This is a genomic window from Clostridium aceticum (genome assembly GCF_001042715.1).
Lineage (GTDB): Bacteria > Bacillota > Clostridia > Peptostreptococcales > Natronincolaceae > Andreesenella > Andreesenella acetica.
This window is the reverse complement of record NZ_CP009687.1, coordinates 3,400,790-3,458,460: the sequence shown is the minus strand read 5'-3', so window position 1 is coordinate 3,458,460 and position 57,671 is coordinate 3,400,790. Positions and strand designations below refer to the sequence as shown.

Below are 57,671 nucleotides of genomic sequence, written 5' to 3'. Positions count from 1 at the left end.
TACGAAGCAGCAGCCAAATATAGGGATCAGGTGGTGGCATTATCTAGTATCATAGAAAAACAAAAAATAGTCTCCACCAATGAACTTGATCAAGATATTATAGCGGTGGCTAAGAGTGAAGAAGAAAGCTATGTACAAATCTTCTTTATTCGAAAAGGAAAAGTTGTACAACGCCAGCACTATACTTTATCCACCAGTGAAGAAGAGGGGATTGGAGAAATTTTGTCCTCCTTTGTCAAACAGTTTTATAATAATATGGCCTTCATTCCCCAAGAAATACTTTTGGAGGAAGAACTAGAAGATCAGCAATTAATGGAGGACTGGCTCAGTACAAAACGGGGCAGCAAAGTTGCTATTAAATCCCCTAAAAAAGGTGAAAAAAGAAAATTGGTGGAAATGGTAAAAAAGAATGCCCTTTTAATGATGACGCAAACAAAAGAAGTAAATGATAGAAAGAGGGAAGAAAAAGAAAAGCTCTTACAACAATTACAGCAGCTGATGGACCTAGAAATACTGCCTTATCGTATTGAGGCCTTCGATATCTCCAATATTCAAGGGGTGGAATCTGTAGGCTCTATGGTGGTTTTTGAGGATGGCAAACCCAAAAACAAAGAATATAGAAGATTTAAAATAGCAACTGTAAAAGGTGCAAATGATTATGCCAGTATAGAGGAAATCATTTTGAGACGATTTAAGAGGGGCCTAGAAGAAACAAAAAATATAATCGAGGGAGTAGCTACCTTGAAAGAAGGAAAGTTCGCTGTATTTCCTGATCTAATTATGGTAGATGGGGGGTTAGGACAGGTTCATAGTGTTGAAAAATCCTTAAGGACCTTGGGACTTACTATACCTGTATGTGGTATGATTAAGGATCATAGGCATAGAACTAGAGGATTAATTTATAAAGAAAAGGAGTTAATTATTGATAAAACCTCAAGTTTATTTCGTTTTATAGCTAAGGTACAGGAAGAAGCCCATCGATTTGCCATTACGTATCACAAAAGTCTTCGGAAAGAAACCAGTTTGTATTCTATTTTGCAAGAAATCCCTGGAATAGGGGAAATGAGAAGAAAAAATCTGTTGAGGCACTTTAAAGATATGAATAAAATCAAAGAAGCAACGCTGGAGGAGCTAATGGAGGCGGAGGGTATAAACAAGACTGCGGCAGAAAATATCTATAACTTTTTTAGAAGGACCAACTAAAAATTTCTACTACAGAGGAGGAATTATGTGAAACATATTACAGTGAAAAAATTAATAGAGGATTTTAGGTTAACGGAGTTGAATTCTTCAAGGCAAGAAGATACTAAAATAACTACCAGTGACTTAAATAGACCTGGAATTCAATTGGCAGGCTATTTTGATCATTTTGCTTATGAAAGAATTCAAATTATAGGAAAAGTGGAACATAGATTTTTAAATACATTAGATGAAAAGACGAGAAAAGAAAGGTTTGACAAAATATTGTCTCATGATATTCCTTGTATCATACTCAGTAGAGATTTAGAAGCCCCAAAAGAACTAATGGAGGCTGCAGAGAAATATCAAAGAACAATATTAAGAAGTAGTTTAAATACAACGAGATTAATTAGCAAACTAGTCATCTATTTGGAAGAGAATCTGGCTGATATAATTACGTTGCACGGGGTATTAATGGATATATATGGTGTAGGTATACTTATTACTGGTAAGAGCGGCATAGGAAAAAGTGAAACTGCTGTAGAACTTATCAAAAGAGGACATCTTTTTGTAGCGGATGATGCTGTGGAGGTCAAGAAAATAGGACAAGATCACCTAGTGGGCTGTGCACCAGAGATCGTTAGACATATGATGGAGGTGCGGGGAATAGGGATCATGGATGTTAAAAGTTTATTTGGTGTAGGTGCTATTAAACTTAGAACAGATATTAATTTGGTGGTGAATTTAGAAGAGTGGGATGCTGATAAAAGCTATGACCGACTAGGATTAGACGAAAATTTTAGAGAAATATTGGGGATAAAGGTAGAGGAAATGGTAATACCAGTGAAGCCTGCTAGAAATATTGCTGTAATTATAGAAGTGGCGGCAAGAAATCATCGGTTAAAAATCATGGGTTATAACTCAGCCAAAGCTTTTAGTGAGAGATTATTAGATCATCTGAGCGACACAAAATAATAACGATAATCTCTACTAAATAATATTATGTGTTTATGAAAAGTGCATATACTACATCTTTTGTTAATGATTTTAAAAACCTTTAGGAAGTTTTAATGCTGTCTAAAGGTTTTTAAAACCGCTAAAATAGTACATTGTAAGGAATCATAAAAATAAAAAAGGTGGATAAGAATCAAATACTTTTCTTAAGGCATATGTTATAATATAAACAAAGTTCTTTAGTACTACTTAATAGTTAATAAGCGATACTAAATAATAATTGTTTATCATAATACTTTTTAAACATCACTTGCACTTTTCATAAATAGGTAGAAACAGGCATTGTTTTTATTGGGGTCTATTTAAAGAAGGGGGTATGATATTATGACAACGATTTCGGATTTGGAAAAAATTCGACAGGAAACCTTGGAGAAAGTTAAACTTAGAAGTGATAGAAAAGGTACTAGAATTGTAGTAGGTATGGCTACCTGTGGGATAGCTGCTGGGGCTACGCCGGTAATGATAGCATTGGTTGAAGAAGTAGGTAAAAGGAACCTTCAAGATGTAATCATAATACAAACAGGGTGCATAGGAGCTTGTAGACTGGAGCCAATTGTAGAGATTTATACAGAAGGGGAAGAAAAGGTGACCTATGTGGCCATGACGGCAGAAAAGGCGAGAATGATTATAACAGAACATATTGTGAATGGCAATGTTGTTCATGATTATACAATAGGTGCCTACACAAAATAGCCACTGAAGCAAAACCTAAGAATAGGTAGGGGGATAAACAATGGATTTTTGTAGATCACATGTGCTGGTATGCGCAGGAACAGGATGTACATCATCAGATTCACTGAAGATTATGGAAAAGCTAGAAGACCAATTACAAGAATATGGCCTTGAAAAAGAAGTAAAGGTTATAAAGACTGGATGTTTTGGTCTTTGTGAAGCTGGACCGATTGTTATTGTCTATCCAGAAAGAGCTTTTTATAGTCAAGTAAAGTTGAGGGATATTGAGAGAATTACAGAAGAACATTTATTAAAAGGCAGAGTTGTTAAGGAGTTATTGTACAAAGAATCAATAGAAGGAGATACGATAAAGTCTATTGATGAAATAAGCTTCTATAAAAAGCAAAAAAGAATTGTTCTAAAAAACTGTGGCTTGATTAATCCAGAGCTGATAGAAGAATACATTGCCTTTGATGGGTATCAAGCTTTAGCAAAGGTACTAACGGAAATGACGCCAGAAGAAGTCATTGATGTGGTGAAAAAATCTGAGTTAAGAGGCCGCGGAGGTGGGGGCTTTCCTACAGGATTAAAATGGGAATTAACAGCTAAGGAAGAGGCAGAAGAAAAGTATGTAGTTTGCAATGCAGACGAAGGAGATCCAGGGGCCTTTATGGATCGTTCCCTACTGGAGGGAGACCCACATGTGATCATAGAAGCTATGGCGATAGCTGCCTATGCAGTAGGGGCCAAGGAAGGTTATGTATACATTCGTGCTGAATACCCCATAGCGGTAAAACGTCTTCGGATTGCTATTGATCAGGCAAAAGAAATGGGTTTGCTGGGAGAAAATATTTTTGGCACAGATTTTAGTTTTGATTTACAAGTACGCCTAGGAGCAGGTGCCTTTGTCTGCGGAGAAGAAACAGCATTGATTCATTCTATTGAAGGAAAAAGAGGGATGCCGAGACCTCGGCCGCCATTTCCATCCCATAAGGGAATATGGGACCAACCAACCTTAATAAATAATGTGGAGGCCTATGCCAATATACCTCAGATTATCTTAAAGGGAGCGGAATGGTTTTGTAGTATAGGTACTAAAGAGTCTAAAGGAACAAAAGTATTTGCTTTAGGGGGTAAAATCAATAATACTGGGTTACTGGAAATTACTATGGGTACCACATTAAGGGAAGTTATTTATGAAATAGGCGGTGGTATATCTAATGGTAAGGCATTTAAGGCAGTACAGACTGGGGGACCTTCTGGAGGCTGCATACCGGCAGAACATATTGATACACCTATTGATTACGATAATTTACTTAAGCTTGGTTCGATGATGGGTTCTGGTGGGATGGTTGTTATGGACGAAGATAACTGTATGGTAGATATAGCTAGATTCTTCTTAGAATTTACTGTGGAGGAATCCTGTGGTAAATGTACACCATGTCGCGAAGGGACAAAGCGTATGTTGGATTTGTTGGAAAAAATTTCTCAAGGTAAAGGCACTATGAAGGACGTAGAAAAACTTGAAACTTTAGCAAAGACTGTCAAAGATGCATCCCTTTGTGGATTGGGTCAAACAGCTCCAAATCCTGTGTTATCAACATTAAAATATTTTAGAAGTGAATATGAAGCTCATGTGAAGGAAAAGCAATGTCCTGCAGGGGTATGTGAGGAACTATTGAAGTATAGTGTTCTAGAAAATCTTTGCAAAAAATGTGGAATTTGTGCTAAAAAATGTCCTGTAGGCTGTATAAGCGGTATCAAGGCTAAAGAAGCGTATGTCATTCATGCGGAGAATTGTACCAAGTGTGGTGCCTGTGTGTTAGTATGTCCTTTTAAGGCGATCACCAAAAACTAAACTAAGGTTAATATTTAGCGTGATGAAAGACGGAATCACTAACATTTATTCAATAACAATATTTATTAATTAACAATAAATATTTAATAAAATATATTTTAACTAACTAATGCTTTCAAATAAATTTATATTAAATCAGAAAAATCTTTGAAAAATAGCCATTTTTCAGAGATTTTTTTTATTTCAAGCTTCTATAAAAACAAAAAAAATTTCAAAAATACTAAAAAATACACAAAAAATACACAAAAAAATAGTTAAAAACTTAACATATTCATGAAATATGTGTTATAATAAACAGAAATATTACAATATTTAACATTAAATAATATTGATTATCCATTAATAAAAATAACTCATTAAAATAAAATATCGAACAATAAATTTTACAATTTACAATACTTATTAATCTATACTATAATTTATATACCGAGGGGTTGTTTTAAAAAAAGGAGGGACATTATGGCAAAGGAGATTTTGACTGAAGAAAATTTTCGAAATTTACAGACAGTGATTGACTTAAACAAAGGAAAAAAAGGTGCTTTGATGCCAGTGTTGCAGGAGGGGCAAAAAATCTTTGGATGTGTACCCTTAGAAGTACAGAAAAAAATATCAAAGGAAATGAATATACCACTAAGTGAAATTTATGGCGTGCTTACCTTTTACTCACAGTTTTCTCTTGAACCAAAAGGGGATTTTGTGATAGGGGTTTGCTTAGGAACTGCCTGTTATGTTAAGGGAGCACAGGAAATTATTGATAAAATTACTGAACTTACTGATGTAAAACCTGGACAGAATTCTTCTGATGGAAAGTTTACCCTTATAGCTACAAGGTGTATAGGAGCCTGCGGTTTAGCACCAGTGCTGACTGTTAACGAAGACGTATATGGAAGGTTGAAGGTAGATGATGTACCTGAGATCATAGAAAAATATCAAAGGGGGTTTATCCATGATGACAATTGCTGAACTACAAAAAATTCGACAAGAGACTTTAAAGAAAGTTAGCCTAAGGCAAGAGCAAAAAGGGACTAGAATTGTAGTGAGCATGGATACTTGTGGCATAGCAGCTGGAGCCAGACCGGTGATGATGGCACTCATTGAGGAAATAAACAAGAGGAACCCTAAAGATGTGACCGTAACACAAAAAGGATGCATAGGTGCCTGTAGATTGGAACCTATTGTAGAGGTATATAAAGAAGGAGAAGAAAAGGTGACCTATGTAGCCATGACAGAGGAGAAGGCTAAAAAGGTCATAGTAGATCACATAATAAATGGCAACGTTGTCCTTGATTATACAATTGAAGCTTACGAAAAATAGAAGCTGAAGGAAAACCTAACAATAAGTAAGGGGGTTAAACAATGGATTTATGTAGAGCACATGTGCTGGTGTGTGCAGGGACTGGATGTACTTCATCGGATTCGCTAAAAATTATGGAAAAGCTAGAAAGCCAACTGGAGGAATATAATCTTCAAGAGGAAGTAAAGGTTGTAAAAACGGGATGTTTTGGCCTTTGTGAAGCTGGGCCAATCATTATCGTTTATCCAGAAGGAGCCTTTTATAGTCAAGTGAGAATAGAAGATATTGAAAGAATTACAGAGGAGCATTTACTAAAGGGAAAAGTTGTTAAGGATCTGCTTTATAAGGAGTCACTAGAAGGAGATGAAATGAAGCCTATCAATGAAATAGGTTTCTATAAAAAACAACAAAGGGTGACTTTAAGAAATTGTGGGTTGATTAACCCTGAGATACTAGAAGAATACATTGCCTTTGACGGATATCAAGCCTTGGCACAGGTATTGACGGAAATGACACCTGAAGAAGTTATTGATGTGGTGAAGAGATCTGGGTTAAGAGGCCGCGGTGGTGGAGGTTTTTCTACGGGATTAAAATGGGAGTTTACAGCTAAAGCAGAGGCAGATCAAAAATATGTGGCTTGTAACGCTGATGAAGGTGACCCAGGAGCCTTTATGGATCGTTCGGTACTAGAGGGGGACCCTCATGTTATTGTAGAGGCTATGGCCATTGCTGGCTATGCAGTAGGGGCTAGCAAAGGTTACGTATATGTTCGTGCAGAATATCCAATAGCGGTAAAACGCCTTCAAATTGCCATTGTGCAAGCAAAGGAAAGAGGTTTGCTGGGAGAAAATATCTTCGATACAGGCTTTCAATTCGATTTGGAAATTCGTTTGGGGGCAGGTGCCTTCGTCTGTGGAGAAGAAACAGCTTTGATTAACTCTATCGAAGGCCAAAGAGGTATGCCGAGACCTCGACCACCATTTCCAGCCCATAAAGGGATTTGGGATAAGCCAACATTGTTAAATAACGTGGAGACTTATGCCAATATACCTCAAATCATCTTGAAGGGTGCAGACTGGTTTGCTGGAATAGGTACTGAGAAATCTAAGGGAACAAAAGTATTTGCTCTAGGTGGTAAAATCAACAACACTGGTTTATTGGAGATTCCTATGGGGACCACATTAAGAGAGGTAATCTATGAAACCGGCGGGGGTATACCCAATGGCAAAGCCTTTAAAGCAGTACAAACTGGAGGACCTTCGGGAGGCTGTATACCATCACAATACATTGATACGCCTATTGACTATGATAACTTGATCTCACTAGGCTCTATGATGGGCTCTGGTGGAATGATTGTTATGGATGAAGACAACTGCATGGTAGACATTGCTAGATTCTTCTTAGACTTTACTGTAGAGGAATCCTGTGGTAAATGCATACCATGTCGTGAAGGTACTAAAAGGATGCTAGAACTATTAGAAAATATTTCTGAAGGTAAAGGCACCATGGAGGACATAGAAAGACTTGAAACTTTGGCAAAGACCATTAAATCAGCGTCTCTTTGTGGTCTAGGACAAACAGCACCAAATCCTGTTTTATCAACACTTAAATACTTTAGAAATGAATATGAAGCCCATGTAAAGGAAAAAAGATGTCCTGCGGGGGTCTGTAAGGCATTGTTACAATATAGGGTTATAGAGGATCTTTGTAAGAAATGCGGAATTTGTGCTACAAAGTGCCCTGCCAACTGCATAAGTGGTGTGAAGGGTAAAGAAGTGTATGTGATTGATACAGACAAATGTATCAAATGTAGAGCTTGTTTATCAGCATGTCCATTTCATGCAATCGTCAAGGGGTAGGGTCAGTTTGTTTGACACAAAAAGCTAAAGGAGGATGAAGGATGATCACCTTAAAAATAAATGGCATTGAAGTACAGGTTGAAGAAGGTGCAACGATACTTCAAGCAGCGAAAAAGATTGGCATTGATGTACCAACCTTTTGTCATGATGAAAGGTTAAAGCCCCATGGGTCCTGCAGAATTTGTGTAGTAGAGGTGAGGGGAGCAAAAAACCTACCGACTGCTTGTTGTACACCAGCAGCTGCAGGAATGGAGGTAGAAACTGAGAGTGAAGCAGTGGTGAGAGCTAGAAAAGACATATTAGATCTATTACTAGCAAACCATCCATTGGATTGTTTAACCTGTCAAAAGGCAGGAAGATGTACATTGCAGGATTTATGTTATAAATATGATATTAAAGAATCTTCTTTTAAGGGTGAGAGAAAAACCTTTGAAGTAGATAGCAGTAATCCTTTTTACTATAGTGACCAAGAAAAATGTATTCTTTGCGGGAAATGTGTTTATGTCTGTAGTCAGTTACAAAATACTTATGCCATAGGTTTTGCTCAAAGAGGATTTGTGACCCATGTAGCTACTCCTTTTGACCAAGGACTAGAACACTCTACCTGTGTATCCTGTGGAAACTGTGTATCTGTATGTCCGGTAGGGGCTTTAATGCCTAAGAATAAAGAGAAGTTTAGATACTGGGAAACGAGAGAGGTTAGAACCACCTGCTCCTACTGTGGTGTAGGATGTCAAATGGATTTATTGATAAAGGATAATAAAGTAGTGGAGGTTTTACCAGCAGATGGACCTTCTAATAATGGACTGCTTTGTGTTAAAGGAAGATTTGCTTATAACTTTATCAACCATCCAGACCGTTTAAAGAAACCGTTAGTGAAAAAGAATGGCAAACTAGAGGAAACAACTTGGGAAGAAGCCTATGAAGTGATTGCAAGTAAAATTAATGAGGTAAAACAACAATACAGTCCAGATGCCATCGCAGGTTTTTCTTCGGCGAGGGGTCTTACGGAAGAAAATTACTTAATGATGAAACTCATGAGGGGTGTAATTGGTACCAACAATATTGATCACTGTGCACGCCTCTGACACAGCTCTACAGTTGCAGGTCTTGCAACTACATTAGGTAGTGGAGCTATGACAAATAGTGTTGCTGAAATCAAGGAAGCAGATGTCATCTTTATTACTGGATCAAATACAACAGAAAGTCATCCAGTAATTGGTGCACAGGTTAGACAGGGGCTTAAAAATAATGGTGCAAAACTCATTGTAGCAGATCCGAGAGAAATTGAGCTTGCTAAAGATGCAGATGTATTCTTGAAAATTAAACCAGGTACCACGATTGCCTTATCAAATGCTATGATTCATGTTATTTTAGAGGAAAAGCTAGAGAATAAAACATATATTGAAGAAAACACAGAAGGCTTTGAAGCACTAAAAGAAGTTGTTGCAAAGTATACACCAGAAAAGGCAGCGGAAATATGTGGTGTAGATGCCGAAGATATTCGTAAAGCAGCAAGACTTTATGCTGAAGCCAATAAGGGAACGATATTATATTGTATGGGGGTTACCCAACACCATAATGGTACAGAAAATGTAATGAGTTTATCTAACCTAGCTTTGGTTACTGGGAATCTAGGTAGAGAAGGTACGGGGGTAAATCCGTTAAGAGGACAGAACAATGTTCAGGGTGCCTGTGATATGGGGGCTCTGCCAAATGTTATGACAGGATATCAACCTGTCAACAACCCAGCGGTGATAGAAAAGTTTGAAACTGCTTGGGAAACAAAGCTTTCAGATAAAATAGGATTAACGATTCCAGAAGTAATGCATGGAGCGGAGGCAGGAGATGTGAAGGTCCTTTACATCTTTGGAGAAAACCCAATGGTTTCTGATCCAAATACGAAGCATGTGGAAAAGGCTTTAAAGAATACTTTTGTAGTGGTGCAGGATATCTTCTTAACAGAGACAGCTGCTTTAGCAGACGTAGTATTGCCAGCCGCTTCCTTTGCTGAGAAAGAGGGTACCTTTGTCAATACAGAAAGAAGAGTGCAAAGGGTAAGAAAAGCTGTTGAACCTTCTGGAGAAGCAAAACCCGATTGGGTGATCTTTATGGAGCTGATGAATAAACTTGGTTATGATAAAAAGTATAACAGCACGGAAGAGATCTTTGAAGAAATCAGAAGCGTTACACCACAATATGCAGGTATCACCTACCTCAGAATTGAGGAAGTAGGAATTCAATGGCCATGTCCTACAGAAGAACACCCAGGCACCAAGTTTTTACATGCTGGTAAGCCTGCCAGAGGTGCTGGTTTATTAAAGCCTGTTGAATTTGTTGAATCTGATGAATTGACCAGTGAAGAATACCCATTAGTACTAACAACAGGCCGTATTTTATACCAATATCATACCAAGACCATGACGGGTAAAACCGAAGGAATTCATAGACTTGCTCCAGAAGCTTATGTTGAAATCAATCCTAAGCTAGCTGAAGCCAAGGGTATAAAAAATGGAGAACTTATTAAAGTTGCATCGCGTCGTGGAGAAATTACTATAGCGGCGAAGGTAACTGATATTGTAGATGAAAATGTACTGTTTATTCCTTTTCACTGGGCAGATGGTGCCAATGTGTTGACAAATGATGAGGAATTAGATAAGTATTGTAAAATACCTGGATTAAAGGTAACTGGTGTGAGGGTTTCTAAAATTTAGTATAAAGTTCTTACTCCCTAATAAGTTAAAGGAGCTGCTATGCAGCTCCTTTAACTTTTATCCTCCCCAAGGTTGATTCATATACTCCTTCATATGGCGGTCATACTCTTCTTTAAATAGATTTTCATGACCTGTTTCCCATGCAGCCAAGGATTCAAAAAGCTTTTTAGCCTTTGGTTCATCAGTATCCTCAGCAGCCTTTCTGTAGAACTCAGCGTAGTCTCTTTCTATTAAGTAAGCAGTTCTTAAAATTGTCAAATCAGGTGTCATGGATTCTCCTATAGTCTGATCCAACATTTCTTTTTGGGCTCTTTCTTCAAATAAAGCTTTTTCTCCGTCTAAATCAAATGCTACATCTTTAATTTCGTTATTAATTTCAATATAATCTACTTGTTCTTTTATAAGATTATAGTGATCCATTTCCACATCCGCCAATTTTTGAAACATTTGTTTTGCACTGGCTAAAGTCATCTTTTCAGCATTGCTTTTAAAAAACTCATAGCCTTGTTTTTCCATCTCCATGGCATATTTTAAAATACTTAGGGTGTTTTTCATAACTCTCCTCCTAAAAATGTTAGAACTTAATATAGTAATCGCATATAAATTATACCCGAAAGCTTGTTATCAAAACAATTTACAAGAAAAGAATAGGTTTTTATGTTATACTAAGAATATAGAAAATTTGTTGATATACATGGGTATCATGGTTGCAAGAAGCAAAAGACTGAATATTTATAATGGTGAAAAAAATATTCCAATTTCTTTATAAACGTGGTATAATGATTATGAAACATAACAGACAAATGAATATTTCCGAGCTGTTATCTCTAAGGGCTTTTGCCTAAGGGAGGCAGCCTATGGGTATGAAGAGAAATTTTTATGCCTCCCGTAACTGGAAAGGAACTGTTGACAAAATTTAAAAGTTAGTCCTTTCTTGGACTAGCTTTTTTTAATAGGGGTGATAGGATGAAGGATCAGTACAATAGAAAGATTAATTATATGAGAATATCTATTACGGATTTATGTAATTTAAGATGTCTTTATTGTATGCCAGAAAAAGGAATAGATCATAAGAAAAAGCATGAAGACATGCTTTCCTTTGAAGAAATCACCGAAATTGCCAAGGTGGCAGCTACATTAGGGGTAGATAAAATAAGGGTTACAGGAGGGGAGCCCTTAGTAAAAAAAGGGATTGTTGATTTTATAGGTAACTTATCAAAAATTGATGGTATAAAGGATATTGCTGTAACCACCAATGGTATTTTGTTAAAAGATTATGCGAAAGATTTAAAAAAAGCAGGATTAAAAAGAGTAAATATCAGTATAGATTCTTTAAAACCTGAGAAGTACGCTGAAATAACTAGAGGTGGTAACGTTAACAAGGTGTTAGATGGTATACAGGAAGTGATTCGACTAGGTATGACCCCGGTAAAATTAAACGTTGTTGTAATAGGGGGACATAATGAAGACGAGGTAGAAGATTTTGTTAAGCTTACAATGGATGATGATATAGAAGTAAGATTTATTGAGTTAATGCCTATAGGGGAAGCTGGGAACTGGGCGAAACATCGTTTTATTTCTAATGAAAAAATAAAGAAAATGATAGGGAATCTAGTTCCTTTAGCCCATCATACCTCAAGCCCAGCAAAGTATTATAAGCTGCCAGGAGCCAAGGGAAAAGTAGGTTTTATCAATCCTATCAGCAGCCATTTCTGTGGAGAATGTAATAGAATCAGAATGACCAGTGATGGTAAGTTAAAACCTTGTCTTCACAGCGATGCGGAAATAGATATATTAAATATCGTAAGAAATGATAGTAGTCGGTTAAAGGAAGTTTTAGAAGAGGCTATGTTCGCTAAGCCCCAACAACATTATTTATTGGCAGAGGATTATCAACTAGGAAAAAGAAATATGTCGGAAATAGGAGGTTGATAACTATTGCCAAAGGTAACGGCTATTTTTAGTAAAGATCAAGAGGGTATTTGGAGACAGTGTAAGGAGCTGGTGTTGGAGCTTCTTAAGGGAGAAGACACAAGAAAAGACCTGAGCTTTATTACTGATACAGGGTATGAACAGTTACAAAAGGATAAGATAAGAGGCTTTTGTCATGAGAAGTTTATGGGAAACTTTGTTATAGAAGAATTGGATATGTCGGAACTTCTTCCAAACACTAAAATGGCTATAGGTAGTGTAACTATCGACATAACAGATGTAGGAAAAAAGTGTCATAAAGGGTGTCCTGCCTTGGCTAAGGAGCATATATGTACTTTGAGTAAGCATATATTTTTTGGAAGACCCCTTGAGGCAGGAAGGATCCAAGTTAATAATCTTGTTAAAATAGAGAGTGCAGAATAAAATGCATTCTTTTTTTTGCCTATTTATCCATATGAATATTGAATAATAGGTTGGAATAGACATAAGTAGGGGGGATTGATATGAAAAAGATAAAGAAAACATGGCTAAAAATCTTCATTTATATAGTATTAATTTTATTCATTGCTGGAGGTCCCTTTTATTTAAGTAAGTTTCATCCAAGAGATAGGGACTATAATGTGACGAAAAAAGAAGCGGAGTGGAGGGGCGTGATAAGTTTTTGGGATTATCCGCGATTGGATAGAAAAACCGGCACAAATTTTAGGTGGATCTATGAAAAAATACGGGCCTTTGAAAAAGAAAATCCTGGTGTTTATATAGATTTTAAACCTTTAGATTGGGAACGGGGAGGAATTAAACTAGATACTGCTATAAAAATGGGAAATCCTCCAGATGTCTTACCGATTGGCAGTGATTATAGTATTTTAAGCAAAGAGGTATTACAACCCTTGGACCCTTACCTAACAGCGGAGGAAGTAAGTAGCTTTAAGGAAGATGCGATTAAGGCAGTCAGCTATGATGGACATATATGGGGCCTTCCGTGGATGATGAGTACCTATACAATGGTATTAAACCTGGATTTGTTTAACGAGCGGGGGGTGGAGCCACCGGTTGACGGCAACTGGACTTATGAAGAATTTATAGAGAAACTACAACAACTAACCTACGATAGTAAGGGAAACGGGAAAATAGATCATTTTGGATTTAATAGTTTTATACAATCAGGTTATTATAATATATGGGGAATACTATTAAGTGATGGAGGAGAAGTTATAAATAATAATTTTCAATACGCTTTTTATGATGAAGGAGCCTTAACAGGATTAGAAAAGCTAATAGATCTAAAACATAAATATAAGGTAACACCACCTGACTTTGGTGAAAATACTTCAAATGCTGCATGGACCAACTTTTACAAGGATAAAAACATCGCTGTTTATCCTGTGGGAACATGGGCGTTAAATGTATTGGAAAACTTAAAAAATGAAGGTGTAGGATTTGATTACCAAGTGGCTAATTACCCAACAGGAAAGTTAGGAAACCCCTTAACAATGACCAGTGGTATAGGGGCATATGGGATTTATAAGCAAGAAGACAGAGAAAAGCTAGAAGTCTGTATAAAGTTTCTAAAATACTTGGCGGATGAAAAACATCAAGAAGAGCTAAATCGTCTCGGTGTATTTCCCGTAAAGAAGGAAGTCGGAAACATTTACCAAGATGATCCTATGATGACACAAATCTATGAAAATGCTGAAACTGCGAAAATAATCCCTCCTCACCCCTATTGGAAGGAAATTGATAGAATATTGCAGAATGAAATACGTATGGGGGTTTTAGAAAATAGGTCATCTCAGCAAGTTATAAAAGAAGCACAGGAAAAAGTAGAAGTTATGTTAAATGCTGCCGAAAAGTGATGAATTGACCAAGAATAGAAAAAAAGATATACTTTAATAAACTTTATGAGCTTAGGAGTGAATAATTTGGATAAAAATAAGTTATACCAACAATTTTTAGCTTTCATGATAAAGGAAAATGTTTTGTTAGATGAGCCGATGAAAAAACACACCTCCTTTAAAATCGGGGGGCCTGCCGATATATTATTGATGCCTCAAAAAGTAGAAGAAATTCAACAAGCTATAGCACTTTGCAAAGCCGAAGGGGCAGAGTACTTCGTTATGGGGAATGGTTCTAACCTCTTAGTAAGGGATAAGGGAATGAGAAAGGTTGTAATAAAGATAGCTGAAAAATTTAATGACGTAACTATCTCTGAAAAAGGGGTTGTAGCACAAGCTGGTATATTATTATCTACTTTGTCAAAAAGGGTTCTTCAAAAAAGTCTGAAGGGCTTTGAATTTGCCAGTGGGATTCCCGGCACTTTGGGTGGGGCAATCACCATGAATGCCGGTGCTTATGGCGGAGAAATGAAGGATGTTGTAGAACGTTGTAAAGTTTTAGACCAAGAGGGAGAAGTATTAGACTTATCTTTTGAGGAACTAGAACTAGGCTATAGAAGCAGTATCATACAGAAAAAAAATTATATTGTTTTGGAAGTCACAATGAAGTTTGAAGAGGGTAAGTATGAGGATATTAAAGCCATCACTGATGATTTAACACAAAAGAGAACGACAAAACAACCACTGCACCTTCCTAGTGCCGGGAGTACCTTTAAAAGGCCTCCAGGGTATTTTGCAGGAAAGTTGATTCAAGATGCTGGGTTGAAGGGGGCAAGGGTAGGGGATGCGCAGGTATCAGACCTACATTCAGGTTTTATTGTAAACATCGGTCAAGCAACAGCAGCGGATGTGTTAAACTTAATGGCCCTTATACAAAAAAAAGTGTTTGAGCAGTTTGCTGTAGAATTGCAGCCGGAGGTTCGTATCGTAGGAGAAGAGTAAGTAGCAAATACAAAAGAGGAGTTAGATAAAAATGAAATTTGTTATTATAACTGGTATGTCGGGGGCGGGAAAAAGTCAAGCGGTGAAATGCATGGAGGACTTAGGATTTTATTGTGTTGATAATTTACCCCCTGCACTGATTCCAAAGTTTGTGGAATTGTGTCTACAGTCTCATGGAGATATACAGAAGGTAGCATTAGTGATTGATATTCGTGGTGGAATGTTTTTTGATGACTTGTTTGAGAGTCTAGATGGGTTAAGGGATTTAGAATATCATTATGAAATTTTATTCCTAGATGCTAGTGATAGTGCTTTAATTAAAAGGTTTAAAGAAACCCGTCGTAATCATCCACTTTCCTTTAATGAAAGCATAGGAGAAGGTATTAATAAAGAAAGAGTAAGACTTAAAAAATTAAAAATGATGGCTACAAATATTATTGATACTACAAGAATGACTCCTGGACAATTGAAGGAAGAATTAAGAAATATTTACTTCGAAGGGAATAAAACTGATAATCTGATGATTTATATAACTTCCTTTGGCTTTAAGCATGGTATTCCTTTAGATTCGGATTTAGTTTTTGATGTCCGCTTTTTACCAAACCCTTACTATATAGAGGAACTTCGAGATTTTACCGGTAAGGATTTAAAAGTTAGAGAATACGTAATGAATTCACCAATAAGTGTTGAATTTTCTAATAAACTTTTTGAGTTAACCGACTTTCTTATACCGCATTACATAAAGGAAGGTAAAAATCAACTGGTTATTTCTATTGGGTGCACTGGTGGCAAGCATAGATCTGTAACCATAGCCTATGTGTTGTATCATAAACTAAAAGAAAAAGGATATCGAACGATTTTAACCCATAGGGATGATACATTAGGGGAAAGGAAATGAGCTTAAATGAAGGCTATTTATTGGTTGAAGCCAGGACTACAGATAAAAAGATGGGTCGTATTAGGTGTATTAGGCATCCTTTTACTGGCTTTTTCTCTTTCATATTTTTTTGAGATGATTCAGCTTCATGGGGGCTTACGATTTTTTATAGGACTACTAGGTATTTTTTTTATTTATCACGGATTTCACCGTGGACTGAAGTCAGTGGCACAAGACATTGCTACCGTAAATGGCAGTTTAAACAAAAAACTCTTATCTAAAGGGCCTAAGGTGGTGGTAATAGGAGGAGGTACAGGTTTATCTATCCTTCTTAGAGGATTAAAGTTGTATACTGCTAATATTACAGTAGTTGTATCGGTGGCAGATGATGGAGGAGGCTCCGGCAAGTTAAGGGAGGATTTAGGAATGTTGCCTCCGGGAGATATACGAAACTGTATTTTAGCCTTGGCGGAGATGGAACCAACCATGGAACAGCTTCTTCAATATCGGTTTCAGGAGGGAAGTTTAAAAGGTCAAAGCTTTGGGAATTTATTTATTGCATCAATGAATGGTATTAGCAATAATTTTGAAGAAGCTATTAAAAAAATTAGCGAAGTATTAGCAGTGACAGGAGAAGTTTATCCTGTCACATTGGAAAATATTATCTTATATGCTGCACTAAAAAACGGAAAAGTAGTTAAGGGAGAGTCCAATATCCCACAAAAAAGTGTAGAGGAAAATAGTGCTGTTGACAGGGTCTTTATAAAACCTAAGGAAGCGGAGGGGTTAAAGGAGGTAGTGGAAGCTATTTACGGGGCAGATATCATTGTGCTAGGCCCTGGCAGCCTTTATACCAGTATTTTACCTAATCTATTGGTGAAAAATATTACTGAGGCCATACGGCGATCTAATAATAAGACAGTATATATCTCTAACATCATGACACAACCGGGGGAGACGGATGGATACTCTGTAATGGATCATGTAAATGCTATTTTAGAGCATTGTCCTAAATTGGTCATAGATTATGTGATAGCAAATGATGGTGAAGTTTTCGATGGTGCCTATTATAAATATCAGCAAGAAGGAGCTAGTATAGTAAAGATAACAGAGAAGGATCGAGAAGATCTTAAAAATAAAGGGATAAAATTTATTGAAAGCAATCTCGTTGAGATCAAAAAAGATTATGTCAGGCATGATGCAGTACAGCTATCTAAAATAATTGTTGATTTAGCCAACGGGATGAAAAGGAAAAAATAAGAACAACTTACAAAAAATAGAACATATTTAAAAAATTTTAAATAGACATAATAAATTAGAAGGAATTGCAAGAGAAGTGTAGAAATTAATAATAGTTAAAATTTTTTAAAACATAAAATTTTTTAACCAAACCTTAATAGAGGAGGATCTTAAGTATTATGTCTATAAAGAAAGCTGAACCCTATAAAATTAAAATGGTAGAACCCATTAAATTAATACCTAAAGAAGAAAGAGAAAGAAAGATTCAAGAAGTAGGATACAATCAGTTTGCCCTGAGGGCAGAGGATATATATATTGATTTATTGACAGATAGTGGCACAGGTGCTATGAGTGATTGGCAGTGGGCGGGTTTAATGCTAGGAGATGAATCCTATGCTGGCAGCAGAAATTACTATCATTTAGAAAAAAGCGTCCAGGATATTATTGGCTACCAATACTTTGTACCTACTCATCAAGGACGAGGCGCAGAAAATGTTCTATTTCCCATCTTAATTGAGGAAAAGGGACAGTATGTGTTGAGTAATATGCACTTTGATACAACAAAGGCTCATGTTGAGCTAAAAGGCGGCAGAGCTGTTAATTTCGTTACAAAAGAAGCCTTTGACACGGAAAAAGAGCATTCTTTTAAGGGGAACTTTGACTTAGAAGAGCTTCAGGATTTTATTGAAGAAAAGGGAGTAAAAAACTGTGCCTTTATCATTATAACCGTGACCTGTAATAGTGTAGGTGGTCAGCCAGTATCTATGGAAAATATTAGAGGCGTAAAGAAAATTGCTGATCAATATGGACTCAAGGTAGTTTTTGATGCTGCTAGATTTGCAGAAAACGCATATTTTATCAAAAAAAGAGAAGTTGGCTATGAAAGTAAAGAGATTACAGAAATCATAAGAGAAATGTTCAGCTATGGTGACGCCCTTACTATGAGTGCTAAAAAAGATGGCATTGTGAATATGGGGGGAATGATTGCTGTTAAAGAAGATGAGGAATTATATACAAAGGTGCGTTCCATGGTGGTGCCTATAGAAGGCTTCCCTACCTACGGTGGATTATCAGGAAGAGACATGGAGGCTTTGGCCAGAGGATTAAGGGAAGTGGTGGAGGAAGACTATCTAGAAAGTAGAATCGGACAAATAGAATATCTAGGTCAGAGACTGGTGGAGGCGGGAATTCCTATTCAAAGACCAGTGGGAGGGCATGCTGTATTCGTTGATTGCAAAAAGTTTTGTCCTCAGATACCTTATCATCAATTCCCTGCACAAGCCGTTTGTGTAGAGTTATATAAAGAAGCTGGGGTAAGAGCGGTGGAAATCGGTTCATTTCTATTAGGTAGAGACCCAGAAACAGGAAAGCAGCTAGAATCTCCAATGGAACTATTAAGACTTACGATACCAAGAAGGGTATATACCTATAATCATATGGATGTTGTAGCAGATGCCTTAATAGAAATTTGGCGTAGGCGGGAAACCTTAAAGGGTTTTAAATTTACCTACGAACCAGAAGTGCTGAGACACTTTACTGCTAAACTAAAGCCTGTTGGAGAGTAAGTAAAGTTGTATGAATGAGTTTTAAGACAAATTTTCCTTGAAGGGGGTAATTTGTCTTTTTTCTTATTTGATGAGTTTCTCATTGAAATAAATAATTTAATATGGTAATTTATTATTATAATATTTCACAAAAAATTATTAAATAATAAATAGACATACTAGAGGACTTCATCGTGGATTAATGCGCATAAAGCTTAAAGGAGTTGAAGTTGTGAGAGAGGAAATCAGCGCTGGCGGGGTAGTGGTTTTTGGCAATGCAATACTATTGTTAAAAAAATATAATGGGGACTGGGTACTTCCAAAGGGAAAAGTAGAACATCCTGAGACAATCGAAGAAGCTGCTGTGCGGGAGGTACATGAAGAAGCAGCTGTAAAAGTTGAAGTATTGAAATATTTAGGAGAAATTCATTATACATTTAAAAATAGTTGGGAAGATAATGACCTTATTAATAAGACAGTTCATTGGTTTTTGATGCGAGCAAGGCAAATCCAGTGCATACCTCTTAAAGAAGAAGGATTTATTGATGCAAAGTTTATTCATATCAATCGTGCTGCAGGTTTAGCAAAATACGATGACGAGAAAGAAATTATCCAAAAAGCTATTCGAGAAATTAAGAAGACCTCACAAAGTAAGTGAGGTCTTATAGATAGATGAATTATTTAGATTGGAAAGTTGTACAAAGTGCTTCGTCAGAAGAATTAGCCATATCTGCATTGCCTTTTGCATTTACTTCTAATTTTGGAGCAAAACAGTAGTCGGTTTCATTAAACTTACAGTTGTGTACGTGACACATTACTTCCATTTTTGGATGTTGTTTCATTGATCAATACACCTCCATTAATAATATATATTACCCACTACTATTTTGTACAGTTCTTTTAAAATTATAATACTTAATTTTGGAAATACTAAATAATAAGATAAAAGGTTGTGATGTTATGTCTTTTTCAGCAAATACCAAGTCAGAGTTGGCAAGAATTTTTCCAGAACAACATTGTTGTAAACTAGCGGAATTAGCAGCTCTTATAAGGATGAGTGGAACTTTGCACTTGACAGGACTTAAAAAAATCAATTTAAGAATCAATACAGAAAATCCATCTACTGCTAGAAAGATATTTAAATATATTAAAAAGTTATTTGAAATTCACACGGAAGTAATGATTAGAAGAAATTCAAGGCTCAAGAAAAATAACTACTATATGATGATGATTAGTCACGGTATGGGGAGTGTAACAATTCTAAAACAAGTAGGAATCTTAAAAGAAGATAACAATTCTTTTGATATAACCTATGAACTTCCTAAGGAGCTTTTAACAAAGCATTGCTGCAAAAGAGCTTATTTAAGGGGAGCCTTTTTAGGTGGAGGTTCTATCAGTGCTCCAGAAAAAACTTACCACTTAGAATTCGTTACCAACAGCTTACAGCATAGTGAAGATCTCAAAAATTTAATTAATGAATTTAATCTAAACGCTAAAACTGTAGAACGTAAAGGAAGTTATGTCGTTTATATTAAAGAAGGAGATCAAGTGGTAGATATTTTAAATATTATAGGAGCCCATAAAGCATTATTAGATTTAGAGAATATCCGGGTCTATAAACAAATGAGAAATGATATAAATAGAATTGTCAATTGTGAAACTGCAAATTTAAGCAAAACTGTAAACGCTTCCATGAGACAAATTGAAAACATCGAGTATATAAGGGATACTGTAGGGATTAATGCTCTACCTGAAGGATTGAGAGAGATTGCTGACTTGCGTTTAAACTACCAAGAGGCTAGTTTAAAGGAATTGGGACAAATGATTACGCCTTCCATTGGAAAATCTGGTGTTAACCATAGATTAAGAAAAATCGAGGAAATTGCTAAAAGACTGCAGATGAAGAATCAGGAAAGTTTTGATTAGGAAAATAGTACTAAAAGAACCAAAATTTCTACAAATATTTTAATATTTAGTAGGAATTTTGGTTCTTTTGTAGAAAATATTGTTTAGTAGAGAACAACAGGGTAAACTTAACCAAAATGAGGGGGGAAGGCTGTGATCAAACTTTATACTTCTGCAGCAACACCTGGAATGATTTTAGCGAAGCCCATATATACAAAAGAAGGCAGACTGCTAATAGATCGGGAGATGGTTTTAAAGGAATTTTACATAGAAAAACTTAAAAGATACAGTATAAATCATATATATATATATTGGAGTAAAAGCAGCAAACCAGAAATACAAAAGATCATTACAGAAGAAACAAGAACAATAGCTTTAACAGCAATAAAGGATGCAGTGACAGGTATCCACATGAAAAAAGAAATGGATATACAAAAATTACAAACTGCTATCCTACGGCTTACTGAAGAGTTGATGGAGGATAGAGGTATTCTTTTAAATTTAACGGATATAAGGAGTATCGACGAGTATACTTTCGGACATTGTGTAAACGTATGTGTTTTGGCCTTAATTATGGGTATAGCCTTAGAGTATGAAAAAAAAGATCTGCAGATCTTAGGCCTAGGGGCTTTATTGCATGACATAGGAAAGGTAAATATCAGAAGTGAAATTTTAACGAAGCCAGGAGCTTTAACAGAGGAAGAATATAAAGAAATGAAGAAACACACGTTATATGGGTATCAAGTAGTAGGAAATCTAAAGGGACTCAAGGAGGAAGTTTCTTGGATTATTCGAGATCACCACGAACGTTTTGATGGAAAAGGATACCCCAGCGGACTTATAGGTAAACAAATACATGAATTTTCAAGAATTGTAGCTATATGTGATGTATACGATGCTCTAACCTCCCACAGGGTTTATCGACCAGGTATTCCTCCTCATGATGCCATCGAGTATTTAATAACGATGGGATATCATCAATTTGACTGTGATTTAGTAAAAATATTTCTAAAGCAGATTTCTATTTATCCAGTAGGAACTTTAGTAAAACTACGATCCGGTGAAGAAGGAATTGTGGTGAATTCTCATGAAGATTTTCCCACAAGACCAGTGGTAAGAGTTTTACGTGATGCTTTAGGCAATCCAATTGAAATAAGGAAAAATGTTGATTTAACAGAACAATTAAATAATGGTATTGTGGACATACTAAAAGCAGTATAAGCAAAAAAATCTGACAAATAGTCAGACTTTTTTTTGCAAAAAATATAAAAATTAGACGTTATGGTGACGGAAGATCAATATAATTTAACTTAAAGAGAAGTATATAAAGAATAGTTGAAAGGGGAGTTTTGACATGATCAGTAATACCAATATATTTCATGCAATGACCATCAAACTAGATAATGTTTTACCAGAATATCCTGAGTTTGTAGAGGGTATTCGCCGAGCACCTGATCGAGGTTTTAAGCTTACAAAAACCCAGACTGAAATAGCTTTGAAAAATGCCTTGCGTTATATTCCTGAAGAATTACATGAAGTTTTGGCACCGGAATTTTTAGAGGAACTGATGACACTAGGAAGAATCTATGGCTATCGTTATAGACCACAAGGAAATATAAAAGCAAAATCTATAGATGAATATAAAGGCAATTGTATTGAAGGAAAAGCCTTTCAAGTAATGATGGATAACAACTTAGACTTTGATATTGCTCTTTACCCTTATGAATTAGTAACCTATGGGGAAACAGGAAAGGTATGTCAGAACTGGATGCAATATCAGCTAATCAAAAAGTACCTTGAAGTTATGACCAATGAACAAACCCTAGTCATTGAGTCTGGTCATCCCCTAGGTTTATTTAAGTCAAAGGCAGATGCACCTAGAGTTATTATTACCAATGCCCTTATGGTGGGTATGTTTGATAACTTAAAGGATTGGGACATAGCAGAGCAAATGGGGGTTGCTAATTATGGACAAATGACAGCTGGAGGATGGATGTATATAGGACCACAGGGAATTGTCCACGGTACCTTCAATACTTTGTTAAATGCAGGAAGATTAAAACTAGGATTAAAACAAGATGAAGACCTAAGCGGTGTGTTGTTTGTAACATCGGGACTTGGAGGAATGAGTGGAGCCCAGCCTAAAGCTGTAGAAATCGCCAATGGTGTAGGAATTGTTGCTGAAGTAGATTCCTCTAGAATTCAAACTAGATACGATCAAGGTTGGGTAAGCAAGGTTTCCGCAGATCTAAAGGAAGTATTTGATACAGCCAAAGAATATATAGAAAAAAGGGAGACTGTTTCTATAGCTTATCACGGAAATATTGTTGATTTATTACAGTATGCTGTAGACAACCATATAAAAATTGATTTACTTTCTGATCAAACCTCTTGTCATGCTGTATATGAAGGTGGGTATTGTCCAAGAGAACTGAGTTTTGATGAGAGAACAGATATGCTAAAACGTGATAGAGAAAAGTTCAAACAGTTAGTAGACAAAACGCTAAAGGAACATTTTCAGTTGATCAAAACACTGGTAGAAAGAGGCACCTATTTCTTCGATTACGGCAATGCTTTTATGAAGTCTGTCTATGATGCTGGTGTAAAGGAAATTTCTAAGAATGGTCGAGATGAAAAAGAAGGTTTTATTTTTCCTTCTTATGTAGAAGATATTATGGGACCGGAGTTATTTGACTATGGCTATGGGCCTTTTAGATGGGTATGCTTAAGTGGAAAGCATGAAGACTTAATCAAAACTGATAAAGCAGCCATGGATCTGATCGACCCTAATAGAAGAGGACAAGATAGAGATAATTATGTATGGATTCGTGATGCAGAAAAAAACAAGATGGTGGTTGGAACGCAGGCGAGAATTCTATACCAAGATGCTATGGGGAGAACGAGAATCGCCCTGAAGTTTAATGAGATGGTTAGAAATGGTGAAGTAGGTCCTATTATGCTAGGACGGGATCATCATGATGTAAGTGGTACAGATTCCCCTTTTAGAGAAACTTCAAATATCAAGGACGGAAGTAATGTAATGGCAGATATGGCTACCCAATGTTTTGCAGGAAATGCAGCTAGAGGAATGAGTTTAATTGCTCTTCATAATGGAGGCGGCGTAGGAATAGGAAAATCGATTAATGGTGGATTTGGTATGGTACTAGATGGCAGTGAAAGGGTAGATAATATACTAAGAACTGCAATGCCTTGGGATGTAATGGGGGGAGTTGCTAGAAGAGCATGGGCTAGAAATGAAAACTCTATTTCAACTAGTATAGAATACAATCAAGAAAATACTACAACCGATCATATTACCTTACCTTTTATTCCTAAGGAAGATTTGATAAAGGATTTAGTAGACAAGGCTTTCAAAAAATAATAAGTATGTAGTGAAAGGTGGAAAATTTATTATGAGTCATAAGAAAAAAATTCTACAATGTGTACCTAATTTCAGTGAAGGCAAAGATTTACAAAAAATAGAAAAAATTGTAGATGCCTTTAGAGGAAAAGAAGGGGTAAAACTACTGGATTATAGCAGAGATGAAGATCATAATAGAGCAGTGGTAACGGTGGTAGGTGAGCCTCAGCCTCTAAAAAATGCAGTAATAGAGGCGATAGGAATCGCCATAGAAGTCATAGATATGACCAAACACGAAGGACAGCATCCTAGGATGGGCGCAGTAGATGTTGTTCCCTTTATTCCTATTACCAATGTAAGTATGACAGAAGCAGTAGAGCTGGCAAAGGAAGTAGCTGAAGAAGCATCTAAAAAATATAACCTACCTATTTATTTATACGAAAAGGCAGCTTCAACACCTGAAAGAGAGAACTTGGCTCAAGTGAGAAAAGGACAGTTTGAAGGTATGGCTGAAAAAGTAAAACAACCTGATTGGCATCCTGACTTTGGACCGAAGGAAATTCATCCTACCGCTGGTGTTACTGCTGTAGGTGCTAGGATGCCTTTAGTGGCCTACAATGTAAACTTAGATACAGATCGATTAGAAATAGCTGACAAGATTGCAAAAAACGTAAGACATATGAGTGGAGGCCTTAGATATTGTAAAGGAATAGGTGTAGAGTTAAAGGACCGAGGCATTGTTCAGGTTTCTATGAATATGACAGACTATACAAAAACCGCTTTATATAGAGTGTTTGAACTGATTAGAATAGAAGCCAAACGATATGGGGTAAACGTGATAGGAAGTGAAGTTATTGGTTCTGTTCCTATGGAAGCTCTTGTAGATACAGCAGCTTATTATCTTGGCTTAGAGGATTTTTCTATGGAGCAGGTGTTAGAAGCTAGATTGATGGAGTGATGATGATGAAAAAAGGAAATTTATTGATCAAAAATGCTGCGGAACTTGTGACCTGCAGTGGGTTTAGAGCAAAAAAAGGCAAGGAAATGTCAGACCTTCAAATTATTCTTGATGGGGCTGTCGTCATTGAAGAGGGCATTATCAAGGCGGTGGGAAAGACAGAAGAAATACTAAAACAATATTCTGAGGAAAACTACGAAGTGATTGATGCCAGCAATAAGGCAGTATTACCTGGCTTTGTTGATTCCCATACACATTTTCTCTTTGGTGGTTATAGAGCGGAAGAATTCTCTTGGAGACTTCGAGGAGATAGTTATATGGATATTATGGAACGGGGTGGAGGTATCCTTAGCAGTGTGAAGGCTACCAAGGAAGCTACTAAGGAAGAACTCTTCGAAAGTGCTATGAAAAGACTGGATTGCATGCTGTCCTTTGGCGTAACAACGGTTGAAGGTAAAAGCGGCTATGGTTTAGATTATGATACGGAAATGAAGCAGTTGGAGGTCATGAAGGAAGTAGACGCTGTGCATCCTATTGATGTTGTCAGCACCTTTTTAGGTGCCCATGCAGTACCTAAGGAATATAAAGGAAAAGAAGATATATTGATAGACTTTTTCATTGAAAAAGTGATGCCAGATGTAGCTGAAAGAAAACTGGCGGAGTTTTGTGATGTCTTTTGTGAGGATAAGGTATTTTCTATAGAACAATCCAGAAGGCTTCTAACAAAAGCAAAAGAAATGGGCTTTAAAATAAAACTTCATGCGGATGAAATTGTGCCACTAGGAGGAGCAGAATTAGCAGCAGAGTTGGGTGCTATATCTGCTGATCACTTGCTACAGGCTTCTGACCAGGGGATAAGAGATATGGAAAAGGCAGGAGTAGTAGCTACCCTTCTACCTGGAACCGCCTTTAGCTTGAAGGAGGAGTTTGCTAGAGGCAGGTATATGATTGATCAAAACTGTGCTGTGGCTTTAGCAACAGACTTGAATCCCGGCAGCTGTTTTACAGAGTCTATTCCACTGATTTTTGCTCTAGCTACACTGTATATGGGTATTACTACAGAAGAAGCCCTTACAGCACTAACCATTAATGGAGCAGCAGCTGTTGACAGAGCTGATAAAATTGGTAGTATAGATATAGGAAAACAAGGAGATATTGTTATCTTGGAGTTTCCCTCTTATAAGTACATACCTTATCATATTGGTGTAAGTACAGTAGAGAAGGTAGTGAAAGATGGTGTCGTTGTTTTTCCTAAAATAGAAAAGGTTTGAAAGGGGAGAGAAAGATGTTAACAGATTTAACCGTAAAGGATTTTTTACAAAAAACCGCCTCTAATGATCCAGTGCCAGGAGGAGGAAGTGTAGCAGCCCTAAGTGCTTCAGTAGCTGCTGCTCTAACAGAAATGGTGGCTAATTTAACTATAGGAAGAAAAAAGTATGTGGAAGTAGAAGAAGAGATGAAGGATGTAGTTAAAGACGTTCTTCAAGCTAGACAAGAGCTAATAGAAGACATCGATAAGGATTCAGATGCTTATAACGAAGTAATGGCTGCCTTTAAGCTGCCTAAAGAAACAGAAGAAGAAGTGGCTAAAAGAAAAGAGGCCATTGAAGAGGCAACAAAAAAAGCAGCTTTAGTGCCTCTAACAGTAGCACAAAAAGCATTTTCTATGATGCAGAGGATTGAAACTGTCGTTGTAAAGGGAAACCAAAATGCTATTACAGACGGAGCTGTAGCAGCGATGATGGCAAGAACTGCGGTGCTTTCAGCTTTATATAATGTAAAAATCAACCTTGGATCTATCCAAGATGCTGCGTTTGTAGAAGAAGTTTCTCAGAAGGTGAAGGAAATAGAAACAAAAATAGGCGCATTGGAAAAAGATATTCTAGCTAATGTAAAGTTGTAAAAGACATGGAAGATAGAAAAGGAGAAGCAAGGTTCATTTACATGTTTTTCCTAAATTGAAATTCATAGATCATCGTAAAATATGACAGAGGGCAGCCTTTGTCATATTTTTATTTATCCATTATAATAAAAATGTGAACTAAATAAAAATCAATATCAATTTTAAATGATTATAAAACAGATTTTTAAAGATTTTAGTAGAAAAAGGTGGATAAGTCATGGATTGTATTTATGTAAAGTTCTTTAATACACCTACTATTTTTAAAAATAGTAAAAAAGTGTTTCTGCCTTTTAAAAAGGCGGAGGCCTTGTTTTATTACCTGGTTGTGCATCAACAGGCTACACGGGATGAACTAGTACATCTTTTGTGGGGAGAGATGGAAGAGGAAACGGCTAAAAAAAATTTAAGAAATGCAATGTATAAGATTAGAAAAGCTTTTGATTTAAATATTATTATTTCTCCTAAAAAATCTATTGTCATGTTAAATCCTGATATCAAACTAGAAAGTGATTTAAAAGTATTTCTCTCAGATGAAGAAAATGCTATTGAGATCTATGATGGTGAATTTCTTCAAGGCTTTCATGTTAAGGAAGACGAAGTTTTTGAAGGATGGATGTCTGAAAACAGAGGATATTATAGAGATCTCTATATTATAAAACTCCAAGAAAAGCTACACCAGCTTTCTGCTGAAGAAGATCAGGAAATGTTAGAATATTATGCAAAATTACTGGTTCATACAGATTCCTATAATGAAAATGCCTATCGCATACTTATGAACTTGTACAGCCGCCAAGGGTCTTATAATAAAGCGATAGACCTTTATAATCGATTACAACAAGTACTGCAAGAGGAATTAGGAATCATGCCGGATGTAGCTACCAAAGATCTGCTTCAAGAGATTTTGAGCAATAGGCAACAAGAAGAAACAAGAAGTCAAGGAAAACAAGAAGACTTTTTTTACGGAAGAAAGGAAGAGGTAAAAAGACTATTAAATAACTATAGAAGTTTTATCAAAAAAGGTAGCAGTCATTCGTATCTGGTGGTAGGAGAAGCTGGTATCGGAAAAAGTAGATTGAAAAATCAGTTTTTAAAAAACATAGACAAGAAGGATGTATATCTGATGGAAACCAACTGTTACCAAGCAGAGGAGAGCTATTTTTTAAAGCCATGGAATACAATCTTTTCTTTGTTATCAGAAATGCTCCTACAAGAAGAAATAGACCTTCCACCCTTATGGAAGGATATACTCAGCTCTATATTCCCTGGATTTGCAGCAGAAAATACTACAGTTTCTATAAGCTTTGTTGAGGAGCTAAACCACTTTAACTATAGGCTTGTAGAGGATGCTGTACTAGGATTTTTTAAAAAAATCAGTAAGATAAAGAAAATCGTCATTGTTTTTGAGGATCTACAATGGGTAGACAGTATGAGTTTATCCCTTCTAAGTAGTGTTTTGCAACAGGATCAAGGGAAGAATATACTTTTTGTAGGAACATGTAGAGATGGCTATGATAAAAAAATAGATAAATTTATGACAAAGATAAAAAAACACTATCCTATTGAAGAAATGCTTATAAAAAGATTTACTTCTCAGGAGGTAGGAGATTTTGTACATAAGATGTTACCATACGTTTTACCTGAAGGGGATTTAGTAGAAAAAATATATAAAGAAACAGAAGGAAATACCTTCTTTATTTTGGAATATATTCATTCTATAAATAAAAAGAAGGACTTTGATAAAATCACTCCCAAAATGCAAGATATTTTAAAAAGCAGGTTTTTGGAAGTCTCTGAAGAAGGCAGAAAACTATTAAATATCATTTCTCTCTTTTTTGATAAAGCTTCATTAGATCTACTGACTGACTTGATGAACTGGGATGAACTACAGGTAATGCAGATCATAGAAGAATTACAAAACAAAAATATCGTGGGGGAATTAGGCAAAGGAAGTGAAATTGCATTTCAGTTTACGCATTTAAAATTGAGGGAGTTTATTTACTCGCAACAGTCTCCAGCCATGAGAAAAGTATTACACAACAAAGTAGGGAACATCATAGAAAATCGATTGAAACACGACAAGGTAGATACATTAAATTATTCCAGATTAATTTATCATTTCTCTCATGCTGGAAACCAATTTAAAGCTTTAATGTACAAGATAAAGAATATTAATAATTACTTGGATTTTAGCTATGAAGTATTTCCTCAAGCGAATCAGATAAATACAGAAAAAGAAGAGTTTTTTGGAGCTACAGCAAAGGAATTACTTCAATCTCTTAAGGAGCTGGAAGTGGAATTGCAGCAGGTGAAGGAGCATCATCCTTCTTTAAAGGAAGTCATGAAATTGCAAATGGAATTCTTATATATAAGAGGCAGACATGCCATAAGAGAAGGGCAATACAAAGAAGGTGTGACTTATATTCGGCAAATGATAGAGGTATCAAGAAAAGTCAGAGACTATGTATATAGTTTAAAGGGTTATAAGCAGATGATTTATTATTGCATACAGACCCATAAGACTGAAGAAATGACTTTGTATGTAGAAGAGGGTCTTGCATTGGCTCAAGTCTATGACAATGCAAAAGAAATAGGAATTTTGCTGCGGTTAAAAGGACTAAACAAAATGATGATGACAGAGTATACCAAAGCAGAAGAGATTTTAAGAACTTCCATAAAAATATTTGAGGAAATCACAGAGTTTGACAATAAATATGTGATAAATATTGCGGCGGCCTACAACTATATCGGAGAAATAAGAAGATATAATATGAAATTTTCTAAGGCTCTAAATTATTATGATCAGGCGATAGCTATATGCGAAGAAAATAAAGTGATCAAAGGGTTAACTCAATTCAATACCAATGCGGCACAAGCTGCTTTGGAAATGGGAGATTATCAGAGGGCAAAGGAATACTTAGAGAGAGCTATTGACTTATATTGTCAGCTAGAGGTGTTTTGGGGAAGGGCTGTAGCTGAAGGATACATGGCACTGTTATTAGTTCGAGAAGGAAGATATAAAAGAGCATTGGCGTACCTAAAGACAGCAGAAGGATATGCTAAAAAATTAAAAAGTCCTTATGAGCTGGGTATATTATACCGTGTGAAGGCAGAGATCAAAGTAAGAGCAATTAAAAATAAAGTCATAGGCGAGGTATTTAATGACTATTTAGACTTGGAGCTAGAGGTGTACTGTAAAAGAGGAATAGCGCTATTGGAAGAGATAAAGGACAGTTATGAAAAAGAAATTCTAAAAACCTTCTTAAAAGGTGATAGATAAATCTAAAATTTGCTATAGAAAAAAATATTTTGAAAATTATAAAAAACCTTTACAGATATATTGACAGGAGAAAAATGTCTGATATAATTATAAGTATATACAGATACAATACATGTATATACAGGAGACGAAGATATATTTTTAATAAAGGTGGGAATTTAAATGATTATTATTGGGGAAAAGATTAATGGAACAATTCCAAGTGTGAAAAAAGCTATTGAAAGCAAAGACGAAGAGTTTATTCGAAATCTTGCCTTAAAGCAAGTAGATACAGGTGCTGATTATATTGATGTATGTGCAAGTACTGCACCTGAGTTTGAAGTTGAAACCTTAAAGTGGTTAATGGACATTGTTCAAGATGCGGTAAACAAGCCATTAAGTATTGATAGTCCAAATGCAAAAACAATTGAAGCTGTATTAAAATATGCTAAAAAACCAGGGCTTATTAATTCTGTATCTGAAGAAGGTGGAAAGTGTGAAGTGATTTACCCATTGATTCAAGGAACAGAGTGGCAGGTAATTGGATTAACCTGTGATAATAAAGGAATTCCTTCAGATGTTCAAACAAGAGTAGATATAACAAAAATTTTGGTTGAAAAGGCTGCAAAGTATGATATTACACCAGATAGAATACATATCGATCCTTTAGTAATGGCACTTTCAACAGACAATACATCCTTAACGAACTTTGTAGAAACAACCAAAACAATTAAGGAAATGTATCCTACTATTAAAGTGACTTCAGGATTGAGTAATATCTCCTTCGGTATGCCTTTAAGAAAAGTAGTAAATCAAAGTTTCTTAACAATTGCTTCTTATGTAGGTATGGACTCTGCAATTATGGATCCTTGCAACAGAGATATGATGGCAGCATTGCTGGCAACAGAAGCACTACTTGGAAAAGATAAGCACTGTAGAAAATACTCCAATGCCTATAGAAAGAATAAAATTGGTCCTATCAAGGAGTAATCATATAGATAATAAAAATAGAAACCTTCTACAGAAAATTGAAAACGTATTCAATCACCTTATTTAATTATAAATGAAGTACTTAATTAATAATATACAGATAAGAGAGATGTTTTTTTAAACGATACAATCCAAATAAAAACAAGGGGGAATTAAAAATGGCAGAATTAACAATGGACTTAAACGTATTGACACAAGCGGTAGGAGAACTTGATGAGGACCAAGTATTAGAGATGCTAAATGAGTTTGTAGGAACAAACCCAAGTGAAGAAGATGCACAAAAGGTAGTAAACGCATGCCAACAAGGAATGGCAGTTGTAGGGGATTTATTTGACAAGGGAGAGTACTTTGTTGGTGATTTAATCTTTGCAGGAGAATTATTAACCAGTGCTATTGAAACATTAAAGCCAGTAATTGGTTCTGGATCTACAGAAAAAGTAGGCACCATTGTTCTTGGTACAGTAGAGGGAGACCTACATGATATTGGTAAAAACATCTTTAGAAGTATGTCAGAAGCAGCTGGTTTTGAAGTACATGATATCGGTATTGACCAATCAGCAGAAGCTTTTGTACAAAAGGTTAAAGAAACAAAACCACAGATTATAGGAATGAGTGGCGTGCTTACTTTAGCTATTGATTCTATGAAAAATATTATAGATGAAATGAAAAATCAAGGATTAAGAGATGATGTAAAAATCATCATCGGTGGTAACCCTGTAACCAAAGAAGCTTGCCAACATGTTGGGGCAGATGCTTTCACTACAAATGCTGCAGAAGGAGTAAAGATTTGTCAAGGGTGGGTGAGCTAATATGACTAGTGCTGTAACGGCACAAGACGTAAAGGCTTTACAGCAGGAAAGAACACAACTATTTAAAGACATATATGATGGCAAAATTCCTAAGAGAGTGCCAGTTAACTCCAACTTAACGCTTGAGTTTGCCATTCAATATGCAGGCAAAGATCTAGCAGAAGTACAGTGGGATTATAATTTGCTGGAGGAAGTATATGAAAAGGTTTGTCAGGATTTTGTTTCTGATACTAATCCTGCAGCAATGAATTTAAGAAATCCTTTGCATTATAAACTGTTAGGAGCTAGAAACTTTGTTATGGGCTCCAGTGGTTTTATGCAGCACCCTGAGATTCATGGGCTGGAAGCTGAAGAATATGATGAATTTATTGCTTCACCCTATGATTGTATTATGGAAAAAATTCTACCTCGAATCTATACAGAATTGGATACAAACCCTGGTCAAAGAGCTATAGCTTTTGGGAAAGCCTTCAAAGCCTATTATGATGAGTTGTTTGCTGCTTTGGGAGTAATTGGAAAACTAACTGAAAAGTATGGTTATTCTCCTTTAGGTGGAATCGAACTAATGACAGAGGCACCTTTTGACTTCGTTGCAGACCAATTAAGAGGATTCAAAGGTATTACTGGAGATCTTAGACGATGCCCTGATAAGGTAGAAGCTGCTTGTGAGGTAGCATTGCCTTTGATGCTTAAGCAAGGTACACCCCATCATCCACCTAGTAATTATGGAGCTACTTTTATCCCACTTCATATGGCACCATATATACGACCAAAGGATTTCGAAAAGTACTATTGGCCTACCTTTAAGAAACTAGTGGATGGATTAGCTGATAAAGGTCAACCATCATTGCTATTTGTTGAACATGATTGGATGAGATATATTGATTATTTATATGAACTTCCTGAGAATACAAGAATGTGGTTTGAATATGGCGATCCTAAGCTTGTGAAAGAAAAGCTAGGTAAGAAACATATTATTACTGGATTTTATCCAATTGGATTACTAAAAACAGGTACAAAGCAAGAATGTATTGATAAGGCAAAAGAAATGATTGATATTCTTGCACCAGGAGGGAAATATATCTTTGGTTTTGACAAAGGTATCATAACAGCAGATAGCGTAAACGTTGATAACCTAAAAGCGGTTCTAGAATATGTAGCAGAAAATGCTAATTATTAGAAGGGGGATGCTGCATGGATACGAAATATTATAAGGCATGGGAAGAATATAAGGCAGAACACCCAGAAATTGAAGATAGACTTGAGGGAGTAATGGCTCCTAAGATGCAAAGTTATGAAGAAATGGTATTTGGCTTTGTTATGATGTTATTGATGTAAAAACAATAGAAATAAAGTGTAAAGCAGGGTAGGTATCCTTCTATGTACAAATAGAAGGATACCTACCCTTTTGTTTGAGGCGAAGGAGTCTCTGGTGCTTTGATGCTGGCGTTTCCTCAATTGTAGAGACATTATAAAAATTTTTTTGAAAATTATAAAAAGCCTCTCTCTAAATATTGACAGGAAAAATATGTCTGATATAATTATAGATATATACAGTTAAACTACATGTATATACAAGTATAGTTATAAATGCATTTAACGTTAGAATACAACCTTCAGTGCAAGTGAATAAAGGCTAGAAATATAAAAACACATTGATTCTAGCGGTTTGTTTTTTCAAGGTGATTGAAAACATTTTGAAATTTGTGTTATCAAACTCTTAATTATTTTATGGATTGAGAGAAAATATATTAACTTATATAAATAAGGGGGAAGTCAAAATGGGAGAATTAGCAATGGATTTAAATGTACTGACACAAGCAGTGGGGGAGCTTGATGAGGATCAAGTATTAGAGATGCTAAATGAATTTGTAGGAACAAACCCAAGTGAAGAAGATGCACAAAAGGTAGTAAACGCATGCCAACAAGGAATGGCAGTTGTAGGGGATTTATTTGACAAGGGAGAGTACTTTGTTGGTGATTTAATCTTTGCAGGAGAATTACTAACCAGTGCTATTGAAACATTAAAGCCAGTAATTGGTTCTGGATCTACAGAAAAAGTAGGCACCATTGTTCTTGGTACAGTAGAGGGAGACCTACATGATATTGGTAAAAACATCTTTAGAAGTATGTCAGAAGCAGCTGGTTTTGAAGTACATGATATCGGTATCGACCAATCAGCAGAAGCTTTTGTACAAAAGGTTAAAGAAACAAAACCGCAGATTATAGGAATGAGTGGCGTGCTTACTTTAGCCATTGATTCTATGAAAAATATTATAGATGAAATGAAAAATCAAGGATTAAGAGATGATGTAAAAATCATCATCGGTGGTAATCCTGTAACCAAAGAAGCCTGCGAGCATGTTGGAGCAGATGCTTTTACTACAAATGCTGCAGAAGGTGTGAAGATTTGCCAAGGGTGGGTGAAGTAATATGAGTGATAGAGTAGCTTTAGATACCATAACGCTAGCTCAAGAAAGAACGCAATTATTTCGAAACCTAGTAGATGGAAAAATTCCCAAAAGAGTACCTATTGGTGCTGTAAGATTTTCATCTGAGTTTGCTATACAGTATGCAGGTAAAGACTTAGCAAAGGAACAGTGGGATACCACTATGTTAGAGGAAATTCTCGATAAGGTATGTCAGGACTTTGCTTCCGATACGTTACCACTAAGCTCTATAAGATTTCCTTCCTATTATAAAATATTAGGAGCAAAAACCTTTGTGATGGGCTCCAGTGGGTTTTTACAACATCCAGAGGTTCATGGATTGGAACCAGAAGAATATGATGAATTTATCGCTTCACCTTATGACTGTATTATGGAGAAGGTCATCCCAAGATTGTATACAGAACTAGATACGAATCCAGCACAAAAGTCCATAGTATTAGCAAAAGCATTTAAGGCATTCTATGATGAAACAGGTAACATGGGAAAAATATTTGGAAAACTGTCTGAAAAGCATGGCTATGCACCTCCGTTATTTACAGGAGCTACTGAAGCACCTTTTGATATGGTAGCTGACCTAATTAGAGGTTTCAAAGGTGTTACAAGCGATCTTAGACGATGTCCTGATAAGTTAGCAGCGGCTTGCGAAGCAATTACTCCTATGATGGTAAAGAAGGGAGTACCTAAAAATCCTTCAAAGTACGGTTCTACCTTTATTCCATTACATATGGCACCATATATACGTCCAAAGGACTTTGAAAAGTATTACTGGCCAACTTTTAAAAAGCTAGTGGAAGATATGGCAGCTGCTGGACAACCATCGACACTGTTTGTTGAGCATGATTGGATGAGATACATTGACTACTTATATGAATTACCAGAAAATACAAGAATGATGTTCGAATTTGGAGATCCAAAAATCGTAAAAGAAAAGCTAGGTAAAAAGCATATCATTACAGGTTTTTATCCGCTTACATTATTAAAGACAGGAACAAAAGAACAGTGTATTGATAAAGCGAAGGAACTTATTGATATTCTTGCACCTGGCGGGAAATATTATTTTGGTTTCGATAAGAGCATTATCACTGTAGATAGTGTTAATATTGAAAATCTACAGGCGGTAGTGGAATATGTAGCTGAGAATGCACACTACTAGAAGGAGGAGCTATATGGAAACAAAATATTACAAGACATGGGAAGAATATAAGACAGAACACCCAGAAGTCGAAGAGAGACTGGAAGGGGTAATGGCTCCTAAGTTGCAAAGCTATGAAGAGATGTTGTTCGGATTTATTATGTCACTATTAATGTAAAAAGTGTTTTATTGATTCAATAATATAACTAGAAGATGCAAAATAACTGAAATCAGTAAAGTTGAAGACATCTTAACAGAGTAACCAACAAGTGTCAAATTATATAAATAATGGGTAAATTTGTTGACCCTCCTAAGAAATTTGATATAATTACTATAAAGACTATTTGTAAGATAAAGGAACTAAACAGCAGATATGTTCTTGATGGTAAATTTCAGTGTTGTAAAGGAGGATGTTGTATGAATACAAAGTATTATAAGACATGGGAAGAATACAAGGCAGCACATCCAGAACTTGAAGAAAGACTTGAAGGTGTCATGGGTCCCAAGGTGCAAACCTATGAAGAAATGATGTTTAATTTTATTATGGCATTATTAATGTAAAAATTTGAAGAAAAACAAAAGGCAGTTGTAATTCTATATAAGATAAGAGTTGCAACTGCCATTTTAAATGGATGAAAGTTTTTTGAAAATTTTTAAAAACCACACAAGTATATTGACAGAAGATAAATGTCTGTTATAATTTAAAGTATATACAGATAGCATACATGTATATACAAGTGCTATTTATACAAAAACTTTTTACAAACAAGAATTGTTTCGGTAGAGGATAGTTAAAAATGTATTAGATGTTTATATAATAGGCTCATAATCACATTAGTGGTTTAGAGAATATAAATAGTAAAAGGGGGAGCCTGAAGTGTCAAATTTAGCTATGGATCTAAGTGCACTAACACATGCAGTGGGAGAACTTGACGAAGATGAAGTGTTGGAGATGCTAAATGATTTTGTAGAAACAAACCCAAGCGAAGCAGATGCTCAAAAGGTGGTAAATGCATGTCAACAAGGGATGGCAATCGTAGGTGATCTGTTTGACAAGGGAGAGTATTTTGTGGGGGATCTCATCTTTGCAGGGGAACTGTTAACCAGTGCTATTGAAACTTTAAAGCCTGTGATTGGTTCAGGTACAACAGAAAAAGTAGGCAGCATTGTTCTAGGTACAGTAGAAGGAGACCTACATGATATTGGCAAAAACATATTTAGAAGTATGTCAGAAGCAGCTGGTTTTGAAGTATATGATATCGGTATTGATCAATCACCAGATGCCTTTGTGGAAAAGATCAAAGAGGTAAAACCGAAGATCATAGGAATGAGTGGTGTACTTACTTTAGCAATTGACTCTATGAAAAATATCATAGATGAAATGAAGAAAGAAGGACTAAGAGATGATGTGAAAATCATCATTGGTGGGAATCCTGTAACAAAAGAGGCTTGTGAACATGTAGGAGCAGATGCTTTTACCACCAATGCTGCAGAAGGGGTAAAAATTTGCCAAGATTGGGTTCAGTAAAGGAGCGTATAGGTAGCGTTATCACCCTTGGTTGATATATAACTTGCAGTTATACTTCTAATTTACATGGTGTTGACAAAGGAATTACATCGGCATAATATAGTAGATAGAAGTCATATATGAATACTTGAATATGAACTGCAAAGGTAGGTATAGAAGGTTAATATAAAATAGATCAAGGGATAACGGAGGAGAAGATGGATAAATTAGAGGAATTAAAAGAGTTAATTATAAAAAATGTAGAGCAATTGAACGAGGACGTTGTCATTGAACTAGCACAGAAAGCTTTAGATGCAGGAATAGAGCCACTATCTTTGTTGGAAATAATCAATGAAGGAATGAATAAGGTAGGTCTTTTGTATGCGAAAAAAGACTATTATATTGCTGACTTGATTATGGCAGGAATTATTTTTAAAGAGGTTTTAACACTAGATAAAATGACAATGCACTTTCATAGTGAATATAATAGCAAGGTAGGGAAAGTAGTTTTAGGCACTGTACAGGGAGATATACACGATATTGGCAAGGATATATTTAAGGGTATGCTTGAAACAAACGGTTTCAAGGTAATTGATCTTGGGGTAGATGTTTCTAAAGAAGTATTTACACAAAAGGTTATAGAGAATAAGCCTGATATTGTGGGATTAAGTGGGGTATTAACTTATACAATCGAGCCCATGAAGGAAATAGTAGATGCATTGGTGGAAGCTGGTATAAGAGATCAAGTGAAGGTGATCATAGGGGCTAATCATATAAATATAGATACATGCAAATATATTGGGGCAGATGGTTTTGCCAATGATGCTTCTGCAGGAACAAAAATATGTTTAGAATGGATGAATAAGTAGGGAGTTATAGACGATGAAAAATCCGGTATACGCTAAAATAGTAGAAGATATTAGAAATAAAGTAAATAGTGGGGAATTGAAGGCGGGGGATGATCTGCCTTCTGAAACAACTTTATGTAAAGAGTATGATACCAGTAGGATGACAGTGAGAAAAGGTCTTTCTATTTTGTCTAACGAAGGATATATTTATTCTGTTCCAGGAAAAGGATATTTTGTTGAAAAGCCCCAGTATAACAAATATACCATTTACTATGATGAGATGCACAACTTGATTAATAATGTAGACAATACAAAACTGCTGGCAGTAGACATCACTAAGCCAAGTGAAAGACTAGTAAATAGCCTGCAAATTCATAAGAATAAGAAGGTTGTTATGATACGCAGATTGTTTTACACTGAGGGAGAACCGATGGCTTATGATATTAAGTATCTGCTTTATCAAAAAGGTATACCCATTGTAGAAGCAGAAATCAAGGAAGCAACACTTCCAGAAATGATCTCTAAGAATATATCTCTTTTTGCTATGAAAAAAGAAATAATGATTCATGCAAAAATTCCCCAAGAAAAAACCAAGAAGTTACTTAATATATCCGATGACCTTGCTTTATTGGTGGTAGAACAGAAACTATATGATAATAATAATAAGCCAATGGGTATAGGAATCACTTATTTTAGAGGAGATTATATTAAGTTGCAGGGAGTAAGCCAATAGCTTTGGAGGTGAAAACTGCACCTATAGGTTGAAAGGAGGGAACTGATTGAAGGAGTACAAAGTGGTTTTTCGGCCTGAAGGACAGATCATAAATGTTGTTGAAGGAAGTACCGTAATGAAAGCCATCAAAGAAGCTGGGGTGGACTTTGATTTTCTTTGCAGTGGAGGAAAGTGTGGAAAGTGTCGGGTAAGGATTTTAGAAGGAAGCTTCCAGTCCCATGCTGATGAAGAAAAATTTCTTGGAGAAAAAGAAACAAGCCAAGGAATCCACCTTGCTTGTTTTACGGAAATTCACAGTGATATGGTGGTTGAACTTCTTCAGACGAATACTGCACAGCATCAAATACTATCGACAGCAGAAGAAGGATCTATGGAGATTGCACCTCATTTATGTAAAAAGTATATTGAAGTCCAAAAGGCATCTCTTGAAAACTATCAGTCGGATTGGAAACGCTTTAGGGCTAGTTTGTTTCCAGAGGAAAGTCAATATATTACTATGGCGGAGACAGAAATCTCTGTTTTATATCAACTATCAAAAGCTTTGCGGACCAACCAGCATCAGTTGACAGCAATTACATATGGTCATGAAGTTTTGGGTATTGAACAGCAGGACACTACTGAGAGACTAACAGGAATGGCTTTTGATATAGGCACCACCAGCATTGTGGGATACCTTATGGACCTTCATTCAGGAAGGGAATTAAGTGTTGTTTCTACTGTAAACCCTCAGACTAAGTTTGGTGCAGACGTCATAACACGTATGAATTATGCCAATCAGGAGGAAAAAGGCTTAGAAAGGTTGCAGGAGGCAGTAACAGGAGCCATCAGTAAACTGGCTAAAGAGGCTACTGAAAAAGTGGGTCTAAGCAGTGACGACATTTATGCCATGGCTATTGCAGGAAACACTTGCATGCACCATCTTTTCTTAGGGCTAAGCCCCAAATATCTTTCGCAATCACCCTATATACCTACCACTACGGCCCCTTTAATACTAAGTGCTTCTAAATTTCCTATTGATATGAATAAAGCTGGAAAGATTTTTGTGTTACCTAATATTGCAGGCTTTGTAGGTGCTGATACTGTGGCGGTGCTTTTAGCCACTCAAATGGATCGAAGTGAAGAAGTAAAATTGATGATTGACATTGGAACAAATGGAGAAATTGCTCTAGGTTCAAAACATAAGTTATTCACCTGTTCCTCCGCTGCCGGACCAGCCTTTGAAGGGGCACAAATAAGCAGTGGGATGAGGGGAGCAATAGGAGCAATTGATCATGTTACTTTTGAAGGCGAATTAAGATACTCTGTTATAGGTGAGGGAAAACCAAAGGGAATTTGTGGATCGGGTCTCCTAGATGTGGTGGCAGGACTCTTAGAACTTGGAATCTTGGATAAAAGGGGAAGGTTTATATCTCCTGAGAAGATGACAAACCCAATGGTTCAGGGGTTTAAAGAAAATATTATTCAGTATGAAGGCAAGCCAGCCTTCTTATTAGTAGATGGGTCCTCTACCTTCCATGGAAGACCAATCCTGGTGACACAAAAAGATATTGGAGAACTTCAGTTGGCAAAGGGAGCAATGGCTGCTGGTATCAAAGTATTGATAGATAAGTATGGTATTGTAGTGGAGGATATCAAAGAAGTACTATTGGCAGGTGCCTTTGGAAACTATCTAAATCCCCATAGTGCCTGTGTGATTGGCTTAATTCCTAAAACGTTAGAAAACAAGATAAGAATGGTAGGAAATGCTGCTGGGACGGGGGCGAGATTGGCATTGCTTTCTTCTAAGGAATATCAACGGGGGGCTGCCATCGCTGAATTTGCTGAATATGTTGAGCTAGCTTCTTATCCCAAATTTTCTTCTATTTTTGCTGGGTCCATGTATTTTTAATATTTTAAGGCTATGACTTCGTCCTTGGTTATTTTTTAGCCAGGGACGAAGTTTATAGCTGATGATGCTATAACTAAGACGTAAAGGTGTGTAGCTATAAAAGAGAGGATAACTATCTCTTAAGAAATTCAGCTGGATCATTCTAAAATACATTCATAGTAATAGTTTCGACAGTTACAAAGAATTTCTACTATATCCTTTTTAGTGCTTAAAATTGGGGGAAATTTATAGAAAAGGATGGGTTTATAATTATGAAAAATGCAATGTTAAAAATAGCAGTATTATCCATATCGCTATTACCATTGACGGTGACATCAGCATCAGTGGCTCTTGGAGATATAAGTCTGGCATTTCCAAGTGCAGATCCTAATACAATTAAGTTGATTGTTTCTTTACCAGCACTGTTGGTGATACCTTTCACCTTGCTGTGCGGTAGATTATCCAGCTTTATAAGTAAGAGAAAGCTTTTATTTATGGGAATTTCGTTATTTCTAATTGGAGGAGTAGGTCCTAGTTTTGTCAACACCCTAACTTTGATACTGGTATTAAGAGGGGTTTTAGGTATTGGTATGGGCTTTATCCTACCTTTGGCTACAGGACTGATTGCAGACTTTTTTGATGGGGAAGAAAGGGCAGCTATGATGGGATTACAAAGTGCTGTTGTAAATACTGGCGCCATTGTAACCAGCCTGGCTGCTGGCTTTTTAAGTACTATAGACTGGCACTATGTATTTTTAGTCTATTTAATAGGAGCGGGAGTACTTGTAATAACATTTTTCAAACTGCCAAACCCAGAACAATCTCAGCACGTAAGTACTGAAAAAGTACCTTTAGGTGCTCCAATCCATGTTATTGCATTAGCTACATTTGTATATTCCTTATTGGTTTTTTCCTTTTTCACCAATACGGCTATGGTAATTACAGAAGAAGGTTTGGGAAATGCCGCTTCTTCAGGAGTAGCAATTACCCTTATGACAGTAGGGGGACTGGTGGCAGGTATAATCTTTGGAAAAGTCGCTGCGTGTTTAAAGGGATTTGTTATTCCCGTTAGTGTTGTGATGACAGGAATCGGTTTCTTGATAATAAGCTATCCTCAAGGTCTTAATCTAATTTTAATAGCTGCTCTTATCATAGGCACAGGGTTTGGAACCGCCATGCCTGCGTTAATGATTAAGATTGCGGAGATTACCCAAAAGTCTACAACGACATTGGCAATTGCTGTTGTAACCAGTGCCATGAGCTTAGGACAGTTCGTGTCTCCCTTTGTTTTATCTTTTATAGAAGGATTATTTGACATCAGTACAGGAAGATTTTCTTTTATTATTGCTGGGATTGGAATTTTAGCTGGTGGTGTAGTGCTATGTTTATTAACCTTGCGAAAAGAAAGAGCTATGACCAATGTAGGGGAAAGTAACTAAATTTTATTGAAGTATCACAGAAATAAGAAATTTTTAAAAGCCCTTATATTTTCCGAGATAAACAACGGAGGATATAGGGGCTTTCATTATCTATCAACTATTTACATAGGTTTGAACCTTTAGGTGAGAAAGTGAAACGGTTTCTCCAGGATGAATCGTAACAAATTCTTCATCCCATGGACCAGTTAAGAGTTTTTTCATATAGTGTAGACTGCCGGGGATGGTTTCGTGAACTAAGTTTAAGTCATCTGCTATAAGCTTCGTAGTATTCAAGAAATCCTCTAGATCATACGCACCAGTTTCTATAACGCCTAATCTTTTATAATGTTGAAGCATTGTTTTAAATATTCTATCAGCTCTCGCTTTGCCCATACGATTCACCGTTTCTTGATATTCCACCCAGATGTTTTTTTCAAAATTTAGCCAACCCTGTGTAAGAAAATAAGTACCCATTTCGTCGGAAATTTCCTTGCGTTTCTGACAGGAGCCTAAAAGTAATGTGATACAATCATCTACCCGCGGAAAGATGATGGGATAGGTGGGTGCAGTAATGCCTAGAAGAGAATTTCCACAAAAACCAAAAGCCATCAAAACTCGATCCACATTAGATATATGATTTAATTCTTCTTGCAATCGTTTTTTTAAAGAATCAGGAACTAGATGCAATCCAGATTCTATCCACAAGACTGGATATTTGCAATCGGTTTCTTCGATGGCCATATTTAGTTCATCAGAAATAGTTTTACAAGCAACAATTAAAGTACTCAACATTTTTCCCCCTTCGATCACTTCGCTGACTTTACATTGCGATTTTAAGATGCTATTAGTTAAACAAACTTGTATATAAAACAGTGAACTTACATCATCTGTAGCGCTATAGACGCACTTGTTAAAAAACTATCATAATTTTAGTGTAACATAAAATCGAAACTTTGCCAATTATCTTTATCTTTAGAGAAATGGCCAAATACTCTTATTAGAAGTTCATTAGGGTTAACTTAAGCCATGAGTTGTCATCCTGAGGGGAGCGAAGCGAAGTCGAAGGATCTTATAATTAAGAAAATTGTTCGCTACTTCAAGATCCTTCGCTATGCTCAGGATGACAAATTGAGAAGGGTTTTGGAAATAATTAACTTAAGTTAATGCCCTCGATTAGAAAATAAGATAAAAAACAGTAAAATTTATGTACATATGATAAAATTATAGAAGGAAAGTTGTAAATTTATATTATGAAAAGCATTGAGTATCTTCACATGAGGAAGGGAGGGAGGTCACTGTGGATTCAAGAAGCAATCATTCTATGCCAGCAGCCTTTGTTCATCTACACCTTCATACGGAATACAGTTTATTAGACGGTTTTACTACAATTCATAAGGTGATGGATCGGGCAAAGGAATTAGATATGGAGGCTATTGCTATCACTGATCATGGAACTATGTTTGGTGTAGTAGAGTTCTATAAAGCAGCTATGAAGAAGGGTATTAAGCCGATTATAGGCTGCGAAGTTTATACTGCTGCAAGAGGAATGCGGGATAAAGATCCCAATAAAGATAAGTATCAAGGACATCTGGTTTTATTAGCAAAAGATATGGAAGGATATCAAAACCTTATCAAATTAGTATCCCATTCTTATTTATATGGTTTCTATTATAAGCCGCGAGTGGATTATGAAGAGCTAGAAAAGTATAGCAAAGGCTTAATTGCTTTAAGTTCTTGTCTAGCAGGAGATATTCAACAATGTCTGCTAAATAGTCAATATGCTAAAGCAAAGGAAATAGCATTAAAGTTGCAAGGGATTTATGGGGAAAATAACTTTTATTTAGAGTTGCAGGATCATGGACTGCAGGAACAAAAGGAAGTAAATGTCCAGTTGGTAAAACTTAGCAAAGAGACGGGTATTCCCTTGGTAGCAAGCAATGATGTACATTACATTCATAAAGAAGATGCTGAAGCCCATGATATTTTGTTATGTATCCAGACGGGTAAGATTCAAGAAGATCAAGAAAGAATGAAGTTTCCAAATGATGAATTTTATTTAAAAACTCCTCAGGAGATGAGAGAATTATTTCCTTATGCACAGGAGGCTTTAGCAAATACAGTAAAAATTGCAGAAAGGTGTAACGTAGAATTTGACTTTAATGCCATCCATCTGCCGCAATATGATACACCAGAGGGATATAGTGTACAACAATATTTAAAGGAACTATGCTATGAAGGATTAAATAATCGCTACCATCATCCTGCGCAGGCATTGAAGGACCGATTAGAGTATGAACTTAAGGTAATAGAGAAAATGGGTTATGCCGAATATTTTCTTATTGTGTGGGACTTTATAAAGTATGCTAAAGACCATCATATTCCAGTAGGTCCAGGCCGTGGAAGTGCCGCCGGGAGTATTGTAGCCTACACTTTGGGTATCACCGATATCGATCCTATTCGTTACAATCTTATCTTCGAACGTTTCCTAAATCCAGAAAGAATAAGTATGCCAGATATTGATATAGATTTCTGTTATGAACGTCGTGAAGAAGTCATTGATTATGTAAAGAAAAAATATGGCAGCGAAAAGGTGGCGCAGATCATCACCTTTGGAACTATGGCGGCACGGGCTGCTATTAGAGATGTAGGTAGAGTGATTAATATGCCTTATAATAAGGTGGATCAAATCGCAAAGCAAATCCCTTTTGCTATAGGTATGACCATTGATAAAGCACTGGAGGTCAATCCTCAGTTGAAACAAATTTATCATGAGGATGAGGAAGCCAGATATTTAATTGAAATAGCTAAAAAACTAGAAGGATTACCTAGACATGCCTCTACCCATGCTGCTGGCGTGGTGATTTCTAAAAAAGCCTTAGATGAATATGTTCCTTTATATATGCATGATAAAAGTGTAACCACTCAGTTTACTATGGGTAATTTAGAAGAGTTGGGTTTGCTAAAAATGGACTTTCTTGGATTACGGACACTAACAGTGATTCGAGATGCCATTGACTTGATTGAAAAAAATCATGATAAAAAAATAGATTTTTCCTCCTGTGAATATAAAGACAAAAAAGTGTTTGAGATCATTAGTAGAGGAGAAACTTTAGGACTATTCCAACTGGAAAGTGCTGGTATGATTCAGTTTATGAAGGAACTTAAACCCGATTCTATAGAAGATATTATCGCTGGAATCTCTCTTTTTAGACCAGGGCCAATGGATTCCATTCCAAAGTATATCGCTTATAAAAACGATCCTTCAAAAATAGAGTATCTACATGAAAAGTTAAAGCCGATTATGGAGGTTACTTATGGATGTTTAGTGTATCAGGAGCAGGTCAGTGCGACACGTTTCGCAGAAAGGTAGTAATACCGAGGATGTGACAACTGAATCAATTCAGTTGAACTCATAACTGGAAGAGTAGAATGAAGGAGTAACGCCCCGAAATGCTCTCTCTAATAGTCCCCACATGCATGAGAGGTCGAATACTCGATTGTATGAAGCTGGGTAAGGCAGGTTGAAGGTTGCCCTAACAGAGAAGCTATGACTCAAGTAGGGATGCTGAGGAAAAACATATAGAGGTATATGTTGTAACTGATAGACCTAGAGGCTATAAAATATCTATGGTGAGAATGTATTCATAAATACTGACGAACTTCCGAATGTACGGGTCCTGAGTTCTGAGTAGTAGAAATGCTACAGCCTCTTGTGGGGTGTCAGTGGGGTTGAGTAAGATTTTGCTTTATGAAAGACCCTATAGTGTTACAGGCACTATCAAGCTGACGGGCTTAAAGGAAGCACCTAAGGATATATGTAAAGCTAGAGTTATGGGAACGTGGAAAGCTTGGAACAGGGAAGAAATTCGATTCTGATGAAATGTTGATAAGGAAAGGTTGAAAGATAACTATAACTTATCTTAATCCAAGGGATAGTGAAGCCATAGTACCGAAGAAGCGGTGATAATAAGTCGTGGAGGGATGGGCTTTAGTCGGAATGATTAACAATCAAAATATAACGTTATTATCGAAATGATAATTTCAAAGGTTCGAGTATGACTAAGAGAATGTACTGTCAAATTAACTTTGATGGGACGTGACTTTGATAAGAGAAAATCAAGAGAAAAAGAAAAAGGATACATTGAGATACAATGAATATTACGGTACGCAGAAAACATTTGATAATCTTTATGCTAGAGCTAAGAGAGAGGAAAACTTCTACAAATTATATGAAATTATCATCAGTGAAGAAAATATCCTATTAGCTTATAGGACAATAAAGACAAATAGAGGGAGTACAACTAGAGGTAGCAACTCTTATACAATAAAAGACATCAAACAATGGAGTGAAGCAGAGATTGTGGAGTATGTAAGAAAGTGAAATAAAGGTCGCATAATTATCAAATTAATCTTGATTAAATCTTAACGTTAATTATTCAGATTGTTAGTGTTTCGATGGAACGCCGTATGAGCAGGAAACTCTCATGTACGGTGTGGAGTGGGGGAAAAGGTGGAGATAACATCAAAGTCTTACCTATCACTATTGAGGGTTGTAAGAGATTTAGCAGGATATAGTTATAGTAGAAGTGATTTAGTTAGAAGGGCTATGGGCAAGAAAAAGAGAGATGTTATGGAGGAAGAGCGCCAGTATTTTATCTATGGAAAGCTAGATAAGGAAGGAAATATCGAGATTCCAGGTTGTATTAGAAATGGTGTTCCTGAGGAGATTGCTAATAAAATCTATGACGATATGATTGACTTTGCTAACTATGCCTTCAACAAGTCGCATGCCGCTGCCTACGCAATTTTAGGCTATCAAACGGCTTACCTAAAAACCTATTATCCTGTAGAATTCATGGCGGCGTTGCTTACCAGTGTGATGGGAAACACGCCAAAGGTGGTACAGTATATTCAGGATTGTAAGAGAATGGGAATAGAAGTTTTACCCCCTGATATCAATAAGAGTTATAGTACCTTTACAGTAGAAGGAGAAAAAATCAGATTTGGTTTAGCTGCTGTAAAAAATGTAGGAGTAAATATGATTCAAACGATGGTACAGGCTAGAGATGAAAAAGGGAAATTTATTAGTTTTAGCGATTTTTGTCAAAAAGTCGATGCCAAAGACCTCAATAAAAGAGCTGTAGAAAGCTTAATTAAGTGCGGTGCTTTTGATAGTCTAAAGATTTATCGTGCTCAATTGATGGGGGTATATGAAAATTTACTAGACAGTATCAATCAAGATAAGAAAAGAAAGATTCAAGGACAGCTTGGTTTATTTGATATGACAGGGGATGCAACCATTTCTTTTAAAAAAGATCCTTTGCCAAATATAAAAGAGTTTCAGGATAAGATAAGATTAAATATGGAAAAGGATGTACTAGGTCTGTACATTAGTGGGCATCCATTGGCAGAACTTCAACAAGAGCTAAAATATTTTACCAGTATTAATAGCAGCAATATCAATGAAATTATGGAAAATCCTCAAGAAACAGAACATAAAGATGGAGAGAAAATTATTGTTGGAGGTATGATATTAGAAAAGATAACAAAAACTACAAGAAATAATAAACTAATGGCTTTTATTACACTAGAAGATTTATTGGGGACAATGGAATGTATTGTATTTCCCAATGTCTTGAATCAACATGCAAATTTACTTCAAGAGGGAAATCTAGTCATCATAGAAGGTACATTAAGTTTAAAAGATGAAGAAAGTCCTAAAATTTTAACCAATACAATAAGACCATTAGCGAAACTTGAAACCCAAAAATTGTATCTGAAAATCAGAGAAAAAAGTGACATGGTTTTAGTGCATGAGGCTAAAAATATATTAAGAAAGTATCATGGAAGTGTTCCGCTTTATGTCTACATCGAAAACGAAAATAAAGTTTTCAGGGCAGATAGAGATTTATGGGTAAAACTTAATGATGACTTAATAAAAGAATTATCACAGATTTTTGGTGAAGAATCTGTTAAAATTAAGTAAATACCTGAGATTTTATGGCTTTTCTACAAGAAAAGTCATAAAATCTCACATACTTTAGTAGAATTTTGTTTGAAAAGATAGCATAAATTATATATAATTGTTATTAAGAAATTACATAATACTGGTACAATGGAAGAAGACTGATGATGAAGGAGGCCTCGAAGTAAAAATGTGGACAGTAGTGTATATGGCAAACACCAGGGAAGATGCTCAACATATTGAGAAAATATTGGTAAAAGAAGGCTTCTTAGTAAAAGTAAAACCCATAAGTAAAAATAATGACCAAGGTACTTGCGAGATTCTGGTTCCTAGATCTGAGGTTGAAGAGGTACATACAATATTATTGCAACAAGGCTTATAGCAATATAAGTCCCTATTTTTTAGTTAATAACCTATAGGGATAGGTTTTGTCCATAGGGACAAAAAATGACCCTCTAGGATAGAATGGAGGTAACAGTAATGAAGACAGTAGGTGTGTTAACTAGTGGAGGAGACTCTCCCGGTATGAATGCTGCCATAAGAGCTGTTGTAAGGAATGCAATAGCCAAAGGCTGTAGGGTGATAGGGGTTAGAAGAGGGTATGATGGTTTGATTCAAGGACAGTTAGAGGAAATGAATCTATCTTCTGTTGCAGATATTATTCATAGAGGAGGCACCATATTAAGAACTGCTAGAAGTGAAGAGTTTAGAACAGAGGAAGGAAGAAAAAAGGCACTAAACGTTATGAAGGTCTTTGGTATAGAAGGCATGGTAGTCATAGGGGGGGATGGGTCCTTCAGAGGAGCTGAGGAATTAAGTAAATTAGGTATACCAACGATTGGTGTACCGGGAACTATTGATAATGACTTGGCTTATACAGACTATACTATAGGTTTTGATACTGCTATGAATACGGTAGTGGAGGCCATCAGCAGAATTAGAGATACCTCTACTTCTCATGGTAGGGCCAATATCATAGAGGTTATGGGCAGACACTGCGGAGACATTGCTCTCCATGCTGGATTAGCCGGGGGTGCTGAAAGTATTATTATACCAGAGGTAGGGTTAGATATTGAACAAGTTTGTAGAAAACTCATAAAAGGTAAAAATCGAGGAAAACTACATAGTATTATCCTACTAGCAGAAGGCGTAGGAGGAGCTATTGAACTAGGTGCTACCATTGAAGAAATGACAGGTATTGAAACAAGAGCTACTATATTAGGGCACACTCAGAGGGGTGGAAGTCCAACCGCCTTTGACCGTGTTTTGGCTAGTAAAATGGGAGCTAAGGCAGTAGATTTATTAATAGAAGGAAAACAAAGCCTTGTTGTAGGGATTAAAGGAAATGAAATTATTGGTGTAGATATTGAAAAAGCACTAAGCATTGAGAAAAAATTAGATAAAGAAACTTATCAATTAGCTGACATATTATCCATGTAGAGGGAGGAAAAACAATGAAGAAGACCAAAATCGTATGCACCTTAGGACCAGCCAGTGAGGAAAAAGAGGTATTAAAGCAGTTAGTGGAAAATGGATTAAATGTTGCCAGGTTAAATTTTTCCCACGGATCTCACGAAGAACATAAAAAAAGAATAGAAATCGTCAAGGAAGTGAGAGAAGAACTAAAACTGCCTATAGCTATTCTTCTTGATACGAAGGGACCAGAAATAAGAACAGGAAAGTTTAAGGATCCAGAAGTCTACCTTGAAGAAGGACAAACCTTCACTCTAACAACAAGAGAAGTAATGGGTGATACTACTATTTGCAGCATCAGCTATACTGGTTTAGGGAAGGATGTAAAAGAAGGAGATAGTATTTTAATTGATGATGGTTTGATAGAATTAAAGGTTCAAAAGATCATTGGTGAAACAGATATAGAATGCATTGTTGAAAATGCAGGGGTTGTAAAAAATCATAAGGGTGTCAATGTACCAGGAGTAAAAATCAATCTGCCTGCCATTACGGAGAAGGACAAAGCGGATATTGAGTTTGGTATTAAGATGGATATTGATTTTATTGCAGCTTCTTTTGTGAGAAAAGCAGAAGATGTATTAGCTATTAGAAAAATATTAGAAGAAAACAATGCAGAACATATCCACATTATTTCTAAGATTGAAAATCAAGAAGGCGTAGACAACTTAGATACAATTATTGAAGTATCTGATGGTATTATGGTGGCTAGAGGAGACCTAGGCGTAGAAATTCCTACAGAAGAAATACCACTGGTACAAAAAAATATGATCGAAAAATGTAATAAGGTGGCAAAACCAGTTATTACTGCTACACAAATGCTAGATTCTATGATAAGAAATCCTAGACCTACGAGAGCAGAGGTAACGGACGTAGCTAATGCTATTTTAGATGGTACAGATGCTATTATGCTATCAGGGGAAACTGCTGCTGGTAAGTATCCTGTTGAAGCTGTAAAAACCATGACAAGTATTGCTAAAAGAATAGAGACTTCTATTGATTATAGAACCTTGTTAAGAAACAAGGCGATTGAAAGAGAAACCACCATTACAGATGCTATTAGTAATGCTACCTGTGTTACTGCTATGGATCTTCAGGCATCTGCAATTGTTACGGCTACTTCTTCAGGACATACAGCGAGAATGGTATCAAAATTTAGACCAAAGGCACCAATTATAGCTACTACTACAAAAGAAAGAATGCGCAGGAGATTAAGTTTAGTATGGGGAGTAAACTCCATATTGATAGAAGAAATGGGTTCAACAGACGATATTTTTCATGCTGCAATACAGGCAGCATTGAGTGAAGGTATGATTCAAAGAGGGGACTTAGTGGTGATTACCGCTGGTGTGCCAGTAGGTGTAGCTGGAACAACCAATTTAATTAAAGCCCACATTGTTGGAGATATCCTCCTCAATGGAACAGGCATAGGTAAAGGGGCGGCTACTGGAAAGGTAGTAATTATAGATGCTACACAAGAAAGTCAAGTTCAAATCGACGCAGGGGATATTTTGGTTACACAATTTACTGATAAGGATTTAAATCCTTATATGGAGACGGCAGGAGCTATTGTAACAGAGGAAGGCGGCTTAACCAGTCATGCTGCTATTGTAGGATTAAACCTAGGAAAACCTACTATAGTAGGAGCCAATAATGCAACACATAAACTTAAAAATGGAGACATTGTAACTGTAGATGCAAAAACAGGATTGATTTATAGTGGAAAAACCAGAGTCTTATAAAATTTTTCATAGAATTTTTATCCAATAATAACACAAAAACTGTAGTTGCTTCATATAATAAAACTATGTAATAAACATTCTCCCCCTTTATTCATATAAATTGCATAAAGGAACATACTTACAGGATCTACATTGATTGTAGGTCCTTTTTTTTGTGAAAAAAATAGTATGTTTATAAAAAAATATTTATATTCAAAAGAAAAAGCTAGAAAAAATAACCAAAAGCACGTATAATTAAAAGTAAAATATGATTAATAATTCTAAAATTTTCAATAATTCTAGCTTAATTTAACTTCAAGGTGGTGATGCCTTTGTAGTGTAAAGGGGAGAAGAGAGAAATTAGATGGGGATAGAAAAGTAGAGAATAAGTGTTAAGGGGGAGAAAAAATGTTAAAGAAAAAGTTATTTTTACTAGTAGCTGTATTACTTATTTTGAGCTTAGTGTTTGTTGGTTGTGGTTCAAATGAGCCAGCTGCTACGCCAGAAGGCAATCAAGATGCTGGTGCAGAAGGTGAAGTTGTAAAAGTTGGATGGGTAGGTTCCTTGACAGGAGATCAAGCAGTATGGGGTAACTGTGAATTCAATACTGTAAAGATGTTATTTGACGAGATCAATGAGAATGGCGGATTGCTAGGTAAAAAAGTAGAAGTCATTGGATACGATACCCGTGGAGATGCTATGGAAGCGGTGAATGCTGTAAGAAGACTAACATCTCAAGATAACGTTGTAGCAGTAATTGGACCTAATGCCAGTGGTCAAGCTATAGCGATTTCTTCTGTATTAGAAGAAATGCAGGTGCCAGGTATTGCTACCGTTGCCACCAACCCTAGAGTAACAGTAGATGAAAACGGTGAAGTTAAGCCTTTTAACTTCAGAGTATGCTTTATCGACCCTTACCAAGGAGCCGTTGCTGCAGGATATGCTGTTGATGTTTTAGGGTTTACAAAAGCTGCTATTTTATATGACGTAGCAGATGATTATTCTCAAGGATTAACAGAGTTTTTTGAAAAGACCTTTAAGGAAAAAGGTGGAGAAATTGTTGCTAAAGAAGCCTTTAAGTTTGGCGATGTAGATTTTAGACCACAACTAAGTAAAATTAAAGAAGCAAATCCAGAAATCGTATTTATGCCTTACTTCTTTAAAGAAGTTGCTTTAAGTGCTAATCAGGCAAGAGAATTAGGAATCGATGCTGTTTTGATAGGTGGGGATGGATGGCCTTCAGAGGTATTGTTAGAAATGGCTGCAGAGGCTGTTGAAGGTAGTTACTTTGTAAACCATTTAGATTTCGCTGATCCAGAAGTACAAGATTTTAAGGATACATATACAGCAAAATATAATTTGCCAGTAGAGTTAAATGGCTATCTTGCCTATGATGCAGTAAAATTATTGGAAAGTGCTATTTTAGAAGCAGGCAACTTTGACTCTGTAGCTATAAGAGATGCCTTAAAGACCGCCAGTGTTCAAGGGATTACAGGACAAATTACCATTAGTCCAGATACCCATAACCCAGAGGGAAAAGATGCAGCGATTATTAAGATTATAGATAGCGACTATAAATTCCAACAAAAATATTCTGTAGAATAATTGTCTAGAGAGGGTTTTACCCTCTCTATTCTATATAAATATCTAAAAAGTCTAGAAAATGCAGGTATTTTTAGCTGGGCTGATGAGGAATAACGTAAAAAGGAGGGGAAAATATGTCTGCTTTTTTTCAACAAATGATCAACGGACTGTCGATTGGCAGTGTATATGCACTGATGGCAGTAGGGTATTCCCTTGTGTATAGTATTATGAACTTCAGTAATTTTGCCCACGGCGGAGTAATTATGATAGGAGCTTATGCAGGATTCTTCTTAATGACAGCCTTAGAGCTTCCTTTTGCTGGGGCTTTTGCGTTAGCTATCATAGCAGCAGGCTTCTTAGCTGTGACGATAGAACGGGTGGCCTACCGACCTTTAAGAAAAAGAAATGCACCCTTTTTATATTTTATCATCTCTGCTATGGGGGCTTCTATATTCTTAGAAAACATTGTAATAGCAACGATAGGTCCCACATTTAGAACCTATCCTCGAGTTTTTTCTACTACGCCTTTTCAAATAGGAGCCATTTCTATAGGAAGGCTAGATGCTATTATGTTCTTAATATCTGGAATAAGTCTATTACTTCTTATTTATATCATTGAAAAAACCAAAACTGGTATGGCGATTAAGGCAACAGCCTATAGTATCCGAGCTAGCACCTTAATGGGGGTAAATACTGATAAAATAATATTTATTGTTTTTGGCTTAGGGGGTATGCTGGCAGGAATCGCTGGGGTGCTGTTTGGTATGAAATACACAGTATATCCACAGATTGGTTTTATCACTATGAAATCCTTTATTGCTGCTGTATTTGGAGGATTAGGAAGTGTCCCAGGAGCAGTAATCGGTTCTATATTGCTGGGGGTTATAGAAACACTAACAGCTGGTTATATATCCTCTCAATATAGAGATCTTATAGCCTTTATATTATTAATCGCTGTCTTAGTTGTGCGACCAAGAGGATTAATGGGTAAAATTACAGAGGATAAGGCATAGGAGGTGACACAATGGGTTGGTATTATATTCAAGGAATTTTAATTTTATCAGGGATTTATCTATTGGCGGTACTGGGATTATCATTATTGACGGGATTTACTGGACTTTTTTCTTTTGGACATGCGGGGTTTATGGCAATAGGAGCCTATGCTACAGCTGTTATGACAGTGAAGTTAAATGTTCCTTTTGTGTTAGCTATCCTAATAGGAGGTTTGATAGCAGCTTTTTTTAGTTTAATTATTGGAAAATTAACTTTAAATCTAAAGGGGGATTATTTTTGTATCGCTACTTTGGGATTTGGAGAAGCTATCCGACTGATCTTGGACAATGTCCAATACTTTGGAGGGGCTAGAGGGTGGCCTGGTATCCCTTTAAGAACAAGTTTGACCAATGTTGTGGTTTTAAATGTCATCGCCGTCATTATACTAGTAAATTTAATTAAATCAAGACATGGTAGAAACATGCAGGCTATAAGAGAAGAAGAGATGGCATCACAAATTATAGGCATCAATGTTTTTAAATATAAAATGATTTCCCTTGCCATCAGTGCAGCTTATGCAGGCGTTGCAGGTGGTATGTTAGCCCATTATACAGGTTTTTTACAACCTAGAATGTTTCAATTAATAAAGTCTACAGAGTTAACGATTATGGTGATTTTTGGAGGGTTAGGCAGTATATCCGGCAGCATTATTGGTGCCATTGTTTTAACATCCCTACCAGAGGTTTTAAGAACTTTTGATAGATGGAGACTGGTGGTTTACGGGGCATCTGTTATATTTATTATGATTACAAGGCCACAGGGATTGATGGGTGGCTATGAAATCAGTATAACTAATATCAAAAAACTTATCTCTCATATAACATCTTTTGGCAAGAAAAAGTCTGCAGTGGGGGGGGATAAATAGATGGCAACAATCTTAGAATTAAAAGATGTGACAAAACAGTTTGGAGGTTTAACAGCTGTAGCAAACATGGCTTTTCAGATAGAAAAGGATAGTATTTCAGGGATCATAGGTCCTAATGGAGCGGGAAAGACTACAATGTTTAATCTCATTACTGGAATATATAATGTTACTGAGGGAGATATCTTCTTTGAAGGAAAGAAGCTACAAAACCTACAGCCCTATCAAATTGCTGATATAGGTATAACAAGAACCTTTCAAAATATTAGATTATTTAAGAAGCTTACTACTTATGATAATATATTGACAGCCTGCCATTATAATACAGATTATAGTATTTTAGATGCAGTCGTTAGAAATAAAAAGTTTAGGACTGGGGAAAAAAAGCTGCATCAACAGGTAGAAGAGTTATTAGAAATTATGGGTTTAACAGATAGAAAAGATACGGTGGCTTCTAATCTTCCCTATGGTCTCCAACGAAGGCTTGAGATTGCAAGAGCTTTGGCATTACAGCCGAAACTTCTTCTTTTAGACGAGCCTGCAGCGGGGATGAATCCAGATGAGACAATAAAGCTAATGCATCTGATCAAAGAAATCAGAGATAGGTTTCAGCTTACTGTTTTAGTCATAGAACATCACATGGACCTTATTATGGGAATCTGTGATAAAATTGTTGTGTTAAACTTTGGAAGAAAATTAGCAGAAGGAACCGCCCAAGAGATTCAAACAAATTCAAAGGTAATCGAAGCATATCTTGGGGAGGAGGAAGTAATTTGCTAAAAGTAGAAAATCTCAATGTATATTATGGTGGAATTCATGCCTTAAGAGGTATAGATATAGAAGTAAAGGAAGGGCAAATTGTTTCAATTATTGGTTCTAATGGTGCAGGAAAATCCACACTATTGAACGCTATCTCTGGTGTAGTCAAGCCCAAAGCAGGGATGATTACCTATAGGGGTAAGGAAGTGCCGAAAATTCCTCATAAAATTGTAGAATTGGGAATTTGTCAAGTACCGGAGGGTAGATTGATTTTTGCTAATTTAACCGTAAAGGACAACTTAATGATGGGAGCTTACTTACGCAGAGATAAAAAAAATATTGAAATAGACTTACAAAAAATCTATCAATTATTTCCCCGATTAGAAGAAAGAAAAGACCAAATGGCAGGAACATTAAGTGGTGGAGAACAACAAATGTTGGCTATGGGTAGGGGATTGATGGGAAATCCAGACTTAATTTTATTGGATGAGCCTTCCCTTGGGTTAGCACCTTTGTTGGTAAAGACAATTTTTGAAATTATTGAAGATATAAAGAAAATGAATAAAACAATACTGCTGGTAGAGCAAAATGCCTATAAAGCTCTCTCTATTGCTGATAAGGCCTATGTTTTGGAGCAAGGTGTTATTAAAAAAGAGGGTAATGCTAAAGAAATTTTACAAGATAAATCTATTTTAGAGGCTTATCTTGGAAAAGCACATTAAAGAATTTACCTTTGTAGAAGACAGAGAACTTGTTTCTCTGTTTTTTTGTAAGGTTTTACATAGATTTTCAGCATAAAAAGGAAAAAAATAATTAATATAGAATTACATATTAGAGAATAATGTTTTATAGGAGGTAATATATTGGAAAAAAGCTATAGTGAGATACGAGTAAGGTATCAAGAGACAGATCAAATGGCAGTAGTTTATCATGGAAATTACTTTACTTGGTTTGAGGTAGGCAGAACTACGCTTTTGAGGGAAATGGGTTATTCCTATAAGCAACTGGAGGAAGAGAATATTATGCTTCCAGTGGTAGAAGTAAAGTGCAGGTATAAAGAAGCAGCCAAATATGATGATGAAATTATTATAGAGACAAAAGTGAAGGAAGTTAAGGGAGTTAGGATTACTTTTGAATATGATATTGTTAGAAAGATAGATCATCGGTTGTTGGCAACAGGAGAAACTACACATGCTTTTGTAGATACAAATTTAAAACCAGTAAACTTCAAAAAAATTCATCCAGATATTTATCAAGGTTTGATGAAAAATTCCTAATGAGGTGTTTTTATGTTATTGAAACTTATTTTATTGTTTACAATTGTTCCTATCGTAGAATTAGCTATTTTGCTGAGACTAAGCAGCTATATAGGGGTAGGTTATACTTTACTTATTGTTTTTTTTACTGGGATAATGGGTGCATATCTAGCTAGAAGTGAAGGAAAAGGTGTTATCAGAAGAATTAAGTTAGAAATGGCTCAAGGAAGAATGCCAGGAGATGAGCTAATTAATGGCTTATGTGTGATTGTAGGTGGTGCACTATTATTGACCCCTGGGATATTTACGGATGTCATAGGTTTTTCTCTGGTAATTCCAGTCACTAGAGCTGCTATAAAGAGTACTGTAAGAAGTAAAATGAAAAGAATGATTGAAGAAGGCACATTTATGTTTTATTTTAGAAAATAAAGTTTGAGGATATTCATGGAAATAAGGTATAATATTTATAGTATTGGTAAATAATGCTTAACAGGTCTATTTTTAAAAATTAAGAGGTAAACTGATTCTAATCTTCTTGGAGCACATATTATGTGCTCATTTTTTTTTACAACAAAAAGACAGCTACGCTGTCTCTTTGTCTAAATTTCTGGATTTATATAGGGTGTAGCAAAAAGGGGCTCATTTAAAATTAAGTTTTCTGGTAAATCAGATTCAAAAGAAGATAGATTTTCTACTTGAAACTCAACAGAATCTATACCTTCTAAAGAAGTAAAGGTATATACGATGGCATCTATCATCAGATTTCTGGTGTCATCCATTTTTACAAAGGCTTCACTAAGTTTTAAGCGAAGAAGATTTTCACTGATGGAGTAGTCCAACAGTAC

At 36.1% G+C, this 57,671-nt stretch carries 53 protein-coding genes, 1 pseudogene and 1 riboswitch (2 of these 55 running past the window's edge); of the genes and pseudogenes, 50 read left to right on the top strand and 4 right to left on the bottom strand.

What is annotated here, in order from left to right; all coding sequences use genetic code 11:
- The 8 genes from uvrC to fdhF form a co-directional block, all read left to right on the top strand.
- On the top strand, positions 1-1,203 hold the 3' portion of the coding sequence (gene uvrC, locus CACET_RS15955; RefSeq protein WP_044824165.1) for an excinuclease ABC subunit UvrC. The gene continues 669 nt to the left of window position 1, outside the view; only the last 1,203 of its 1,872 coding nucleotides appear in the window; its start codon lies beyond the left edge, outside the window; it ends in the stop codon at positions 1,201-1,203.
- Between the two features lie 27 nt (positions 1,204-1,230).
- The gene (gene hprK, locus CACET_RS15950; RefSeq protein WP_044824164.1) at positions 1,231-2,154 is read left to right on the top strand and encodes an HPr(Ser) kinase/phosphatase; all 924 of its coding nucleotides are present in this window, start codon (positions 1,231-1,233) and stop codon (positions 2,152-2,154) included.
- A 363-nt stretch (positions 2,155-2,517) separates the two neighbouring features.
- A complete protein-coding gene (locus CACET_RS15945; RefSeq protein WP_044824163.1) occupies positions 2,518-2,886 on the top strand; it encodes a (2Fe-2S) ferredoxin domain-containing protein in 369 nt (122 codons plus the stop codon).
- A gap of 40 nt (positions 2,887-2,926) precedes the next feature.
- Positions 2,927-4,723 (top strand): NADH-quinone oxidoreductase subunit NuoF, encoded by a 1,797-nt coding sequence (gene nuoF, locus CACET_RS15940; protein ID WP_044824162.1) that lies wholly within the window; start codon positions 2,927-2,929, stop codon positions 4,721-4,723.
- A 459-nt stretch (positions 4,724-5,182) separates the two neighbouring features.
- Positions 5,183-5,686, top strand: a complete 504-nt coding sequence (locus tag CACET_RS15935) for an NADH-quinone oxidoreductase subunit NuoE family protein (RefSeq protein ID WP_044824161.1) — start codon at positions 5,183-5,185, stop codon at positions 5,684-5,686.
- Positions 5,670-6,038, top strand: a complete 369-nt coding sequence (locus CACET_RS15930; protein WP_044824160.1) for a (2Fe-2S) ferredoxin domain-containing protein — start codon at positions 5,670-5,672, stop codon at positions 6,036-6,038. The genes CACET_RS15935 and CACET_RS15930 overlap by 17 nt, the downstream gene beginning before the upstream one ends.
- Positions 6,039-6,079: 41 nt before the next feature.
- The gene (gene nuoF / locus CACET_RS15925; RefSeq protein ID WP_044824159.1) at positions 6,080-7,876 is read left to right on the top strand and encodes an NADH-quinone oxidoreductase subunit NuoF; all 1,797 of its coding nucleotides are present in this window, start codon (positions 6,080-6,082) and stop codon (positions 7,874-7,876) included.
- A 41-nt stretch (positions 7,877-7,917) separates the two neighbouring features.
- A complete protein-coding gene (gene fdhF / locus CACET_RS19985) occupies positions 7,918-10,590 on the top strand; it encodes a formate dehydrogenase subunit alpha (protein ID WP_082058143.1) in 2,673 nt (890 codons plus the stop codon).
- Between the two features lie 57 nt (positions 10,591-10,647).
- Here fdhF and CACET_RS15910 read toward each other — a convergent pair whose 3' ends face one another.
- Positions 10,648-11,145: a ferritin-like domain-containing protein gene (locus CACET_RS15910; RefSeq protein WP_044824156.1), complete on the bottom strand. Its 498-nt coding sequence runs from the start codon at positions 11,143-11,145 to the stop codon at positions 10,648-10,650.
- 244 nt (positions 11,146-11,389) lie between these two features.
- Positions 11,390-11,509, top strand: a riboswitch (molybdenum cofactor riboswitch).
- Between the two features lie 47 nt (positions 11,510-11,556).
- Here CACET_RS15910 and moaA point away from each other — a divergent pair.
- The 8 genes from moaA to CACET_RS15865 all read left to right on the top strand — a co-directional run bounded on the left by moaA (position 11,557) and on the right by CACET_RS15865 (position 19,677).
- Positions 11,557-12,522 carry a GTP 3',8-cyclase MoaA gene (moaA, locus tag CACET_RS15900; protein ID WP_044824154.1) on the top strand — a complete coding sequence of 322 codons (966 nt, stop codon included), beginning with the start codon at positions 11,557-11,559 and terminating at the stop codon, positions 12,520-12,522.
- Positions 12,523-12,528: 6 nt separating this feature from the next.
- On the top strand, positions 12,529-12,945 hold the full coding sequence (locus CACET_RS15895; protein WP_044824153.1) for a hypothetical protein: 417 nt from the start codon (positions 12,529-12,531) through the stop codon (positions 12,943-12,945).
- Positions 12,946-13,025: 80 nt separating this feature from the next.
- Positions 13,026-14,378, top strand: a complete 1,353-nt coding sequence (locus CACET_RS15890) for an ABC transporter substrate-binding protein (RefSeq protein WP_044824152.1) — start codon at positions 13,026-13,028, stop codon at positions 14,376-14,378.
- A 66-nt stretch (positions 14,379-14,444) separates the two neighbouring features.
- On the top strand, positions 14,445-15,359 hold the full coding sequence (gene murB / locus CACET_RS15885) for a UDP-N-acetylmuramate dehydrogenase (RefSeq protein ID WP_082058142.1): 915 nt from the start codon (positions 14,445-14,447) through the stop codon (positions 15,357-15,359).
- A 31-nt stretch (positions 15,360-15,390) separates the two neighbouring features.
- A complete protein-coding gene (gene rapZ, locus CACET_RS15880) occupies positions 15,391-16,257 on the top strand; it encodes an RNase adapter RapZ (protein WP_044824151.1) in 867 nt (288 codons plus the stop codon).
- A gap of 6 nt (positions 16,258-16,263) precedes the next feature.
- Complete coding sequence (locus tag CACET_RS15875; protein ID WP_044824150.1) at positions 16,264-17,496, top strand: gluconeogenesis factor YvcK family protein; 1,233 nt, start codon at positions 16,264-16,266, stop codon at positions 17,494-17,496.
- 158 nt (positions 17,497-17,654) lie between these two features.
- Positions 17,655-19,040, top strand: a complete 1,386-nt coding sequence (locus CACET_RS15870) for a tryptophanase (RefSeq protein WP_044824149.1) — start codon at positions 17,655-17,657, stop codon at positions 19,038-19,040.
- Positions 19,041-19,251: 211 nt separating this feature from the next.
- Positions 19,252-19,677 carry an NUDIX hydrolase gene (locus tag CACET_RS15865; protein ID WP_044824148.1) on the top strand — a complete coding sequence of 142 codons (426 nt, stop codon included), beginning with the start codon at positions 19,252-19,254 and terminating at the stop codon, positions 19,675-19,677.
- 19 nt (positions 19,678-19,696) lie between these two features.
- Here CACET_RS15865 and CACET_RS19980 read toward each other — a convergent pair whose 3' ends face one another.
- Positions 19,697-19,861 (bottom strand): DUF1540 domain-containing protein, encoded by a 165-nt coding sequence (locus CACET_RS19980; protein WP_082058141.1) that lies wholly within the window; start codon positions 19,859-19,861, stop codon positions 19,697-19,699.
- Positions 19,862-19,979: 118 nt separating this feature from the next.
- Here CACET_RS19980 and whiA point away from each other — a divergent pair, with 118 nt between their 5' ends.
- The 20 genes from whiA to CACET_RS15780 all read left to right on the top strand — a co-directional run bounded on the left by whiA (position 19,980) and on the right by CACET_RS15780 (position 42,177).
- Positions 19,980-20,945: a DNA-binding protein WhiA gene (gene whiA / locus CACET_RS15860; protein ID WP_044824147.1), complete on the top strand. Its 966-nt coding sequence runs from the start codon at positions 19,980-19,982 to the stop codon at positions 20,943-20,945.
- Between the two features lie 132 nt (positions 20,946-21,077).
- On the top strand, positions 21,078-22,145 hold the full coding sequence (locus CACET_RS15855; RefSeq protein ID WP_082058140.1) for an HD-GYP domain-containing protein: 1,068 nt from the start codon (positions 21,078-21,080) through the stop codon (positions 22,143-22,145).
- Between the two features lie 133 nt (positions 22,146-22,278).
- A complete protein-coding gene (locus CACET_RS15850; protein ID WP_044824146.1) occupies positions 22,279-24,306 on the top strand; it encodes a urocanate hydratase in 2,028 nt (675 codons plus the stop codon).
- A 31-nt stretch (positions 24,307-24,337) separates the two neighbouring features.
- Positions 24,338-25,243, top strand: a complete 906-nt coding sequence (gene ftcD / locus CACET_RS15845) for a glutamate formimidoyltransferase (protein ID WP_044824145.1) — start codon at positions 24,338-24,340, stop codon at positions 25,241-25,243.
- A 5-nt stretch (positions 25,244-25,248) separates the two neighbouring features.
- Positions 25,249-26,514, top strand: a complete 1,266-nt coding sequence (hutI, locus tag CACET_RS15840) for an imidazolonepropionase (protein WP_044824144.1) — start codon at positions 25,249-25,251, stop codon at positions 26,512-26,514.
- Between the two features lie 14 nt (positions 26,515-26,528).
- On the top strand, positions 26,529-27,146 hold the full coding sequence (locus tag CACET_RS15835) for a cyclodeaminase/cyclohydrolase family protein (RefSeq protein WP_044824143.1): 618 nt from the start codon (positions 26,529-26,531) through the stop codon (positions 27,144-27,146).
- Between the two features lie 217 nt (positions 27,147-27,363).
- Positions 27,364-30,423 (top strand): ATP-binding protein, encoded by a 3,060-nt coding sequence (locus CACET_RS15830; RefSeq protein ID WP_044824142.1) that lies wholly within the window; start codon positions 27,364-27,366, stop codon positions 30,421-30,423.
- Positions 30,424-30,585: 162 nt separating this feature from the next.
- Positions 30,586-31,392 carry a methyltetrahydrofolate cobalamin methyltransferase gene (locus tag CACET_RS15825; protein WP_044824141.1) on the top strand — a complete coding sequence of 269 codons (807 nt, stop codon included), beginning with the start codon at positions 30,586-30,588 and terminating at the stop codon, positions 31,390-31,392.
- Between the two features lie 158 nt (positions 31,393-31,550).
- Positions 31,551-32,201, top strand: a complete 651-nt coding sequence (locus CACET_RS15820) for a cobalamin B12-binding domain-containing protein (RefSeq protein ID WP_044824140.1) — start codon at positions 31,551-31,553, stop codon at positions 32,199-32,201.
- A gap of 1 nt (position 32,202) precedes the next feature.
- Complete coding sequence (locus CACET_RS15815) at positions 32,203-33,381, top strand: uroporphyrinogen decarboxylase family protein (protein WP_044824139.1); 1,179 nt, start codon at positions 32,203-32,205, stop codon at positions 33,379-33,381.
- A gap of 14 nt (positions 33,382-33,395) precedes the next feature.
- Positions 33,396-33,539, top strand: a complete 144-nt coding sequence (locus CACET_RS20760; protein ID WP_169747291.1) for a hypothetical protein — start codon at positions 33,396-33,398, stop codon at positions 33,537-33,539.
- A gap of 443 nt (positions 33,540-33,982) precedes the next feature.
- The gene (locus tag CACET_RS15810) at positions 33,983-34,633 is read left to right on the top strand and encodes a cobalamin B12-binding domain-containing protein (RefSeq protein WP_044824138.1); all 651 of its coding nucleotides are present in this window, start codon (positions 33,983-33,985) and stop codon (positions 34,631-34,633) included.
- 1 nt (position 34,634) lies between these two features.
- Positions 34,635-35,804, top strand: coding sequence for a uroporphyrinogen decarboxylase family protein (locus tag CACET_RS15805; protein WP_044824137.1), 1,170 nt, complete (start codon positions 34,635-34,637; stop codon positions 35,802-35,804).
- A gap of 13 nt (positions 35,805-35,817) precedes the next feature.
- Positions 35,818-35,961 (top strand): hypothetical protein, encoded by a 144-nt coding sequence (locus CACET_RS20755; protein WP_169747290.1) that lies wholly within the window; start codon positions 35,818-35,820, stop codon positions 35,959-35,961.
- A 239-nt stretch (positions 35,962-36,200) separates the two neighbouring features.
- Positions 36,201-36,344: a hypothetical protein gene (locus CACET_RS20750; protein ID WP_169747289.1), complete on the top strand. Its 144-nt coding sequence runs from the start codon at positions 36,201-36,203 to the stop codon at positions 36,342-36,344.
- A gap of 316 nt (positions 36,345-36,660) precedes the next feature.
- Positions 36,661-37,311: a cobalamin B12-binding domain-containing protein gene (locus tag CACET_RS15800; RefSeq protein ID WP_479722636.1), complete on the top strand. Its 651-nt coding sequence runs from the start codon at positions 36,661-36,663 to the stop codon at positions 37,309-37,311.
- 197 nt (positions 37,312-37,508) lie between these two features.
- The gene (locus tag CACET_RS15795; RefSeq protein ID WP_044824136.1) at positions 37,509-38,159 is read left to right on the top strand and encodes a cobalamin B12-binding domain-containing protein; all 651 of its coding nucleotides are present in this window, start codon (positions 37,509-37,511) and stop codon (positions 38,157-38,159) included.
- Positions 38,160-38,172: 13 nt separating this feature from the next.
- Positions 38,173-38,871: a GntR family transcriptional regulator gene (locus CACET_RS15790; protein ID WP_044824135.1), complete on the top strand. Its 699-nt coding sequence runs from the start codon at positions 38,173-38,175 to the stop codon at positions 38,869-38,871.
- Between the two features lie 46 nt (positions 38,872-38,917).
- Complete coding sequence (locus CACET_RS15785) at positions 38,918-40,759, top strand: ASKHA domain-containing protein (protein WP_044824134.1); 1,842 nt, start codon at positions 38,918-38,920, stop codon at positions 40,757-40,759.
- A gap of 251 nt (positions 40,760-41,010) precedes the next feature.
- Positions 41,011-42,177, top strand: coding sequence for an MFS transporter (locus tag CACET_RS15780; RefSeq protein WP_044824133.1), 1,167 nt, complete (start codon positions 41,011-41,013; stop codon positions 42,175-42,177).
- 93 nt (positions 42,178-42,270) lie between these two features.
- Here the strand turns inward: CACET_RS15780 and CACET_RS15775 are convergent, their stop codons facing one another.
- Positions 42,271-42,945 (bottom strand): DUF1638 domain-containing protein, encoded by a 675-nt coding sequence (locus tag CACET_RS15775; RefSeq protein WP_044824132.1) that lies wholly within the window; start codon positions 42,943-42,945, stop codon positions 42,271-42,273.
- Between the two features lie 532 nt (positions 42,946-43,477).
- Here CACET_RS15775 and dnaE point away from each other — a divergent pair.
- The 14 genes and pseudogenes from dnaE to CACET_RS15710 all read left to right on the top strand — a co-directional run.
- Positions 43,478-45,499: pseudogene (dnaE, locus tag CACET_RS15770) on the top strand (DNA polymerase III subunit alpha); the annotation flags it as partial.
- 386 nt (positions 45,500-45,885) lie between these two features.
- Positions 45,886-46,032 (top strand): hypothetical protein, encoded by a 147-nt coding sequence (locus CACET_RS20605; protein WP_158386109.1) that lies wholly within the window; start codon positions 45,886-45,888, stop codon positions 46,030-46,032.
- Positions 46,033-46,258: 226 nt separating this feature from the next.
- Positions 46,259-46,537, top strand: coding sequence for a hypothetical protein (locus CACET_RS15765; protein WP_044824131.1), 279 nt, complete (start codon positions 46,259-46,261; stop codon positions 46,535-46,537).
- A 129-nt stretch (positions 46,538-46,666) separates the two neighbouring features.
- Entirely contained in the window at positions 46,667-48,142 is a 1,476-nt protein-coding gene (locus CACET_RS15760; RefSeq protein WP_052661295.1) for a helix-hairpin-helix domain-containing protein, read from the top strand.
- A gap of 169 nt (positions 48,143-48,311) precedes the next feature.
- Positions 48,312-48,503, top strand: coding sequence for a hypothetical protein (locus CACET_RS15755; protein ID WP_044824130.1), 192 nt, complete (start codon positions 48,312-48,314; stop codon positions 48,501-48,503).
- Positions 48,504-48,601: 98 nt separating this feature from the next.
- Positions 48,602-49,561 carry a 6-phosphofructokinase gene (gene pfkA, locus CACET_RS15750; protein WP_044824129.1) on the top strand — a complete coding sequence of 320 codons (960 nt, stop codon included), beginning with the start codon at positions 48,602-48,604 and terminating at the stop codon, positions 49,559-49,561.
- Positions 49,562-49,575: 14 nt separating this feature from the next.
- On the top strand, positions 49,576-51,333 hold the full coding sequence (gene pyk / locus CACET_RS15745) for a pyruvate kinase (protein ID WP_044824128.1): 1,758 nt from the start codon (positions 49,576-49,578) through the stop codon (positions 51,331-51,333).
- 387 nt (positions 51,334-51,720) lie between these two features.
- A complete protein-coding gene (locus CACET_RS15740; protein ID WP_044824127.1) occupies positions 51,721-52,917 on the top strand; it encodes an ABC transporter substrate-binding protein in 1,197 nt (398 codons plus the stop codon).
- Positions 52,918-53,030: 113 nt separating this feature from the next.
- Positions 53,031-53,909: a branched-chain amino acid ABC transporter permease gene (locus tag CACET_RS15735; RefSeq protein WP_044824126.1), complete on the top strand. Its 879-nt coding sequence runs from the start codon at positions 53,031-53,033 to the stop codon at positions 53,907-53,909.
- 11 nt (positions 53,910-53,920) lie between these two features.
- Entirely contained in the window at positions 53,921-54,814 is an 894-nt protein-coding gene (locus CACET_RS15730; protein ID WP_044824125.1) for a branched-chain amino acid ABC transporter permease, read from the top strand.
- On the top strand, positions 54,815-55,591 hold the full coding sequence (locus tag CACET_RS15725; protein ID WP_044824124.1) for an ABC transporter ATP-binding protein: 777 nt from the start codon (positions 54,815-54,817) through the stop codon (positions 55,589-55,591).
- Positions 55,585-56,292, top strand: coding sequence for an ABC transporter ATP-binding protein (locus CACET_RS15720; protein ID WP_044824123.1), 708 nt, complete (start codon positions 55,585-55,587; stop codon positions 56,290-56,292). The genes CACET_RS15725 and CACET_RS15720 overlap by 7 nt, the downstream gene beginning before the upstream one ends.
- 141 nt (positions 56,293-56,433) lie before the next feature.
- The gene (locus tag CACET_RS15715) at positions 56,434-56,847 is read left to right on the top strand and encodes an acyl-CoA thioesterase (RefSeq protein ID WP_242846897.1); all 414 of its coding nucleotides are present in this window, start codon (positions 56,434-56,436) and stop codon (positions 56,845-56,847) included.
- A gap of 12 nt (positions 56,848-56,859) precedes the next feature.
- Complete coding sequence (locus CACET_RS15710) at positions 56,860-57,255, top strand: FxsA family protein (protein ID WP_044824122.1); 396 nt, start codon at positions 56,860-56,862, stop codon at positions 57,253-57,255.
- A gap of 170 nt (positions 57,256-57,425) precedes the next feature.
- Here the strand turns inward: CACET_RS15710 and CACET_RS15705 are convergent, their stop codons facing one another.
- Positions 57,426-57,671 carry the 3' end of a GerMN domain-containing protein gene (locus tag CACET_RS15705; RefSeq protein WP_044824121.1) on the bottom strand. It continues 1,059 nt past the right edge of the window, so 246 of the gene's 1,305 nt are visible here — the last part of the coding sequence; the start codon falls outside the window, past its right edge — the gene reads right to left on this strand; it ends in the stop codon at positions 57,426-57,428.

What these genes read in the sequence shown, in the direction of transcription:
- CACET_RS15945 (WP_044824163.1), top strand. Translation starts at nt 2,518, where the DNA reads ATGACAACGATTTCGGATTTGGAAAAAATTCGACAGGAAACCTTGGAG.
- nuoF (WP_044824162.1), top strand. Translation starts at nt 2,927, where the DNA reads ATGGATTTTTGTAGATCACATGTGCTGGTATGCGCAGGAACAGGATGT.
- CACET_RS15935 (WP_044824161.1), top strand. Translation starts at nt 5,183, where the DNA reads ATGGCAAAGGAGATTTTGACTGAAGAAAATTTTCGAAATTTACAGACA.
- CACET_RS15930 (WP_044824160.1), top strand. Translation starts at nt 5,670, where the DNA reads ATGATGACAATTGCTGAACTACAAAAAATTCGACAAGAGACTTTAAAG.
- nuoF (WP_044824159.1), top strand. Translation starts at nt 6,080, where the DNA reads ATGGATTTATGTAGAGCACATGTGCTGGTGTGTGCAGGGACTGGATGT.
- CACET_RS15910 (WP_044824156.1), bottom strand. Translation starts at nt 11,145, where the DNA reads ATGAAAAACACCCTAAGTATTTTAAAATATGCCATGGAGATGGAAAAA.
- moaA (WP_044824154.1), top strand. Translation starts at nt 11,557, where the DNA reads ATGAAGGATCAGTACAATAGAAAGATTAATTATATGAGAATATCTATT.
- CACET_RS15890 (WP_044824152.1), top strand. Translation starts at nt 13,026, where the DNA reads ATGAAAAAGATAAAGAAAACATGGCTAAAAATCTTCATTTATATAGTA.
- rapZ (WP_044824151.1), top strand. Translation starts at nt 15,391, where the DNA reads ATGAAATTTGTTATTATAACTGGTATGTCGGGGGCGGGAAAAAGTCAA.
- CACET_RS15875 (WP_044824150.1), top strand. Translation starts at nt 16,264, where the DNA reads ATGAAGGCTATTTATTGGTTGAAGCCAGGACTACAGATAAAAAGATGG.
- CACET_RS15870 (WP_044824149.1), top strand. Translation starts at nt 17,655, where the DNA reads ATGTCTATAAAGAAAGCTGAACCCTATAAAATTAAAATGGTAGAACCC.
- CACET_RS19980 (WP_082058141.1), bottom strand. Translation starts at nt 19,861, where the DNA reads ATGAAACAACATCCAAAAATGGAAGTAATGTGTCACGTACACAACTGT.
- whiA (WP_044824147.1), top strand. Translation starts at nt 19,980, where the DNA reads ATGTCTTTTTCAGCAAATACCAAGTCAGAGTTGGCAAGAATTTTTCCA.
- CACET_RS15850 (WP_044824146.1), top strand. Translation starts at nt 22,279, where the DNA reads ATGATCAGTAATACCAATATATTTCATGCAATGACCATCAAACTAGAT.
- ftcD (WP_044824145.1), top strand. Translation starts at nt 24,338, where the DNA reads ATGAGTCATAAGAAAAAAATTCTACAATGTGTACCTAATTTCAGTGAA.
- hutI (WP_044824144.1), top strand. Translation starts at nt 25,249, where the DNA reads ATGAAAAAAGGAAATTTATTGATCAAAAATGCTGCGGAACTTGTGACC.
- CACET_RS15835 (WP_044824143.1), top strand. Translation starts at nt 26,529, where the DNA reads ATGTTAACAGATTTAACCGTAAAGGATTTTTTACAAAAAACCGCCTCT.
- CACET_RS15830 (WP_044824142.1), top strand. Translation starts at nt 27,364, where the DNA reads ATGGATTGTATTTATGTAAAGTTCTTTAATACACCTACTATTTTTAAA.
- CACET_RS15825 (WP_044824141.1), top strand. Translation starts at nt 30,586, where the DNA reads ATGATTATTATTGGGGAAAAGATTAATGGAACAATTCCAAGTGTGAAA.
- CACET_RS15820 (WP_044824140.1), top strand. Translation starts at nt 31,551, where the DNA reads ATGGCAGAATTAACAATGGACTTAAACGTATTGACACAAGCGGTAGGA.
- CACET_RS15815 (WP_044824139.1), top strand. Translation starts at nt 32,203, where the DNA reads ATGACTAGTGCTGTAACGGCACAAGACGTAAAGGCTTTACAGCAGGAA.
- CACET_RS20760 (WP_169747291.1), top strand. Translation starts at nt 33,396, where the DNA reads ATGGATACGAAATATTATAAGGCATGGGAAGAATATAAGGCAGAACAC.
- CACET_RS15810 (WP_044824138.1), top strand. Translation starts at nt 33,983, where the DNA reads ATGGGAGAATTAGCAATGGATTTAAATGTACTGACACAAGCAGTGGGG.
- CACET_RS15805 (WP_044824137.1), top strand. Translation starts at nt 34,635, where the DNA reads ATGAGTGATAGAGTAGCTTTAGATACCATAACGCTAGCTCAAGAAAGA.
- CACET_RS20755 (WP_169747290.1), top strand. Translation starts at nt 35,818, where the DNA reads ATGGAAACAAAATATTACAAGACATGGGAAGAATATAAGACAGAACAC.
- CACET_RS20750 (WP_169747289.1), top strand. Translation starts at nt 36,201, where the DNA reads ATGAATACAAAGTATTATAAGACATGGGAAGAATACAAGGCAGCACAT.
- CACET_RS15795 (WP_044824136.1), top strand. Translation starts at nt 37,509, where the DNA reads ATGGATAAATTAGAGGAATTAAAAGAGTTAATTATAAAAAATGTAGAG.
- CACET_RS15790 (WP_044824135.1), top strand. Translation starts at nt 38,173, where the DNA reads ATGAAAAATCCGGTATACGCTAAAATAGTAGAAGATATTAGAAATAAA.
- CACET_RS15780 (WP_044824133.1), top strand. Translation starts at nt 41,011, where the DNA reads ATGAAAAATGCAATGTTAAAAATAGCAGTATTATCCATATCGCTATTA.
- CACET_RS15755 (WP_044824130.1), top strand. Translation starts at nt 48,312, where the DNA reads ATGTGGACAGTAGTGTATATGGCAAACACCAGGGAAGATGCTCAACAT.
- pfkA (WP_044824129.1), top strand. Translation starts at nt 48,602, where the DNA reads ATGAAGACAGTAGGTGTGTTAACTAGTGGAGGAGACTCTCCCGGTATG.
- pyk (WP_044824128.1), top strand. Translation starts at nt 49,576, where the DNA reads ATGAAGAAGACCAAAATCGTATGCACCTTAGGACCAGCCAGTGAGGAA.
- CACET_RS15740 (WP_044824127.1), top strand. Translation starts at nt 51,721, where the DNA reads ATGTTAAAGAAAAAGTTATTTTTACTAGTAGCTGTATTACTTATTTTG.
- CACET_RS15735 (WP_044824126.1), top strand. Translation starts at nt 53,031, where the DNA reads ATGTCTGCTTTTTTTCAACAAATGATCAACGGACTGTCGATTGGCAGT.
- CACET_RS15730 (WP_044824125.1), top strand. Translation starts at nt 53,921, where the DNA reads ATGGGTTGGTATTATATTCAAGGAATTTTAATTTTATCAGGGATTTAT.
- CACET_RS15725 (WP_044824124.1), top strand. Translation starts at nt 54,815, where the DNA reads ATGGCAACAATCTTAGAATTAAAAGATGTGACAAAACAGTTTGGAGGT.
- CACET_RS15710 (WP_044824122.1), top strand. Translation starts at nt 56,860, where the DNA reads ATGTTATTGAAACTTATTTTATTGTTTACAATTGTTCCTATCGTAGAA.